Annotated in this window: 47 protein-coding genes and 1 tRNA gene; 24 read left to right on the forward strand and 24 right to left on the reverse strand. The window is 32.3% G+C overall.

Annotated features, from left to right (window positions below; genetic code table 11):
* On the forward strand, positions 1–284 hold a 284-nt coding region (locus PQ963_09650), incomplete at its 5' end, for a zinc ribbon domain-containing protein (GenBank protein MEN4029922.1).
* An 81-nt stretch (positions 285–365) separates the two neighbouring features.
* Here PQ963_09650 and PQ963_09655 read toward each other — a convergent pair.
* From PQ963_09655 to PQ963_09670, 4 genes are all read right to left on the reverse strand, one after another.
* Positions 366–695: a DUF86 domain-containing protein gene (locus PQ963_09655; protein MEN4029923.1), complete on the reverse strand. Its 330-nt coding sequence runs from the start codon at positions 693–695 to the stop codon at positions 366–368.
* A 59-nt stretch (positions 696–754) separates the two neighbouring features.
* The gene (gene hmgA, locus PQ963_09660) at positions 755–1,966 is read right to left on the reverse strand and encodes a hydroxymethylglutaryl-CoA reductase (NADPH) (protein ID MEN4029924.1); all 1,212 of its coding nucleotides are present in this window, start codon (positions 1,964–1,966) and stop codon (positions 755–757) included.
* 81 nt (positions 1,967–2,047) lie between these two features.
* The gene (sucD, locus tag PQ963_09665) at positions 2,048–2,908 is read right to left on the reverse strand and encodes a succinate--CoA ligase subunit alpha (protein ID MEN4029925.1); all 861 of its coding nucleotides are present in this window, start codon (positions 2,906–2,908) and stop codon (positions 2,048–2,050) included.
* A gap of 56 nt (positions 2,909–2,964) precedes the next feature.
* Positions 2,965–3,702 carry a hypothetical protein gene (locus PQ963_09670; GenBank protein ID MEN4029926.1) on the reverse strand — a complete coding sequence of 246 codons (738 nt, stop codon included), beginning with the start codon at positions 3,700–3,702 and terminating at the stop codon, positions 2,965–2,967.
* A gap of 213 nt (positions 3,703–3,915) precedes the next feature.
* Here PQ963_09670 and aroD point away from each other — a divergent pair, with 213 nt between their 5' ends.
* Positions 3,916–4,587: a type I 3-dehydroquinate dehydratase gene (aroD, locus tag PQ963_09675; protein ID MEN4029927.1), complete on the forward strand. Its 672-nt coding sequence runs from the start codon at positions 3,916–3,918 to the stop codon at positions 4,585–4,587.
* Positions 4,584–5,222: a S24/S26 family peptidase gene (locus tag PQ963_09680; GenBank protein ID MEN4029928.1), complete on the forward strand. Its 639-nt coding sequence runs from the start codon at positions 4,584–4,586 to the stop codon at positions 5,220–5,222. Before aroD ends, PQ963_09680 begins: the two co-directional genes overlap by 4 nt.
* A 443-nt stretch (positions 5,223–5,665) precedes the next feature.
* Here the strand turns inward: PQ963_09680 and PQ963_09685 are convergent, their stop codons facing one another.
* Together PQ963_09685 and PQ963_09690 are read right to left on the reverse strand one after the other, a co-directional pair.
* Positions 5,666–5,791: a hypothetical protein gene (locus PQ963_09685; GenBank protein MEN4029929.1), complete on the reverse strand. Its 126-nt coding sequence runs from the start codon at positions 5,789–5,791 to the stop codon at positions 5,666–5,668.
* 85 nt (positions 5,792–5,876) lie between these two features.
* A complete protein-coding gene (locus PQ963_09690; protein MEN4029930.1) occupies positions 5,877–6,839 on the reverse strand; it encodes a zinc metalloprotease HtpX in 963 nt (320 codons plus the stop codon).
* Positions 6,840–7,058: 219 nt separating this feature from the next.
* Between PQ963_09690 and PQ963_09695 the strand changes: the two genes are divergently transcribed.
* The 3 genes from PQ963_09695 to PQ963_09705 all read left to right on the forward strand — a co-directional run bounded on the left by PQ963_09695 (position 7,059) and on the right by PQ963_09705 (position 8,661).
* Positions 7,059–7,601, forward strand: coding sequence for a helix-turn-helix domain-containing protein (locus tag PQ963_09695; protein ID MEN4029931.1), 543 nt, complete (start codon positions 7,059–7,061; stop codon positions 7,599–7,601).
* Between the two features lie 201 nt (positions 7,602–7,802).
* Positions 7,803–8,222 (forward strand): RNA-guided endonuclease TnpB family protein, encoded by a 420-nt coding sequence (locus tag PQ963_09700; protein MEN4029932.1) that lies wholly within the window; start codon positions 7,803–7,805, stop codon positions 8,220–8,222.
* A 100-nt stretch (positions 8,223–8,322) separates the two neighbouring features.
* Positions 8,323–8,661 (forward strand): DUF3147 domain-containing protein, encoded by a 339-nt coding sequence (locus PQ963_09705; GenBank protein MEN4029933.1) that lies wholly within the window; start codon positions 8,323–8,325, stop codon positions 8,659–8,661.
* A 7-nt stretch (positions 8,662–8,668) separates the two neighbouring features.
* Here the strand turns inward: PQ963_09705 and PQ963_09710 are convergent, their stop codons facing one another.
* Positions 8,669–9,283, reverse strand: a complete 615-nt coding sequence (locus PQ963_09710) for a DedA family protein (protein ID MEN4029934.1) — start codon at positions 9,281–9,283, stop codon at positions 8,669–8,671.
* A gap of 526 nt (positions 9,284–9,809) precedes the next feature.
* Here PQ963_09710 and PQ963_09715 point away from each other — a divergent pair.
* On the forward strand, positions 9,810–11,387 hold the full coding sequence (locus PQ963_09715) for a hypothetical protein (GenBank protein ID MEN4029935.1): 1,578 nt from the start codon (positions 9,810–9,812) through the stop codon (positions 11,385–11,387).
* Positions 11,388–11,398: 11 nt separating this feature from the next.
* On the opposite strand, the gene PQ963_09720 is transcribed toward PQ963_09715, so the two are convergent.
* Positions 11,399–13,519 carry a DUF2206 domain-containing protein gene (locus tag PQ963_09720; GenBank protein ID MEN4029936.1) on the reverse strand — a complete coding sequence of 707 codons (2,121 nt, stop codon included), beginning with the start codon at positions 13,517–13,519 and terminating at the stop codon, positions 11,399–11,401.
* 444 nt (positions 13,520–13,963) lie between these two features.
* Between PQ963_09720 and PQ963_09725 the strand changes: the two genes are divergently transcribed.
* The 11 genes from PQ963_09725 (at position 13,964) to PQ963_09775 (ending at position 29,444) form a co-directional block, all read left to right on the forward strand.
* Positions 13,964–14,386 carry a DUF1616 domain-containing protein gene (locus PQ963_09725; protein ID MEN4029937.1) on the forward strand — a complete coding sequence of 141 codons (423 nt, stop codon included), beginning with the start codon at positions 13,964–13,966 and terminating at the stop codon, positions 14,384–14,386.
* Positions 14,387–14,553: 167 nt separating this feature from the next.
* Entirely contained in the window at positions 14,554–15,486 is a 933-nt protein-coding gene (locus PQ963_09730) for an SDR family oxidoreductase (GenBank protein ID MEN4029938.1), read from the forward strand.
* 67 nt (positions 15,487–15,553) lie between these two features.
* Positions 15,554–16,783 carry a GDP-mannose 4,6-dehydratase gene (locus PQ963_09735; protein MEN4029939.1) on the forward strand — a complete coding sequence of 410 codons (1,230 nt, stop codon included), beginning with the start codon at positions 15,554–15,556 and terminating at the stop codon, positions 16,781–16,783.
* Between the two features lie 736 nt (positions 16,784–17,519).
* Positions 17,520–20,816 (forward strand): transglutaminase domain-containing protein, encoded by a 3,297-nt coding sequence (locus PQ963_09740; protein MEN4029940.1) that lies wholly within the window; start codon positions 17,520–17,522, stop codon positions 20,814–20,816.
* A 366-nt stretch (positions 20,817–21,182) separates the two neighbouring features.
* Entirely contained in the window at positions 21,183–22,622 is a 1,440-nt protein-coding gene (locus PQ963_09745; GenBank protein ID MEN4029941.1) for a flippase, read from the forward strand.
* A gap of 22 nt (positions 22,623–22,644) precedes the next feature.
* Positions 22,645–23,709 (forward strand): glycosyltransferase family 4 protein, encoded by a 1,065-nt coding sequence (locus PQ963_09750; GenBank protein ID MEN4029942.1) that lies wholly within the window; start codon positions 22,645–22,647, stop codon positions 23,707–23,709.
* Positions 23,702–24,742, forward strand: coding sequence for a glycosyltransferase family 2 protein (locus PQ963_09755; protein ID MEN4029943.1), 1,041 nt, complete (start codon positions 23,702–23,704; stop codon positions 24,740–24,742). Before PQ963_09750 ends, PQ963_09755 begins: the two co-directional genes overlap by 8 nt.
* Before the next feature lie 34 nt (positions 24,743–24,776).
* Positions 24,777–25,877: a glycosyltransferase family 1 protein gene (locus tag PQ963_09760; GenBank protein ID MEN4029944.1), complete on the forward strand. Its 1,101-nt coding sequence runs from the start codon at positions 24,777–24,779 to the stop codon at positions 25,875–25,877.
* A gap of 55 nt (positions 25,878–25,932) precedes the next feature.
* Entirely contained in the window at positions 25,933–27,069 is a 1,137-nt protein-coding gene (locus tag PQ963_09765) for a glycosyltransferase family 1 protein (protein MEN4029945.1), read from the forward strand.
* Between the two features lie 133 nt (positions 27,070–27,202).
* A complete protein-coding gene (locus PQ963_09770; GenBank protein ID MEN4029946.1) occupies positions 27,203–28,417 on the forward strand; it encodes a glycosyltransferase family 4 protein in 1,215 nt (404 codons plus the stop codon).
* Positions 28,418–28,451: 34 nt separating this feature from the next.
* Entirely contained in the window at positions 28,452–29,444 is a 993-nt protein-coding gene (locus PQ963_09775; protein ID MEN4029947.1) for a glycosyltransferase family 2 protein, read from the forward strand.
* Positions 29,445–29,457: 13 nt separating this feature from the next.
* Here PQ963_09775 and PQ963_09780 read toward each other — a convergent pair whose 3' ends face one another.
* The 9 genes from PQ963_09780 to PQ963_09820 form a co-directional block, all read right to left on the reverse strand.
* Positions 29,458–30,618: a glycosyltransferase family 4 protein gene (locus PQ963_09780; protein ID MEN4029948.1), complete on the reverse strand. Its 1,161-nt coding sequence runs from the start codon at positions 30,616–30,618 to the stop codon at positions 29,458–29,460.
* Positions 30,609–32,735, reverse strand: coding sequence for a DUF2206 domain-containing protein (locus PQ963_09785; protein MEN4029949.1), 2,127 nt, complete (start codon positions 32,733–32,735; stop codon positions 30,609–30,611). The genes PQ963_09780 and PQ963_09785 overlap by 10 nt, the downstream gene beginning before the upstream one ends.
* Positions 32,736–32,811: 76 nt before the next feature.
* Positions 32,812–33,927 (reverse strand): glycosyltransferase family 4 protein, encoded by a 1,116-nt coding sequence (locus PQ963_09790; protein MEN4029950.1) that lies wholly within the window; start codon positions 33,925–33,927, stop codon positions 32,812–32,814.
* A gap of 68 nt (positions 33,928–33,995) precedes the next feature.
* Complete coding sequence (locus PQ963_09795) at positions 33,996–35,132, reverse strand: glycosyltransferase family 4 protein (protein MEN4029951.1); 1,137 nt, start codon at positions 35,130–35,132, stop codon at positions 33,996–33,998.
* 14 nt (positions 35,133–35,146) lie between these two features.
* Complete coding sequence (locus PQ963_09800) at positions 35,147–36,271, reverse strand: glycosyltransferase family 2 protein (GenBank protein ID MEN4029952.1); 1,125 nt, start codon at positions 36,269–36,271, stop codon at positions 35,147–35,149.
* Between the two features lie 105 nt (positions 36,272–36,376).
* Positions 36,377–37,222, reverse strand: coding sequence for a UTP--glucose-1-phosphate uridylyltransferase GalU (gene galU, locus PQ963_09805; GenBank protein ID MEN4029953.1), 846 nt, complete (start codon positions 37,220–37,222; stop codon positions 36,377–36,379).
* Positions 37,223–37,338: 116 nt separating this feature from the next.
* The gene (locus PQ963_09810; GenBank protein MEN4029954.1) at positions 37,339–37,749 is read right to left on the reverse strand and encodes a hypothetical protein; all 411 of its coding nucleotides are present in this window, start codon (positions 37,747–37,749) and stop codon (positions 37,339–37,341) included.
* A 122-nt stretch (positions 37,750–37,871) separates the two neighbouring features.
* Complete coding sequence (rfbD, locus tag PQ963_09815; GenBank protein MEN4029955.1) at positions 37,872–38,759, reverse strand: dTDP-4-dehydrorhamnose reductase; 888 nt, start codon at positions 38,757–38,759, stop codon at positions 37,872–37,874.
* 88 nt (positions 38,760–38,847) lie between these two features.
* Positions 38,848–39,150 carry a DUF167 family protein gene (locus PQ963_09820; GenBank protein ID MEN4029956.1) on the reverse strand — a complete coding sequence of 101 codons (303 nt, stop codon included), beginning with the start codon at positions 39,148–39,150 and terminating at the stop codon, positions 38,848–38,850.
* 97 nt (positions 39,151–39,247) lie between these two features.
* Between PQ963_09820 and PQ963_09825 the strand changes: the two genes are divergently transcribed.
* On the forward strand, positions 39,248–39,376 hold the full coding sequence (locus PQ963_09825; protein ID MEN4029957.1) for a hypothetical protein: 129 nt from the start codon (positions 39,248–39,250) through the stop codon (positions 39,374–39,376).
* 143 nt (positions 39,377–39,519) lie between these two features.
* A tRNA-Leu gene (locus PQ963_09830) sits at positions 39,520–39,603 on the forward strand.
* Positions 39,604–39,735: 132 nt separating this feature from the next.
* Here the strand turns inward: PQ963_09830 and PQ963_09835 are convergent.
* The 5 genes from PQ963_09835 to rfbA form a co-directional block, all read right to left on the reverse strand.
* Positions 39,736–40,047 carry a hypothetical protein gene (locus tag PQ963_09835; GenBank protein ID MEN4029958.1) on the reverse strand — a complete coding sequence of 104 codons (312 nt, stop codon included), beginning with the start codon at positions 40,045–40,047 and terminating at the stop codon, positions 39,736–39,738.
* A gap of 119 nt (positions 40,048–40,166) precedes the next feature.
* Complete coding sequence (locus PQ963_09840) at positions 40,167–40,580, reverse strand: DUF371 domain-containing protein (protein ID MEN4029959.1); 414 nt, start codon at positions 40,578–40,580, stop codon at positions 40,167–40,169.
* A gap of 23 nt (positions 40,581–40,603) precedes the next feature.
* Positions 40,604–41,611, reverse strand: coding sequence for a dTDP-glucose 4,6-dehydratase (rfbB, locus tag PQ963_09845; GenBank protein ID MEN4029960.1), 1,008 nt, complete (start codon positions 41,609–41,611; stop codon positions 40,604–40,606).
* A 28-nt stretch (positions 41,612–41,639) separates the two neighbouring features.
* Positions 41,640–42,197 carry a dTDP-4-dehydrorhamnose 3,5-epimerase gene (gene rfbC, locus PQ963_09850; protein MEN4029961.1) on the reverse strand — a complete coding sequence of 186 codons (558 nt, stop codon included), beginning with the start codon at positions 42,195–42,197 and terminating at the stop codon, positions 41,640–41,642.
* A 12-nt stretch (positions 42,198–42,209) separates the two neighbouring features.
* Positions 42,210–43,106, reverse strand: coding sequence for a glucose-1-phosphate thymidylyltransferase RfbA (gene rfbA / locus PQ963_09855; protein ID MEN4029962.1), 897 nt, complete (start codon positions 43,104–43,106; stop codon positions 42,210–42,212).
* A 203-nt stretch (positions 43,107–43,309) separates the two neighbouring features.
* On the opposite strand from rfbA, the gene PQ963_09860 reads away from it, so the two are divergent.
* From PQ963_09860 to PQ963_09875, 4 genes are all read left to right on the forward strand, one after another.
* Positions 43,310–43,732 carry a GIY-YIG nuclease family protein gene (locus tag PQ963_09860; GenBank protein ID MEN4029963.1) on the forward strand — a complete coding sequence of 141 codons (423 nt, stop codon included), beginning with the start codon at positions 43,310–43,312 and terminating at the stop codon, positions 43,730–43,732.
* A 333-nt stretch (positions 43,733–44,065) separates the two neighbouring features.
* Positions 44,066–45,022 carry an ABC transporter substrate-binding protein gene (locus tag PQ963_09865; GenBank protein ID MEN4029964.1) on the forward strand — a complete coding sequence of 319 codons (957 nt, stop codon included), beginning with the start codon at positions 44,066–44,068 and terminating at the stop codon, positions 45,020–45,022.
* Between the two features lie 109 nt (positions 45,023–45,131).
* Entirely contained in the window at positions 45,132–45,884 is a 753-nt protein-coding gene (locus tag PQ963_09870; GenBank protein ID MEN4029965.1) for an ABC transporter permease, read from the forward strand.
* A complete protein-coding gene (locus PQ963_09875) occupies positions 45,877–46,656 on the forward strand; it encodes an ABC transporter ATP-binding protein (GenBank protein MEN4029966.1) in 780 nt (259 codons plus the stop codon). The genes PQ963_09870 and PQ963_09875 overlap by 8 nt, the downstream gene beginning before the upstream one ends.
* 565 nt (positions 46,657–47,221) lie before the next feature.
* Here PQ963_09875 and PQ963_09880 read toward each other — a convergent pair.
* Both PQ963_09880 and PQ963_09885 read right to left on the reverse strand, forming a co-directional pair.
* Positions 47,222–47,587 (reverse strand): hypothetical protein, encoded by a 366-nt coding sequence (locus PQ963_09880; protein MEN4029967.1) that lies wholly within the window; start codon positions 47,585–47,587, stop codon positions 47,222–47,224.
* A 49-nt stretch (positions 47,588–47,636) separates the two neighbouring features.
* Positions 47,637–48,509: cysteine peptidase family C39 domain-containing protein (locus tag PQ963_09885; protein MEN4029968.1), on the reverse strand; the 873-nt coding region annotated here is incomplete at its 5' end.

Genomic DNA, 48,509 nt, shown 5'->3' on the forward strand with positions numbered 1-48,509 from the left:
CAAAGACTACAGCAGATCAGCATTGGTTTGAGTTCAAACGACAACTACAATATAAGTCTGATTGGTATGATAAACATTTTAGAGTTGTTGATGAAAAATACACTTCTAAAACTTGCAGTAATTGTGGATATGTTACAGAAGTTTGGGATTTGAATATTCGCAGATGGATATGCCCTGATTGTGGTTGTGATCATGATAGGGATGTTAATGCTGCATGTAATATTCTAACCGTAGGAACTACGGGGATTGCCTTTGATAAAACCAACAATCAGTTGGTGGATTAGGAATCCATAACCTCTTCAGGTCATGGTAGTTCAAGGAATTGATTTGGAGTAAAGCTTGAAAATAAAAACAATTTTAATAAGTTATTTAGCTTCGCTCAATTTTAAAATTTCTTTTTTCAAGGCAGGAATCTCATTCTTTACTGTTTCCCAGATCAATTCTAAATCAACTTCTCCATGAATAAGCGTATCTCTAACATTTGTAATTGTTTCCCATGGAATTTCTGGATATTTGCTTTTGAAATGGTCTGACATACTTTCAACGGCTTTTCCAATGATTTTAATCCTTCGAATTACTGCATCCTGAATAAAATTTGTATTTAAGAATTCTTCTTTTGTTATATCTGCTGTATAATCTTCAATCAATGTAATTGACTGTAAAATATGGTCTATAAATATATCTGGATCATTCATTATATTACAACACAAAGCTATTTTTAAGTATTTTTACGTTTAGGACTTTATTTTTGTAATTAAGCTCTTCCCAAATCCTTATGCGCCCTTGCAAGGTGCCCCGCTGCAAGCGCACCCATAAGTGAAAGTTCTCCTGCAAGAACAGTTCCTGCAACTATTTCAGCGAATTTATGGACTTTTTTGTTTCCATAAGCATTCATTATTTCCAGGCATTCGCGTGCAGTTTCAATGCTTGTTCCACCACCAACAGTTGCTACAGGCATGTCAGGGAGTGTAACTGTAAAATAAAGGTCACCATTATCTTCTACCATTGCGGTGGTTATCCCTATGCTCCCTTCAACTATATGTGCTTCGTCCTGTCCTGTTGCTAAAAATATTGCTCCAATCATGTTAGCATAATGGGCGTTGAAACCCATACTTCCTGAAATTGCTGATCCAATGAGGTTTTTAGCGGTGTTAACTTCAACTATTGCTTCTGGAGTTGTTTTAAGCTTATTTTTAACTATATCTCTTGGAACAATTACTTCGGCTGTAAGGCTTTTTCCCCTTCCTTCGATAAGGTTTAAAGATGATGGTTTTTTATCAACGCATGCATTTCCACTTAAAGCAATTAAATGCGCACCGGTTTTATAAGTTAAAAGATTTAAAGCTGCTTCTGTAGCTATTGTAACCATATTCATCCCCATACTGTCTCCCGTGGTATAAACAAACCTTGGATAAATGTATTTTCCAACAACAAGTATGGGATCAATTTTTACAAGTTTCCCATGCCTTGTGGTTACTTCCGCTGCTTTTTTAAGCTCTGAAAAATGTTCATTAATCCATGCCTTGATTTCAATGGCGTTTGTTACGGATTTAGCCTTTAAAACCGGTGCTCTTGTCATCTTATCATCAATTATTTTGGTGATAGCTCCACCAGACTCATATATAACTGAAAATCCCCTGTTTACTGATGCTACAAGCGCTCCTTCTGATGTTGCAAGTGGTACGTAAAATTCTCCATTTGCATAATCTCCATTAACTTTTAAAGGGCCAGCAATCCCTAAAGGTATCTGAATAACGCCTATTGGATTTTCAATGTTCTTTTTAGATGCTAATTCCATGTCAATTGAGTAATTAGAAATGTTTTTTAATTCTGCGCCGCTCATCTTTTCTGCAAACTTACGTCTTATCAAAATTGCCTGGTCTGCATTATCGGTGTATTTTTCTATTTCATGAAGTTTAATATCGCCGTTTACTAATTTATCTATTATTTCTTCTTTATTTACCATGATTCTCACGATATTGTTTTTAAATATTTAAAATCAAAAATTTAGTTTTTTTTAATTATTCCTTGCAGTACTTAAAAATGATTATAAAATATTTTTTATGATATTTACTATTTCAGATGGACGGCCTGCTACTTCAACCCCCGCATCTTTAAGCGTATTTATTTTACTTTCTGCAGTTCCACTTTCTCCCTCAATTATAGCTCCTGCATGTCCCATTCGTTTACCTGGAGGTGCGGTGACTCCTGCAATGTAAGCTACAACTGGTTTAGAGATATTTTTGCCTATGTATTCTGCAGCTTTTTCTTCTGCATTCCCTCCGATTTCACCAATCATTACTATTGCATCGGTACCGTCATCTTCTTCAAAGCTCTGTAGAACATCTGCAAAGTCCATTCCAACAACAGGGTCGCCGCCTATACCCAAACATGTGCTCTGCCCCATTCCAGCACTTGTAACTTGGTATGCCACTTCATAGGTTAATGTACCACTTCTGGATACGATTCCAATGTTTCCTTCATCAAAAATGTGTGTGGGCATGATTCCAAGTTTTCCAACACCCGGTGATATAATTCCCGGAGTATTGGGGCCAATTACTGTAGTATTATTTCGTTTTGCATATTCTACTATTTGCATTGAATCATGGACCGGTATATGTTCAGTTATAATTACAACCAGGTCAAGCTGTGAAATGGCTTCGTATGCAGCATCCTTTGCAAATGGTGCTGGAATAAAAATAATTGACGCATTAATGTCTAATTCGTCTTTTGCTTCTTCAATGGAGTTGTAAACATTTACAGGACCAAATTTTTGGCCTCCTTTTCCAGGGGATGTCCCTGCAACGATTTTTGTGTTGTAGTTCAGCATCTGCTCAGTGTGGAAAGATCCCTGCTTTCCTGTAATTCCCTGCACAATACATCTGGTATTTTCGTCAAGAATTATCATATATTATCTCCTGAATTGTCATTATCTCTTTAATAGCTTCTAATTTCCGTTAATTATTATAAATTTAATGATCCTGGAATTCTCATCCTCTCTGATAGGGGTACGGCTAAATCTATTACATTTCCGTTCATAAATGCCGTAACCGACATTATAATGGCTCTAGGGATTACATAAGATGGTGTCCCTCTTCTAACAAGGCTTACGTGGTGATTTCCAAGGGCAGCACCAACCATGGCTCCGGCTACAGCACCCACACCTTCAATGTCTTCTATTGTTGCAACAACAACAGGATCATCTGTCTGCTTTGAAACATAACCCACACCCGGAATATTGAGCGTTCCATCCACAGCACCACCACCAACGTCTGTCACATTATCCATCCCTTTTGCTGCTTTTAATGCAGAATCTGCAACTTTTCCAACAATTTCTTCCCCACCATAGGTATCAAATGAAACAATCACAGCATCAGGATATCTGCCTCGTCTTATTTTCGCTTCAGCATGAGAAATACCCTCTCCTGCTTCCATAGGAGAATCTGATATCCCTGCAATATCACCCAGATTTTCCGCATTTTTCTTTAATATTTCAATTATCCCTGCATTAACAGATTCAAGCTCATCATCTTCAACAAAAGCACTTATAACCATATCATCACCAGTAATATTAGTTAAAGCAGCTTTATATGCCCCAGCATCTATCAAAGTTGGAATGTCCTTTTCAATATTACAGATAAGTGATCTGCTACATGAAACATCGTTTATTGAGATATCTGCACCAATTGCAGTTAATTTCAAATAATCACCTTTAATAGCTAAACTATTAATTATTACATAAGCATTATATCAATGAACTTCTTTTTATAATTTTTCAAATTAAAATTAAATATCATCCACAGAGTTTAAATAATCAACATGTAAATAAGATATATTTTAATCTGTAAGATATTAAACTGTTTATCCGTAAAATTAATTTAGGTAGAGATATAAATAAATTAAAAGGTAGTACTGATGTTTAAAAAACCAATGATCTGCGCCCCAATTCTTGAAAGAAAATCTGAATCTGTACTGGAATCTGCAAAAAAAGCTGTGGATTTAGGTGCGGATATTATTGAATTTAGAATAGACGCACTGGAAGATCCAGATGCAGATGAAATTCAAAATATCATTGCTGAAATTAACCACCCATTGATTGCTACAAACCGTGTAAAAAGTGAAGGCGGCTTTTTTAATGGATCAGAAGAAGAAAGAATCTCAATTTTAATAAAAGCTGCAAAATATGCAGATATTGTAGATATAGAACTTCAAACAGAAACTGAACTCCAGGAAAAAGTTATAAAAGCCTCAAAATCAACAATTGTATCATATCACAATTTCAAAAAGACTCCTTCTTTTCGGGAGCTTCTGGACGTGGTGGCAAGAGAAAAAGAAATTGGAGACATAGCCAAGTTTGCAGTAATGCCCAATAATAATAAGGATACCTTAACTGTTTTAAAGGTGTTATCCGAGGTTTCAAACACCATAGGAATTGCAATGGGAGATATTGGAAAATATACAAGGCTAATAGCCCCAATTTTTGGATCCCCAATCACATTTGCATCAATTGGTAATGAATCAGCACCAGGACAGTTAGATATTCAAACTACTAAATATATTTTACAAAAATTGGCGGTGATTGATTGAAATCACGTGCAGGGATAATTATAGGACTGATCATACTTGGTGTTATGGCTATATCATCTGTTTACATTGCCTGGAATATAAACAACGTCAGCGTGACCATTGAAACCGATGGTTTGGATGTGGCAGTTAAAACATCGTCCCTTTTTGGCACTCCAGAACAAATGAATGATGAAATGCAGCAGAAAGTCTTAGAACAGATTGTAGAACCAAACAGTACCGTTGAGAGTATTGGAAATGACATAAAAACCATTGCTCGAAAGTACAATTATAGTGCAACAGTTACCATAGTTTCGCAGTTTGGAACCAATCAACTTCCTATGCCGGCTACAGTAAGGGGTAGGTCTATGGTTCCAACATTACAGGATGGACAGGAAATAATTGCCCTTAAAACCACAGATTATAAGGTTGACGATATTGTAGTGGCCACGCATCCAGATCATGGAATGATTGTAAAGAGATTAAAAAAAATAGAAGGAAATAGAGTCTATTTAATGAGTGATAACAGAAATGTGGAATATTTCACCACGGAAAGGGATCTGGGTAATGGTCTTGTGGAAATCTATACTTATAAAAGAGTCCCTCTGGACACATGGCTTCCCCGTGAAAATATCGTAGGTGTGGTAAAAAGTTACTGAGGAATTATGGCCAGCCGGATCATGAACATATGGACATTGTTTCGGGACTCTCCTTGTCATCCTCATAAACTTAATTTTTAAGCTATCTATGCTCCCAAGCTTCTAACCATTTATCACAGCCTTCTATTTGTTTGCCCTTTTCAAACAAATCGTAACCTTCTTGCATCAATGAATCTATTTTTTTCTCATAGGATTTCAATTTTATTGTATATCCCTCTTTTAAACCTGATTAGCACTTTTGCATATGCCTTGCAGATAAAGGAAGTTCCGCAAAGGCGGAATTTGGACAGAGGTACGAAACACCGACGCCAGATATGCTCTGTCAGGCGAAGTTTTATCATTTGTAAATGCTCTTTCTATGTCCGATTCTCAAAATCGCTATGTTTTCATCGTAAATGTCAAATATAACTCTGTAATCTCCTATTCTGAATCTATATGTTCCTTTATACATCAAATATTTCCTCAAGATTTTTCATTTTGCCTTCTTTATAATCACTTCTTGCCTCTTCAATTGAGCGTAGATATTCGTCACTTGAAAGTGATAGTATATCTTCGATTAAATCTTCCATAGCTTCCCTGCATATAACTGGTTTATTATGGATCAATGCAATTTAGAATCACACAATGCATAAGAGTCATGTTTCTACACCATAGTTAGCTCATTTCAGCAAGCTTTTTAACTCTTTTTACCATATTAGGGTGGGTTGAAAATATTTCCATTATTTTAGCCCCTGTACCAACCCTTGTTCTGGTATATTTGATTTGTGCAAGCTCGCTTTCACTTATAGAACCATCCCTATTTAAATCCACATGTCTGAAGTCATCTATCTCATTCTTTGCATCAGAAACATTGTTTACAAAAAAAGCTTTCAGACCTTCCACTTCCTTCAATTCATCCTTATTAGCCCTTGCAGATCCATGAACTAATTTATAAAGGGCACTTGCAAGGTAATTGGGTTGATTTCCAAGTTCAACACTTCCTTCATCAGCATAGTATTCCCTGACACGAGATATAAATAGCACAATGAGGTTGCCGATGAAATAGGCTGCTAATGCTCCGATCCCAATTAGTGCAGTGCCACTATTACGATCTCCATTTGAAAAAAGAGTGCTGATGAAGATGTAGTAACAGATAAGAGGCACCACGCTTATTAAAGTCATGACAATCATATCGCTGTGATTTATATGAGACATTTCATGCCCTAAAACAGCTTTAAGTTCTTTTTCATTTAATAAACTTAAAATACCTCTTGTAACACATATTCTGCCGTCTCCTTTAGTTTTACCAAAAGCAAATGCATTTGGTATGCTGGTTTGTGAAATTCCAATTTTTGGTTTGGGAATACCTGCTTTAATTGCTAAATCTCCCACCATTTGATGTAATTTAGGAGCTTCTGTTTCCGATACATATTTTACTCTCATTGTAGCCTCAACCATTTTGGGGCCAAGCAGGTACTGAATGAAAATAATGAGCAATGCAAAAATGGCCAGTGCAAATGGTCCCTTAAATCCGAAATAATAAGCAATTACAGTTATTATTGCATAAAGGATTCCAAAAAGTAGTATGACTGCAATCCATAGCCTTAATTTTAATTTCCATGAAGTAAAAACTTTCATTTTAGCACCGAATTATAAATTAATATTATGTTTAAAGAGAATACTATATATAATTTTTGTAATTTCAAGATATAGAGATTAATTTATCTAATTTCTGAAAGAATACTATGATTTCTATAAGTCATTAGATGAATTTTCAGATTAATACTTAAATCAAAGGGTTAAATACTGTGAAAACATAATTATAATAAATAATGAAACCAGAATTAGACAAAAACGATGAAAACCGTAACTAAATCCTATAAATATAGAATATATCCGAATAAAGAGCAACAGGATATATTAGAATTTAACATGGGCAGCGCACGCTTTGTTTTCAACCATGTTAAAGCCATGTATGAACTATATAGAAAACAGGCAGTGGAATATGGTTTAAAACCAGTATATGCAAACAAAAAACTGTTCAATAGCATATTAAATGATTTAAAGAAGCATCATCCATTTTTAAAAGAAGCTAACAGCACAGCCCTTCAAAAAGCATATGATGACCTTATTTCTGCCTATAAAATGGTGGGTAAAGGAAATGGAGGGGTGAAATTTAAATCCCGTAAAAATCCCGTACAATCATTCAGAACCTTAAACGCTGAAATAGTGGATGGGAAATTGAAACTACCCAAAATTAATACTTTAATCTCTATGAAATATAGTAGAAAAGTTCGTGGAGACATATTAAGTGCAACTATCAGTAGAAACAACTCTAACCAGTACTTCGTAAGTTTTAATGTTAAAAACAGCCCTGTTAAACAGCTAAAAAAAAACTAATCAAAAAGAGGTATTAGATCTTGAATTGAAAGATTTAGCAACATTTAGTACTGGTTTCATAATAGGTAAAATATATTTAAAAGAGGTTGATAATAAGATAAAACGACAAAATCAAATATTAAGTAAAAGGGTTAAGAATGGGTGTAATTGGCTGAAAGCGAAAACCAAGCTTAACCAGTTATACCAGAAGAAAAAAATATAATAAATGATTTTCTACATAAAACAACAACACAAATAGTACAAGAATTTGATAAAATCTATATTGGAAATGTGAACAGCCAATTAGGATTAAAAAATAAACATTTAGCAAAGACTACAGCAGATCAACACTGGTACGAATTCAAGCGACAACTACAATATAAGTCTGATTGGTATAATAAACATTTTAAAGTTGTTAATGAAAAATACACTTCTAAAACTTGCAGTAATTGTGGACATGTTACAGAAGTTTTGGATTTGAATATTCGCAGATGGATATGTCCCAAATGCAATATAGAACATGATAGGGACATAAACGCTGCATATAATATGAAAACCTTGAATGACAAACAACGTCATTCAAGGTTTTTTCTAACCGTGGGAACCACGGGGCTTGCCTTTGAAAAAATCAACAAGGATTGATGGATTAGGAAGCTATTGACCTATTCAGGTCATGGTAGTTCAATAAGCAGCAAGTAATATTAAGATATATTTGATCAAAGTTCTAATTTAGGTTATTTTCATGATATTTGAAACTTTAAAATATGTGATATACTTCATTTTAGGCGGTTTAATTGTGGTATTAGCCACATACTTCGGAATTGAGAGGAAAGGATTGATGGCAGCATTTTTTGCCATGTTTCCATTTGTAACAGCTTTTACAATGTTTACAATATATTCTGCAGCAGGTTCAGAAGCTGTTATTAATTATTTAAAAGGATTACTTTTACTTACACCTGTATGGGTCAGTTACTTACTGATCATTCTTTATTTAGTTCCAAAATATGGGTTCTGGATTTCAATGACAATGGGAGTACTTATTTATTTGCTAATTGCCTTAATTTTCATTTTAAAATACTAATACAAAATTAATCATGATCCTTACCCTGATAATAGTATATGATGTAAATAATAACCGCCGCAATTCCTATTCCCATAAATATGTCCAGAATATGGAAATATTCCCTTATTGTTTTCCAGTGTGGTCCTAACATCACTCCTACATATCCTAAAAAAAGAACCCATGGAATACAACCTGAAACAGTATAAATTGTGAATTTTTTGAAGTTCATTTCAGCTATACCTGCAGGAAGAGAAATGAAAGTTCGTATAATTGGCAGCATTCTGCTTATAAAAACTGCCTCGTGACCATATCTTTCAAACCAGTTGTGGGCCAGATCAAGTTTTCTGTGGCTTATAAAGAAATATTTACCATATTTTTCTAAAAATGGCCTTCCACCTTTTAATCCCACAAAATATGCTATCCATGAGCCAGCTAAATTTCCAAGAACGCCAGCAATTGTTATTCCTGGAAGGGTCATTTTACCTTCCCAAACAACATATCCTGCAAAAGGCATTATTACTTCACTTGGAAGTGGAATGCAGGCACTTTCTACAAGCATTCCCAGAAAAACACCCCAATATCCCAAATACTCAATAAGATGAATTGCTATTTGACTTACATAATCAACAATACTTATCATAGATTTTAAATTGGTAAATGAAATGTTATATATTTTTCAAAAAATAATCCTGAAATATAATAATTCTCAGAAATTCGAAATAGAATGGTAAATATGCTAAAAAACAAATCAACAAGTTTTCTATTAATTTTATCTTTAGCAGGTGACGTGTATAGCTGCAGCTACTTTCAAGCCCCTGTGACAACGTGATTATGTGTTATAAAGCACTGATTTATGGAAAATTTTTGATAGTCCTGATCTGTAAACTTGAAACATAAGCCCGAAAAATCAAAGCATGCCAATCTTCGATTTGCTGCCCCAAAATTCAAAGTTTTCAAAAACCAAAAGTTTTTGATACCCCCAAAAAATCTTCGATTTTTTGAGGGATTTTTCGACGGCATTCTATAAACTCACCAAATCACTTGATTTGCTAAAAACTGGATAAAAACATACCTTCGTCAGTCAAATTTAAATGGATCACAACATACATATCAAATTACATATTAAAATTATTAAACTAAATTTTATTTAAGTCAAAAGTGATTCAATGAAACTGAGTACATTTATCAGTAAATACCTGTGGATTATTCCAGCTATAACTGTGTTTTTCATAGCTCTAATTCCAACATTGGAGCATCAGTGGCCTTTAAGCTGGGATATTATTTACCATGTTCAATATGCTAAAGTATACAGTCAGTATGGATTTGTTTTAATAAACCCGTTAATAAATGCACCTGCTGGGCAAAAAATAGCTTATCCTCCACTTTTCCATTTTTTGATTGCTGCTCTTGGGAACACTTTGAACATGGATTATTTTCAAGTGGCAAGATCCTTGCAGCCTATTTTAGCATTTTCAATTGTTTTATCAGTTTCATATGTTGCAAAGGAGTTTTATGGAAGAATTGCAGGTATTTCTGCAGGTTTTTTGATGATTTCAGGCTATCTTTTATTCAGGATCATTCTCCCGGTTCCTGAAAATCTTGCACTTATTTTTATACCTCTTGCAGTTTATTTCTATTACATTTCCATCAGGGAAAAAGTCCTTAAATATGCATTAATTTCAGGAATATTATTTTTACCAGTTATTGCTTCACATCAGGCCGCAGCATTATGTTTAGTTTTAGTAATTGGTGCTTTTACATTTCTTGAACTTGCAATGCACAGGAATATAAGAGTTTTTAAAAATTTAGGTGCTTTTTTCATGTTTTTAATAATCCTGGTTGTTTCTGGATTAATTTTACTTTTATTCTGGAAACCTGATCTATTTTTCAGCTTACTAAATCAGGGATTAAGTGCTGTAACTGGTTACAGTACCTCACTTAATTACAGCCAGATTCTGAGCCCTTATAATTATATTAAACACCTTGGACCACTGGTTTTAATTTCTGCATTAATTGGAGGAATTTTTGCAGTAAAAAAAAGATGTGAAAAAAATTATTTCATTGTTACATGGATAATTTCCCTATTTCTACTCAGTAACGCTTACTGGTTTGGAATTAATGTTTTATCATCCAGAGTTCTAATTTATTTGCTGATTCCACTTGCAATATTTGGAGGTTTTGGGATAAGTGAACTTTATTATAGCCTGAAAAAAAATAACAAATTTTCATCTCCAAAAATAAAGTCTGTATTTTTAATAAGTATACTCCTGATATCAGCTGTTTCAGGAGCTATTACAGTTAGCGGATCTGTATTCTCTTTTCAGGCAAAAACATCATTGGGAAATATTCAAATAGCCCCTCCCGGTGCTTCAGAGATTGATGTGGCAAACTGGTTCAGTGAAAATGGAGATAAAAGCAGATCATTCATTACATCTAATCTGTACACTGGAAATTTAATTGCTGCAGTAGCTGAAATCCCTATTCACTATGGATTTGAATATTTCAACAAAAGCACTCCATTATCCACCTACAAAAATGAGAAAATAGGTTACATAGTACTGGATAAGCGTTTGACCTTCCAATCCCCAAATGGGACTTTGTATCTTCAAGCTGCACCTTCCGAATTCTATACACTTTTCTTTTTCAGTAAAGATATTAAAAGTAATCTTAGAGAAATAGTTCCACCCTATGCGTTCGTGGTGTTCGAAAATAATGATTTTATAGTCTGTAAAATAGGATACTAATTTTTAAGAGATTAGCCATAATAAACTCCTGCTCCACCATTATCATATATTTTAGTTTTTCTATGGATTAAATCACTCATATCCTTATAGACCTTTGTTTTTTCCTTAGAACCTCTTTCTATTGTTAATAAGAAGACATTTTCCCGGTTAAATTTTCTGGAGAAAATATAGGAGTTATTTTCACCTTTATAAAGAGAAAGATCAGGAACATAATAGAAGTATCTTTTAAATAATAGCACTCCATGCTCATCTCCATAAATATTTCCACCAGCATTATGCTTATACAGCCATTGAGCACCTGAAGTTTCATGCTGATTAAATCTTGGAAAAATATCTGATTCACTGCTTAAATGGACTGGAATAGAAGTATTTGTTAAAATAGCGAAAAATCCAGTATTAAACAGCATAAAAAAAACCAGAAATATGGAAAATAATTTTAAAGGCTTTTCATAAGATATGTCAATGCCTAAAGATTTGATTATTGATTTAAAAACTATTATACCTCCAATTATACAAAATGGGGATAGAAAGATGAAAGTTATCTGGAATATTCTTGTAATATTAAAAGAACTTTCAAAAATAGGGAAGAAAATACCGGTTATTAAAATTACCATTGCTACAATAGAAAGTGCAAAATATTCTTTATTAACTCTATAAATATTTAAAAAAGCCAGTATTAGACCTGTTAATGTGAAAAAAACAAGCGTAAAATTTAAATATCTCTGGACTGCCACAATCCATGTTTGTGGGTTTCCCACTAAAAATGCCATTACAACAAGTATTATTACGCTTAAAACTGCTGCTAAAAGGTATTTGCTTTTAGACTCTAAAACTGGATCGATCAAACTGTTTAAAAGACCTGATCCTCCTTTTATTTTATTTTTTCTAAATCTTAATGCAGCCAAAAATAGAACTAAAATAAATAAAAAACCTGTTATCAAACCCGAGTTTATGTCCATATTATTAAAAACATCCACTTTAGCAACATTTAAAAGGTCTGTAAATCCTTTAAGAGCCATTCCTCCTGCCAGAAATCCATACCATAAATATGCAAACAACGCAATTGAAGCTATGATAAAAAGATTGATCCTTGACCTTAATATTTTCATTGTAAAGATAAAATCTTCACCTGTAGACTTCATGAACCATTTGTATATATAATAAATGATTAATAATATGAAAGAAGTGATTAAAACAAAAAGGAAGAAATATGTTAATGAATAATGCGAAATCACCAATCCTAAACTAAATATAACCAGTAAAACCATTAAACTTTTATTTCTTTCACTGAAAATCAGCAATAAAAGTAAAATTAAAAATAGCTCTGCAATCATCCCTCTTCCAGCAGAAGGCAGTAACATAAAAAATGAACTGAATGATACAAATAAGAAAGATGCTAAAAACGCTATTTTAGAACTTGTCTGCTCTTTAAACAACTTATAAAGTCCTAAGGGTACTAATGAAAATAAAAAAGGGTAGATTATCTTAAAAACATAAACCAGATCCATACTTGTGAAAATAGAATAAAGTGGTCCAAGTATTACAACGCTTAACATTGCATTATAGGCGTCCGCAAAATTGAAGTCCCAGTAAGAATTATTGAAGGCCATATTAGCCAGAAAATACTCGTTTTGTATATCCCACCCCCATATATATGTTGAAATTAATGTACTTGCATATAGCAGTGAAATGGAGATTATCCAGACTATAAATGGATAAAATTTCTCTGGAATTTTATTAAATCCTGCAAGACTGACTATAACAGCAATCAGTGCAAATAAAAGCATCGAAATCATGTTATTATTGTAAAAATTAACAGAATATGATCCAAATATGGCCAAAAATGGAATTATACAAAGAAACAGAGTTAATGGAGATAATAAATCTTCAGTGTCTATAAAAGAAGGATTATTAAAATCTCTATCTATAATATAGCTTAAAAAAGCCAGAATTATCACATAAAGAGTCATTGCACCAATTAAAGGAATGATGGATAATGGTTTTAAAATTCCAAACAAAGGAAAAATCATGTTCACTAAAAATCCAGTAAGCATGGTACCTGTAATTCCAAGCCCGGCAGCATATAAAACTGATCTAATATTACCTAAATTGTGTAATTTCAGTATTCTCAAGATTAAATAACCTGGAGCGAAAGTAAGATACATAAAACCTGTTAATTGGGTAAAAACAGGGATACTAATGCCATGTAAACTTAATCCACATGTTATTAACAGTAAAATCTGTATTAAAATTATGGATTTAATAAATTGACTGAACTTCCAGTCATTCATTTGAAGAGGATTATTTAACATCATTTTATCAGATATTTTAAATCTTTACAAAAAACAGGTACAATTCGTTTCATTAACTGCAAATCTTATATATTTTTACATCTTTAATACGTTTGTTAATAGAATATAGTTTGAAAATTTAATATTTATAAAACACTGAATTTATATATATAAAAATGAAAAACACACTAAGCCCATGAACCTGACAGTCCCCAATAAATTATGAGATATATTGAATAAATGATAGCTTGTTACGTATTTTAAACAGGTGCAAAGGTGCAGAAAATGAATTTTGACAGAAAAATTTCCTTAATCTTAATAATTATGCTTATAGCTGCAGTTGCAGCCACAATATACATAATTGTCAATCCCAATCCCGGCGAAAAATTCACAGAGTTTTATATATTAGGAACTGATGGTAAGGCAGGAAATTATCCCAGTAATTTAACTGCTGGCCAAACTGGAAACCTTACTGTAGGTATAGTGAATCATGAGCAGTCCACAGTAACCTATAACCTGGTTATTAAACTGAATGATAAACAACTGAAAAATGAAAATATTACAGTTTTAAATAATGAAAAAAAAGAAATTCCATTTTCATTCAGGGCTTCAGCAGGTGCTAATCAGAAGTTAGAGTTTTTACTGTACAAATTACCGGATAATAGTGCAGTATATCGTTCTCTTAATTTAAATGTGAACGTAAAATAAATTAATGAAAATCAGAGAGATCTCAGTTCACCTGGTTAGTAACAACTCTTTATGGCTAAAAAAAGAAATATTTAATTATAAAAAGAATTATAAGTCATAAATTCAGTGCAAAAATAAATAAACCATTATATTATCTGACTAAAAGTTAAAAAACTTAGAGGTAAAAGATGAGAAATAAGAAAGTTGTGGTCACTGGTGGACTTGGATTTATCGGTTCTCACATAGTTGAAAGGCTGAATAATGACAATGAAGTCTTTATTGTAGATGATCAGTCTTCTGGAAAGATAGAAAATATCAAAGACCTCGATTTTACAAAAATAGACACTACCTTAGGTAGTATAACATCTATTAATCTTGAAGAAATATTTGAAGGCGGAGATTATCTTTTCCACCTTGCAGCAGATACCAGCGTTCCCCAAAGTGTTGATAATCCTCTTCACTGTAATGAAGTAAACATAACAGGAACTTTAAGAGTCCTTGAAGCAGCTAAGAATGTTGGAATCAAAAAAGTAGTGTTTTCATCATCATCTGCAGTTTATGGAGAAACAGAATCCTTACCAATTAGCGAGGACACTCCTCTTAATCCTTTATCACCTTATGCAGTTTCAAAAGCTGCTGGAGAACTTTATTGTAATGTATTTTCTGAAATATACGATCTTCCAACTGTGGCGCTTAGATACTTCAACGTTTTTGGGCCAAGACAGGACCCTGATTCGCAATACGCTGCAGTAATTCCCAATTTCATTGAAAAAATGATTAAAAATGAAAGACCAGTGATATATGGGGATGGAGAGCAGACCAGGGATTTTATTTCAGTAAAACAAGTTGTTGAAGCAAATATACTTGCAGCAGAATCTAAAGAGACAGGAGTGTTTAATATTGGTCTTGGGAAGAGCACCAGCGTTAACCAGCTCTTTGAAATGATAAAAGAAATACTGGAGAAAGATATCGAACCTGTATACGAAAAGGAACGTGCTGGGGATATTAAGCATTCAGTTGCAGATATATCTAAGGCTAAATCTTTTGGATTTGATCCTGATGATGATTTTAAGGATGATCTAAAAGAAACTATTGATTGGTTCATTAAAGAGAAGAATTAAATATTATTATGTGTCAATGCAAATAAATCATATAATAGCAAAATAACAATTTTATGGAGAAAATTTGATGAATTGGGAAGACAAAAATGTTTTAATAACAGGTATTGCAGGTTTTGCAGGATCTTACCTGGCAGAAGAACTATTAAATAAAGAAGCGAATGTTTTTGGGTTGGTTAGAGGAAGAGCTGATGGGATAAAATCCAAAAATTTGATAGACCGTGGCATTAATAATGATGTTAATTTAATTGGTGGAGATTTAACTGATATAACATCACTTGCAAATGCTTTAGATAAATCACAACCAGAATTCATATTCCACTTGGCTGCTCAATCATTTGTCCCAAGATCATTTGAAAATTCACTTGAAACACAACAAATAAACTGTATAGGAACTGCAAACCTCTTAGATGCAGTGAAAATAAAAGATATGGATTCAAAAATCATTTTTGCAGGATCCAGCGAAGAATACGGACTTGTAATAGCATCCAAAGAACACTACATGCATGCAAAAAAAGAGTATGGGACAATATTCCCAGAACCTGAAAGCATTCCAGAAGTACCCATAAAAGAAACCAACCCACTACGCCCAATGTCTCCATATGCAGTCTCCAAAGTCTATGGGGATCACTTAATGAGGAACTATTATCATTCTTATGGAGTAAAAACTGTAGTATCACGTGCTTTTAATCATGAAGGGGCTGGAAGAGGACCTATGTTCGTCACATCTGTCATTGTTAACCAAATAATGAAATTGAAATTTGGAGAAGTGGATAAAATTACTATTGGTAACGTAAATGCATTTAGAGATTGGTCACACGTGAAAGACGTTGTAAACGGATACATAACACTTGCAGAAAAAGGTAAAGCAGGTGAAGTCTATAATCAAGGCTCTATGAGAACCAACTCAGTACTAAGCTACATATTACTGGGTTTAGAAGAAGCAGGATGGAACATAGAAAAAATAGAAACCATTAATGGAGAAAAAACAATTAATAATCCTACAGAAACAGACAGAACCCCAATATATGGAATCAATTTCGAAAAAACAAAAGTAGACAGAATGATTCTTGAAGGAGAATTAGAGTATACAATAACGGATAAAGGAATAAATGCAGGAACTGATAAAGGAAAAGTTGTGATAGAATTTAATCCTGACAGATTCAGGCCTGCTGAAGTTCCCATTTTACTTGCTGATACTGAAAAGATTCAAAAAATTGGAGTTAAAACAGAATATAAATTAAATGATATTGTAAAGGATCAATTAAACTATTTCCTAAAAAAGGAGAATAGAATTTAAATAAAATCCAATTTTTCTTTTTATCCAATTATTTATTTATAATACAATATTAAAAATCAAATTATTGGATTTAAAACAAATTTTAAAAAGAGTAAGTTACATTCAATGCTTTTCCTGCAAGCTATTAATTCAAAGTAATATTTTGAATCTTTTAAATAGATATTTTAATTCTAAAATCATCTAATTTTTATCCGCCATTTATATTAGAAGTAATTTAAAATAAAAATAGAATTACTCATTAAAAAGGACCAAAAATATATCTATATTTCATAGAATTCCTTCTAAAAAGAACATTCCCAAATAAATTTATCTAAATATACGTTTGAATTATTTTTTAGACTATAATGATTTTTAAATTCATTTAACACCATTTATAAAAAAAAATAACACTCTAAATAACTTATAATTGAATTAAAAGTTCCATTAAACCCTAAAAAAACCCAACAACAATACATTAAAACTATGAATTGTGCTATTTTCATTAAATAAGTTATAAAATACTTAAATCCGCCAATAACGCAAACAAAGACGAATGCCCCCAGATACCTTAATCCAAAAATCCCTACGGGCGTCTTAAATTGCTAAAGAAGTTTTAATAGTGTCTTTTTTTGCATTAAAAAACGAAATATTTATAAACCATATATTATGATATCAATACCGTCCACTAACTTCAAAAACTTATATTTATGAAGTTAGAGGATGCGGAGGCGATAAAATTACGAAAAAATTATTAGCTGTGCTACTTATATTTAGCATAGTATTTGGTTTAAACTGTATTTACGCCATCAATGAAACGCAAATAGAAAATACAACAAATTTAACCATAGAAAAAACCACAGCCGAGCTAAACGATTCATCAACAAACAGTAACCACACTATAAATTCAACGTCAACAAGTGAAAATACAACAAACAGCTCTAATTCAACAGAAACATCAGATACAGCAGCAGGTGAGGATTCATATACCAATGTCCAAGGTATATGGCTCAGTACCAGTGATGTAGGCAATGTAAATGTAACTGCCTTGGTAAACGCCAATGTTACAGATATATTTGTTAAAGCAAACTTAATTTCAAATCCAACCTATCAGAACATATTAACAACGGTTATACAAAAGTTTACAGGTACCGGAATACGAATCCATGCATGGATTACATGTTTTAAGGATACTAATGGTAATTGGATTAATCCAGCAAATGAAACCCAACGTACATTTTTACTTAGTAAAATTACTGACATTGTAAGCAATTACAACATCGATGGGATCCAGCTTGATTATGTGAGATATCCTGGAACAGCCTACAAACATGACGGAACAGCAGTAATAACATCTTTCGTTAAAGATGTTTACAACACTGTAAAAGGAATAAAAGCTAAAGTAGCCATTTCAGCGGCTGTAATGCCTGAACGTAGCCAGAATGGATATTATTACGGGCAGGATTACGCTAAACTTGCACCTTACCTTGATTTCATTGTTCCAATGATTTACAAAGGAAATTACAAGCAGGATACAGAATGGATTGGTTCAACTGCAAAATGGATAGCTCAAAACTTTGGTGGAAAACCTGTTTTAGCAGGAATTCAGACATACGAATCAGACAACGATATAACAAAGTTACCCGCAGATGAATTACAAAATGACATAAATTCAGCAATTGAAAACGGTGCATCTGGATATGTATTATTCAGATATGGTTTAATAGACAGTGCGTTCTTTACTTCACAAAATGGAACAGCATTCACTATAGATCAAATGCTCACAGCTGCATCATGGGTTAAAAACTATGTGGACACAAACAGAAAACTACCAGATTATGTGACAATTAACGGTGTTAATGTTGGTATGCCTTCATTCCTAAAATTATTAACAACAGCAACTTTAAACATACAAAACAATGATCTAAACTCAGTACTATACTTATACAATTGCATTAAAGGAGCAATGCCAAGAGACGACCTAAACAGTGGGAATATGTCACAGGCAGAGTATTTGAAACTTGCAGGCATGATCAAGTCATTTATGGACAAGAATGGAGTTGCACCAGAATTCTATGAAAACGGTAGTCTAGGACGATTCCTTGGTTACGAGAACATGATCTACATGTACTCAAGCATTTTATCCAGCTACAAAACCAATAACACACTACCAAACGGTATACCTGTAAAACCCTGGAAAATAGTAACATCAGTAAATTTCACGCTCAACGACGTTCTAACAGCTGCATCATGGGTTAAAAACTATGTGGACACAAACAGAAAACTACCAGATTATGTGACAATTAACGGTGTTAATGTTGGTATGCCTTCATTCCTAAAATTATTAACAACAGCAACTTTAAACATACAAAACAATGATCTAAACTCAGTACTATACTTATACAATTGCATTAAAGGAGCAATGCCAAGAGACGACCTAAACAGTGGGAATATGTCACAGGCAGAGTATTTGAAACTTGCAGGCATGATCAAGTCATTTATGGACAAGAATGGAGTTGCACCAGAATTCTATGAAAACGGTAGTCTAGGACGATTCCTTGGTTACGAGAACATGATCTACATGTACTCAAGCATTTTATCCAGCTACAAAACCAATAACACACTACCAAACGGTATACCTGTAAAACCCTGGAAAATAGTAACATCAGTAAATTTCACGCTCAACGACGTTCTAACAGCTGCATCATGGGTTAAAAACTATGTGGACACAAACAGAAAACTACCAGATTATGTGACAATTAACGGTGTTAATGTTGGTATGCCTTCATTCCTAAAATTATTAACAACAGCAACTTTAAACATACAAAACAATGATCTAAACTCAGTACTATACTTATACAATTGCATTAAAGGAGCAATGCCAAGAGACGACCTAAACAGTGGGAATATGTCACAGGCAGAGTATTTGAAACTTGCAGGCATGATCAAGTCATTTATGGACAAGAATGGAGTTGCACCAGAATTCTATGAAAACGGTAGTCTAGGACGATTCCTTGGTTACGAGAACATGATCTACATGTACTCAAGCATTTTATCCAGCTACAAAACCAATAACACACTACCAAACGGTATACCTGTAAAACCCTGGAAAATAGTAACATCAGTAAATTTCACGCTCAACGACGTTCTAACAGCTGCATCATGGGTTAAAAACTATGTGGACACAAACAGAAAACTACCAGATTATGTGACAATTAACGGTGTTAATGTTGGTATGCCTTCATTCCTAAAATTATTAACAACAGCAACTTTAAACATACAAAACAATGATCTAAACTCAGTACTATACTTATACAATTGCATTAAAGGAGCAATGCCAAGAGACGACCTAAACAGTGGGAATATGTCACAGGCAGAGTATTTGAAACTTGCAGGCATGATCAAGTCATTTATGGACAAGAATGGAGTTGCACCAGAATTCTATGAAAACGGTAGTCTAGGACGATTCCTTGGTTACGAGAACATGATCTACATGTACTCAAAGGTATTAGATTATTATAGTCAGAATAACACTTTACCAAGTTCTGTGAAGCTGGACAAATGGATTTACACGTTATTTGACGTGCCCAATGATCTAATCGCCTACACCCAACCATCAAATAACTGTCAGTCAGATAATCCTGCAATCATAGCTCTTGCAAATTCATTAATTGCAAATGCTAATTCAGCCCGGAATGCTGCAGAGAATATTTTTAACTGGGTAAGGGATAAGATAAGCTATTCCTTCTACGCTAACACCAAAAGAGGTGCAGTAAGAACCTTAAATGATAGAACAGGGAACTGTGTAGACCAAACCCATCTTTTAATTGCTCTTTCAAGAGCTGCAGGCATTCCTGCAAAATATATGCACGGGACCTGTACATTTTTTACAAGCGGTAACACCTACGGACATGTGTGGGCTGAAGTTTGGGTAAACGGTCGATGGTACAGTGTAGATACTACAAGTTCCAGAAACACGTTTGGCGTAATAAAAAACTGGAATACAAAAACAGTCGTTATGAAAGGAAAAGGTGAACATGTCTCTTTGCCTTTCTAATGGCTAATATTTCTTTTTTTTCTTTTTTAAGTTCAACACAAATTCAATGTATTAAATAATGATTAAATCTAAAGATATACTTCTTTTAAGACTTCTTTCGTAAAAAGAGATGATTATTTAACAAATGAAGTAATCATGAAAGTTATAGGGCTTTATATGATAAAGGATATCTGGAGAATTAAATGTTTACATCAGACATATTTAAAACTAAATCATCTGGGTTTAATCTTTAGAAAGAAATCTTGATGCTGATTTTGATGGAAACTTTTAATTGCTCATTAGATAGATTTATTTGTAATTAAATTAAATATGAGTACTTCTATAATTTTTATACTTCAATTTGAATATTAAAAGGATGTACATTTTATGAGCACAGTGCGTAGAATAGCAAAAAATACAAGTGTACTTTTCATAGCACAGATAATAAGTTATATTCTGGGTTTTTTCATTACCATGTATACAGCACAATATTTAGGTGCTGAAGGTTTTGGAACAATTTCCCTTGCCCTTTCTCTAACTGGAATTTTTGTTATTTTAGCTGACATGGGCTTAGGATCATTAATGATAAGAGAAATTGCACAGGATAAATCTTTAACAGATAAATACATTTCAAATATTCTTCTGATGAAAATTTTGCTTACATTCTTAATGATCGGAGCTATAGCCTTAACAGTTAACTTAAAAGGAGATAGTGAGTTAGTTAAGATTGTTATTTATCTCATTACTTTATCCACGATTGTTAACGTTTTTAACGGCGTTTTTATCTCTATTTTTCAAGCAAATGAAAAAGTGGAATATTTAGCCATAAATATTATATTAAACAGTGTATTAATGATTACAGGAACTATTATTGGAATTACATATCAACTAAACATTTTATATTTCGCTTCTATTTATATTATTGCTAATATCATTGGCTTAGTTTATTCAATCAATGTATATGTTTGGAAGTTCTCTTTACCCAAAATAGATATTGATTTAAACTTTTGGAAGCCAACATTGTTAGAAGCATGGCCCTTTGGATTTACTGCGCTATTTGCAACCATATATTTCTATATAGATTCAGTAATATTGTCGTTTATGGTTAATAATGAGGTTGTTGGATGGTATAACGCGGCATATAGACTAATTATAGTGTTATTATTTATTCCTACTGTGCTAAATGTGGTTATATTTCCTGTAATGTCTCAGCTTTATAAATCTTCAAAAGATTCTCTTAAGTTTGCATATGAAAAATATTTCCAGTACATGGTAATGATTGGAATTCCAATAGGGGTTGGAGTTACTCTATTAGCAAATAAAATAATTCTGCTGATTTTTGGTGCGGCATATACAAATTCAATTATAGCCCTGCAAATATTAGTATGGGCTGCAGTTATTATTTTTATAAGCGGTGCTTTTGCACGATTGCTTGAAGCATCAAATAAACAATTAACTCTAACTAAAATAACTGCAATTTGTGCGGTTATTAATATTGTTTTAAATTTACTATTAATCCCTAAATTTACTTATATAGCAGCAAGTGCTACAACTGTTTTAACAGAATTGTTAGCTTTTTTAATGGGTATGAAAGTTGTATCTAACATGGGATATGCTCCCTCAAAAAAAGAATATGCCTATATAATCAAGTCAATTTTTGCAAGTTTAATAATGGGAATTTTTATTGTTTATCTAAACCATTTAAACTTGTTTATACTTATAATAATAGGAATTATCGTTTACTTTACAACAATATTCATCATTAAAGGATTCGATGAAGAAGATTTAAATTTGCTAAAGGTACTTTTAGGGAAAACTGAGAGCTAATTCAAAGTTAAATGGTGAAAAAATGAAGATAACATTTCTATTACCTGATACTATTTTAACTGGCGGAGTTAAAATTGTATTTAAGTATGCCAATCGATTAAAAGAAAGAGGTCATGAGGTTTTGATCATTGTTTCTCCACCAAATTCACAACCCACATTTATAAAAAAAATCATTTATAGAATAAGAAAACTTTTAAACTTAAATAATAGTATTCTTGTAGATTGGTTTGATTTGAAAACTCCTCTAATACAAGTACCCACATTTGAAGAAAAATATATTCCTGATTCTGATATTATAGTTGCTACATGGTGGGAAACAGCTAATTATGTTTCTAAATATAAAAAAAGCAAAGGCGAAAAATTTTATTTCATCCAGCATTATGAAGTCTGGGGAGGCCCGAAAGAAGAAGTAAATAAAACATATAAACTGGGTTTACATAACATAGTAATTTCAAGCTGGTTGAAAGAGAAATTAGAGGATATTGGAGCTAATATTGAAGCTTTAATACTTAATGGATTTGATTTCAACGAATTTTATCCAGAAAAAAAAGATAAAAACACAGATACAATCAGAATACTAACTCCTTATCGAACAGATAAATGGAAAGGTGTAAATGATGCTTTAAAGGCATTTGAATTAGTCAAAAAAGATAAAAATGTTCAATTAATCATGTTCGGCCATGAACCATCAGAAAATGAACTTCCTAATTATGTAGAGTTTCATCTATTACCTGTAGGTGATAAACTTAGAAAATTATACAACTCCTGTGATATATTTTTATTTCCAAGTCATTGCGAGGGATTTGGATTACCACCATTTGAAGCAATGGCATGTAAACTTCCAGTAGTAACTACAGATGTTGGTGCTATTAAAGATTGTACGATTCCTGGAAAAACTACTTTAGTTTCCAAACCAGGTGATATTGATTCATTAGCCCAAAACTTGATTAAATTAATAGATAATCCAGATTTAAGGATTAAAATAGCTGAATCTGGTTATGAACATATTAAAAAATTTGATTTTGATAAATCCACTGATAAATTAGAAAATCTTTTTAAAAAGTACTTTGAGGTCAATAATGCATAATAAAAACGTTGCAATAATCATTTTAAACTGGAAAGGATGGGAGGATACTGTTGAATGTCTCGAATCGCTTTACCATATTGACTATCCAAACTATGATGTAATAGTTGTGGATAATGGATCTTCTGATGATTCAGTTAATAAGATAAAAGAATATTGCCAGGGTAAAATAAAATTAGAATCTTCTTTTTTTGAATATGATCCTTTAAATAAACCCATTAAAATCCTTGAACATATAGGGGAAGAATTAAAACCCAAAAATGACAAAGTTGAGTTAATAGAAAACTTACCGTCGAATAAAAAAATTATTTTAATAAAAAACAAAGAAAATTATGGTTTTGCAGAAGGAAATAATATAGGAATAAAATATGCATTGGATGCTTTAAATCCAGATTACATCTTACTTTTAAATAATGATACAGTTGTTGATAAAAAATTCCTTCATGAACTGGTAAATGTTGCAAAAAGTAGTGATGAAATAGGAGCTGTTGGCCCAAAAACATATTTTTATAGTGAAAAAGATATGATACAATGGACTGCCGGAGGTTTTATAAATTCAAAATATTTCAAAGTAGAACCCGTAGGGCATTTGGAAATAGATAATGGCCAGTATGACAGGAATCAGGAATTAGATTTTATTATTGGATCATGTGTGCTATGTAAAAGAGAAATGATAGAAAAAGTGGGTCTACTTAATCTTGACTATTTTATGTATTTTGAAGATGTTGATTGGTCACTAAGAATTTTAAAAAACAATTATAAATGCGTTTATGCCTACAAATCAAAAATATGGCATAAAATGGGCGTATCCAGTAGCAACTGTTTTAAAACCTACTATTTCCATATGAATAGAGTTTACCTTTTTAAAAAGTATTATAAAAGAATTGAATATCTTAAATCATTATTAATGTTTATTCTGGTTATATTTCCGCAGGAAAGCCTTTATTTAGTGCGTCATACTGGTATAAAACATTATCTATGTTATTTAAAAGGAATAATGAAAGGTATTACTAAAAAACCTCCAGAACATATATAATTCAATCTCTAATTCACTAAAAAGTTGGGAAAAAATGAGTAAGATTAAAGTTGATGCAGTAACTGGTGTTAGTATTAAGGGAATGTTTGGTAGAAATAAAGTTTACACTAAAATATCTGAAAAATTATATGATAAAGTCGATTTTAAGGAAGTTCCTTATGTTGGATGTAAATTAAATGTATTCAATAGTCATATTTTATATAATCGGTTTTTTTATCCAAAAATAGCTCAAAAATACATCAGAAATGATTCAGATATTATTCATATCTTTTCTCAGGAAGATACATATCTTTTAAATTCACTCAAAACAGATTCTCCAAAAATTGCTACTTGTTTAGATACTATAGGTCTAATATTAGAAGAATATGGATCTATAGAAAAATCATTTAAACGATACTCTATAAATTCCATGAAAAAAGCAGATAGGATAATAACTATTTCAAATCATACGAAATATGACTTAATTAAAGAAACAAATATATCTCCTGATAAAGTTGAAACTATATATCTCGGCGTTGATGAACAATTTAGAGAATTACCTCAAAAAGAAGTCGAAAATGTAAAAAAAAAGTATAAATTACCTGAAAAATTCATACTTTATGTAGGCTCAGAACAATCAAGAAAAAATCTTCCAGTATTAATTAAAGCATTTAAAAAGCTTTTAGAAACTTTTAATTTACAGAATATCAAATTAGTAAAAGTGGGTAGACCACAAATAAAAGAATCTCAAAGAAAAAAAATATTTAACTTAATAGATAAGTTAAACCTACAAAAACATATAATTTTCATAGAGTATGTACCTGAAGAGGATATTGCCTCTATTTATAACGCTGCAGACATATTTGTATTTCCATCATTTTATGAAGGTTTTGGACTTCCGCCACTGGAGGCAATGGCCTGTGGAACGCCTGTAATAACATCTAATGTCACTTCACTACCTGAAGTTGTTGGTGATGCCGGAATTATGATAAATCCTCATAATATCGATGGCTTAGCCAATAAAATGTATGAATTATTGACGAATGATGGATTGAAGGATGATTTAAGAAAAAAAGGTTTGAACAGAGCCAAATTATTCAGCTGGGATAAAACTGCCCATGAAACATTCAAAATTTATGAGGATATTATAAAATAATTTTGTATATTAAAATCAATCAATTTAGTTTTAATTAGTTAAATAAGGTGTAATATTGATAAATTATAAAGAAAAAGCAAATATAGGATTTCTTTCTTGGATAATTGATAGGAAAAGGACTGGTGTGGATAATTACCTTTATAATTTAATCGAAAACATGATAAAGATGGGAAAATCAGATGAGTTATCTCTAATTCATTATAAAAAAACTGATGATCCTGTATATTCCCAAACAAATGATGTTCTAATTCCAAAAATCCCATTTAAACTTACTAATGCTATTGGATTACCTTATGCAATAAAAAAAGCCAAAATTGATGTGTTACACGTTCCTGCACATTGGCACAGCCAAATTTCGCCATTTTTCTTTAATAATGCTAAAAAAGTTTTAACAGTTCATGATTTAATTCCATTATTATTCCCAGAAACCTATTCAAAAGATACAGTTTTATTATGGAATTCATCATTAAAACTAATAAAAAATAGGGCAGATATTATAATAGCTGTTTCACAAAGTACTAAGAATGATTGTATTAAATATTTGAATGTACCTGAAGAAAAAATAAAAGTAATTCTTGAAGCAGCTGATCCAAAATATAAACCATTAAATGATAAAGATGAAATAAAAAATGAATTAAAAGCAAATTATGGAATTAATTATCCATTTATACTCTTTGTTGGAAGAATTGAAGCACGGAAGAACGTTCCTACCATTATTAAAGCTCTTTATAAACTAAAAAAGAAGGGCATGTCACATAAACTTGTGATTATCGGTGGAAAAGGATGGAAATATAAGGAAGTAATTGAGACTATTGCAAATTTAGAACTTCAAAAAGACGTAATTTTTACAGATTACGTTCCAGATGAAGATCTTGTGAAATTTTACAATGTAGCAGATTTACTGGCTTATCCATCTCTTTATGAAGGTTTTGGACTTCCGCCACTGGAGGCAATGGCCTGTGGAACGCCAGTAGTAACATCTAACACATCATCTTTGCCCGAAGTCGTAGGAAGTGCAGGGATCATGGTGAATCCAAATGAACCAAGTGATTTAGTGGATGCAATATATGAAGTACTGACAAATGATGGATTGAAGGATGATTTAAGAAAAAAAGGCCTGGACAGGGCTAAACTGTTTAGCTGGAGGAAAGCTGCGCATGAAACATGGAAAGTTTATGAAGAAATAGTTTAATCAAATCAATCATTCAAATTAACTTAATTAACAAATATTAGTAAATAATCGAATTAATAATTTAAATAATCAATATCAAAGGAAATACTTTAATCACTATATATAATCATTTAAACAGATATGGAGAGTATCAATGAAATCACTTAAAATTGCAGTTTTTCACAATTTACCGTCCGGAGGAGCAAAAAGAGCATTATATGGGCTTCTCAGCTATTTAAATAGATCAGGGCACATCATTGACATCTTTGTTCCATCAACTGCCAACGAAAATTTTCTACCACTTCAAGAAGTCACTCGAAAAGTTGAAATATTCCCTGTAAAGAAGAGTTTTTGGAGATCTATGATATATTCTAAATTAGAATATGTTCCAGCTATAATAAAACCTATTTCCTTTAGAGATCTTGAAAAAACTGAAAAGGAAATAGCTAATTATATTAATGCTAAGGATTATGATGTTGTACTTAGTGAACAAGATCAGTATACCATGTCCCCGTTTTTTCTAAAGTATATAAAAAAACCAGTTGTTTATTATTGTCAGCAGCCTCAAAGAAATGAAGAAATTTTAGAAAAAATCTCCAAAGATAAAAGAAATAGTAAACTCGAACCAATAATAAAAATAGGCGTTAATTACATTGAAAGTAAAGAATCAAAAATTGATAAACAAAATTCTTCTTTTGCAAAATATACGCTATCAAATTCTTATTTTTCAAGAGAGTCTATTTTAAGAACTTATGGTTTAAATTCATTTGTTTCATATTTGGGAATAGATATAGAATTATTCAAGCCACTTGGGATTGCAAAGGAAGATTTTGTATTATCTGTGGGGACAATTATACCATCAAAAGGTTATGACTTCATTTTAAGATCATTAGGTAAAATTAATTATAAATCACGCCCTAAACTTGTTATAGTATCAAATTTTGGCGATGCTAAGTGGAAATCCTACATTGAAAAAGTCGCATCAGAATATAGCGTCGAACTTGAAATACTGGATTTAATAGATGATGATGAACTCGTAATTCTCTATAATAAAGCTAAATTAATTCTCTATGCTCCATATCTTGAGCCTTTTGGTCTTGTACCATTAGAAGCAATGGGATGTGGCACTCCTGTTGTTGGAGTTAAAGAGGGAGGTGTTAGAGAAACTGTAATTCACAATAAGACAGGCTTACTTACAGAAAGAGACGAAGATTTATTTGCAAATGCCGTTAGTGAACTCCTTTTAAATGATGAAAAAAGAGAAGAATTAGGTCAAAATGCCATAGAAATTGTTAAAAATTTCTGGACAATAGAACATGCTGGAGAAAGACTGTTATGGCATTTAAAACGTGGAATGAATTTGGAATAACTAAGTGAATATTGAGTATTAGAGGATGTAAAAAATGAATAATATGAATCCCAGTATTTCTATTATAATTTTGAACTGGAATGGTTGGGAAGATACAATAGAATGTTTAGAATCACTTTACCAAATAAATTATCCAACTTATAATATTATTGTTGTGGATAATGGATCTTCTGATGAATCAATTAATAAGATAAAAGAGTATTGTGAGGGCAAAATAGTTCCTAACTCTTTATTCTTTAAGTATAATCCTAAAAATAAACCAATTAAATTATTTGAATATTCAAAAAATGAATCAGAATCAATAAAAAACAAAGAGATAACCAGATTATCTTCCAGTGAAAAGCTTGTGCTCATAAAAAATGATATGAATTATGGTTTTGCAGAAGGAAATAATATAGGAATGAAATATGCATTGGAGGCTTTAAATCCAGATTACATCTTACTTTTAAATAATGATACTGTCGTTAATAAAGATTTCTTAGGGCAATTAGTAGAATTAGCTGAAACAAACGAAAAAATTGGTATTGTAGGGCCAAAAATTTACTATTATGACTTTGAGGGTAGAAATGATGTTGTAGCAAATCTTGGAGGTAAAGTAAATTTAAATAAATATCCGGGATATTATGATTTAACAGAGATAAGTAATGTAGAGGATTATAATGATATAATAGAATGTGATTGGGTTTCAGGAGCAGCTATGATGATGAAATCCAGACAAATCCCTATAAAGTTTTTAAATAATGAATTATTTTTTGGAAATGAAGATGTAGATCTTTGTATAAAGCTTAAAGAACAAGGATATAGAGTAGTTAGCGTTTTAAACTCTAATATCTGGCATAAAGAAGGAATATCAAGAAAAAAGAGAAGTTCAGCATTAATTAAGAAAGTTCTTTTGGAAATTGATACTAACTTAAAATTCCTTAAATTTCACAAAAAACACTATTATTCATTTCTACCTATTTATATAATACAAATAATTAAGTTATATTCTGTTATAATCATTAAAAGATTTTTTAAATCTAAATAAGTATTTTAAAAGATTAATTTTGTCTATTAACATAATTAACAGCCGCATTAAATCCTTCAATCATATTTTCATACCTGAATCTTTTCTCAATTAACTTTTTAGCATTTGCACCCATCTTTTTTTCCAGTTCCGGATCATTTAAAACTTTATAAATAGCACTGCAAAGTGAATCAGCGTTTTTTTCAGGCACCACATATCCATTCTTACCATTTTCAATCATGAAGGTTGTTCCAACAGCATCACTTGTAATAACAGGTTTTCCAAAGTACATTGCTTCATTTACAACTAATGGACAGGCATCTGCATAATAAGTGGTTATAGATGGGAGCACAAAAACATTGCTTAATAAATAATAGCTTCCAAGAAGATCATTATCAATATTTCCAGTAAAAATAACATTGCTCAGTTTAAGTTCTCCAGCAAGTGATTCTAATTTTGCTTTTTCTGGACCATCACCGACAATGAGTAAAACCGCACCTTCCATCTTTTTAGAGAGCTTGGCAAAGGCTTTTATTAGATAATCAACGCCTTTAAGATCTATTAAACGTCCCACATATAAAATTACTTTTTTACCGCTTAAATCAAGTTCTTCTTTAATTTTTTCCTTATTTTCCAGATCATCTGAACCTGATTCAATGTTACTTACATTGGGCATTATAAAAATTTTATTTTCATCTACTCCAAGTTTTGTGAAAAATTCTCTGTGTTTAAAGCCAGGTACAAGTATAGCATCCACATTTCTACTGATAAAACCTGCAAAACCCTTTACAAAAGATCTTTTAAGGGATTTAACATTCCAATCCCAGTCTTCTCTCCATAAAATAAAAGACTTCCGCCTTAATTTTACAATAACAAAATAAAAAAGCGTTTCTATTAGGTCTGTGGGAGTGTCCCAGCTCCCCCCGACAAACACGTCGTAATCGCCTAATGTTTCTCTTATCGCACCAAATGCTATTCCAAAATAATTTTTTGAAACTTCATAATTTACTCCTTCAAGTCCCTCGACTGATAAATCTGTGTCATAAGTCTTATTATACCCTTTAACATTGGTGAAAAGAAATTTAACATCATACAACTCGCTTAATTTCTTGAAAAATGGTTTTCTGTACCACATTGCAGTATGATGTGCAAAGAGAATTCGTGGTTTTTTGAGATTACCACTGTCTAAAACCATATCTGGCTTCCTCCACTGTCATAAATCCTTTCTTTTCTTATAAAAAGGTGCTTATAGTTGTTTAAATCCAAGATTAAAATATCATCGTAAATTTGATAAATCTGTTTTTTATCAATGTTTACCTTTCCCAAATAGATATATCCCGAACTAACTGTTTTATTGTAAATAAAAAATGACGAATTTGCATTTTTAGGTCTAAAATCAGCAATATTAAATCTAGAACCTATTCTTTCATCTGAATAAATACTTAAATTATTTATTCTATTCTCCTTTAGCCAGTATACTCCAGCCAGCTCACTTTGATAAATAAATGTCTCCCCTCTTATTATTCCGTCTTTATCATAGGTTGCAGAATATGGCATTCCATAAAAATGATATTGGAGATAGGTGGTACATGAAAATAAGAATATTAGTAGAATAAGAATAATTGCAACACTCCATTTAGGCTTTTTGATTAATTTAGCAATTGCAATTGCACCTATTATAAAAACCGGGGCTAAAAATATGATGAGCTGGAAAAATAGCCTGGCAACATCATATGCAACCGAAATATAAGGTAAAACAACAAATGAAACCATTAAAGCAATGGATAATACTACTCCCACTAAAAATTCAGCACCGAATTTAGTCAGATAATGCTTAAAGTGTCTGCCAATAGCTAAAAGACCAATTAATATTGTTGCAAAAGTTAAATTATGAGCTATAACACTTATGGTGTTTGGAACTGACTTAAGCTTAATTCCAAGTATCCCCAAAACATAATCTCCTCTTGAATCTGCAAAAGCTGATGCTGGTGTTGAGGCATCACCTAAACCAGCTGCTGTGGCTGCAACAGTAGTTTGAACTACCTGAGTACCTGAAGCAAACTGAACTTTTGCAAATAAAATGTACCATAAACCAATAAATGCCAGTGAAATCAAAATCAGGTCAAAATTTGTAAAAACGATTTTTCTCTTCCTTATCAAACTGGTTAAGAATGGAACAAGCAGAATGGTTGCCATGATGATAAAAGCTACGTATGCAGTTGTGTAGTGAGATACAACAAGTGAAAATAAAAATATTAAAAACATGACCTTCTGGAATTGTTTGTTAATATCAGTACTGAAAATAACCATTAATGCTAAAAAGAAGAAGAGAACTGCAACTTCCTGCCTTATAGCTCCTAATAAATTCATGAAAAAGAGCTGGAATACAAAAAGTAAGGATGCAAAAAAAGCATATTGTTCATCCAAATAATTTTTAGCCACAATATAAATTATTAATGGAATAAATGAACCTATTACTGCAAAATATATTTTAAAAACATATTCTGCATTTAAGGAGGATAATACAGTATATATAGCAGGGAGTATTGTAATGCTTAAGCAGGCATTATAGGGATTAAAGTAATCCATAATATTCCAGTGGAAATTTGCAAGTGTTAATTTTAAGCAGTAAAGTTCGTTGTGGACATCTCTACCAATAATATGCTGTGAAGTCAGTCCGTATATTAAAAGTAAACCCAGACCTATTGTCCATAAAGAAAAGGGATATGTAGCAGGATGCACCTTTTCTTTGAATAATGCCAGCACGATGATATAAACTGGAATTAACATTAACATCGAAAGTAAAATAATGTTATTTTCTGAAGTATTCATTAGGTAAGTGCCTAATATGGCCATAAATGGGAATATAGCAGGAAATATTAAGATTGAAGTTAATTTACCATTTAAATTAGCATTAAAATTTAAGAAATCTTTAAGATAGAAGTTTTCTTTATTTCTCCAGTAAGCAATAACTGCCATAATTATCAAAAGTATGTTGAATAAAATTAACAGCGGAGCAAGAGATAGTGGTTTTAATAGAAGAGGATAAAGACTATTTAAAAGCAGCCCTGTAAAAGTTATAAATGAAATACTCAGCCCAATTAGAAGCACCACTTTTTTAAGAAAATTAAGCTTATTTAATTTGAAAATATGTAAAATCAATATTCCTGGAACAGTTGTAAAGTAGATAAAAACTGAGAGTTCTCGAAATACAGGGATATCAAGTAATACGATAATATCTGTTATAAAAAGCAGCACAATTAAAAATGAAATCCACTTCTTCATTCCCCAATTCATTATTTCACTGAACATTAACTGTCCCCTCTCTGCTTATAATTGCCTGAAATTTTCAATGATCTAACTGATTTTCAATTCGTAAATAATATTATTACAGTAATTCTTTATAAACCTTTTCTGTCATTTTAGCAATTCCTGACCATGTATATTTGTCTTCTACAAGTTTTCTTCCTCTTAATCCCATGCTTGCAGCATTTTCATCATTTAACACTTTGATAATTGCGCCTGCAAGTTCATCAACATCCATCGGTGGAACAATTATTCCAGATTTACTTTTTTTCACATCAGACGCTACTCCAACAATTTCTGTACTTATAACTGGTGTTTCGCATGCCAGAGCCTCAAGAGCAACAATACCAAAACCTTCCTGCTTTGAAGAGATTGAAGGCAGCACAAAAACACTTGATCTACTATAATATTCAGCAATTTTTTCATCTGGAATGAATCCATGGAATTCAACGTTTTCATTTAAACCCATATCATTAGCCATATTGCTGTAATAATCCAAAAGCACTCCTTTTCCACCAATTATCAACTTTACATCAGGAATTACTTTTTTTACCTGTTTTAGTGCTTTTAAAAGATAATCCAGACCTTTATATTTATGAAATTCATCTAAAAGGCTCAGGAAAAATATTGTATTTTTATTTTTATCCACATCAACTGGTTTAAATTTTTCCACATCAACTCCATTTGGGATAACATCTATTTTATCTTTATGTTTTTCAAGATATGGTGATGACTGTAGATAGTTTAGTTGTGTAATTATTATCCTATCTGCATTATTTAAAAGCGATTTTAAAGCTGTAGAGTTGTAAAAACTTGCTATATGACTTGCAATGCCATCACCAATAATATCATTGTGATAAGTAATTACTAATGGCTTTTTTTTTAATTTTGAAACTATATTGCTCCAATCAGCACTCCACGGGGTTGGAATATGGGTGTGGATAATATCAAATTCCTCCTTTAAAAGTGTTAAGGGCATTCCCGGAGTTATGTTGGTATTAGCAATTTTACCAAAATAAAAGAGTCTTTTTACTTTAATACCATCAATTATTTCCTCTTTTTTTGTATATGGCTCATTAGCACAAATAACAGTGACTTGATGTCCCAATTTAACCATTTCCCTGGCAGAATAATAAACATAATTTTCTACACCGCCAATAAAAGGATAAAATCTAACAGGTGTTTGAACAATCTTCATTTTCACTCACTTTTGGTAAATATGTTTAAAATTAATAATTAATTGTTATGAAAGTTTTTATGGGAAAATTAATCATGTATATCCCTATAAATCTTCTCGAGGGAATCAACAATTTTGTTCCAATCGTATTTTCTGGACATTTCAATGCATTCACTTTCCATTTTACCTTTATTTTCCATGGATTTCATTATCTTCTCTGAAATATCCTCTTTAGATAATTCAGCTATAAATCCATTTTTAGTATTTACTATTAGGTCACATGCAGCATTCATCTTATGATTTACAACAACAACTGGCAACCCGCAGGCATTAGCTTCAATTACTACAATTCCAAAGCCTTCTCTTGTTGATGGAAGCACGAAAACTTTGGATGATTTCATATATGAAATTAAATCATGGTAATCATCCATAAATCCTTTAAAAATTACATTATTTTGGATGTTCAACTTGTTTGCAAGTTTTTCAAGCTTTAGCCTTTCTGTACCGTCTCCAATAATCAAACATTTAATATCTGGAATTTTTTCTTTTGTTAAATATACAGATCTGATTAACAAATCGACATTTTTTTCCTTAATTAACCTTCCTGCAAATATTACATCTGATTTTTCAGTTGAAGGCATTATTCCACTTATATAATCAAAATCAATCCCATTTGGAATTACAACAGATTTTTCAGATGTTTTTATCTTTTTAAGATTCTTCTTAGTTTTTTTGGAAACAGATATGATATTATTTGAAAGGTGAACCATTATTTTTTCAACCAGTTTCCCCAAAATCCCTGCTTTTCCCAGATATTCATACCAGTAATCATTCCATACTTCATGTAAGGTAATCACCAGTTTTGACTTTCCAAAAACAGTATGTATCTTTGCAGTAAAGCATGAAAAAAAGGGAAATCCCTGGCAATCAACTATGTCATATCTTTCACCCATTAACCTTGGAAACAGCTTCAGCGAAAATAACAGGGCTTCTTTTATAGATCTACGCTCTTCATTATAGAGGTCCATGGGTTTGCAGACTCCATGGAGTTTAATACCATCCAGTTCCATGTCTTTTTGCCCCTCTTCAGGCCACCACCAGCCAATGCCATACCAGTGGACATCATGCCCTTTTTGAGCAAGCCTTTTTGCAAGTTCGTAAACCCTTTTTTCTGCTCCCCCAGTTATAAATGGATAAACAGCATCATAAATAAAGGCAATTTTCATCATGAACCTCAAAATTAATTTGAATCATTAGCCCTATTTAAAAGCAGCAGGCTCAAGAACATGCTTGAAAAAATTGTCTGAATTCCAAGGATGGAAAATATCAATGCAACTACAACAAACTGGATCTGTGAAAGACTTCCAAATCCTACAGCACTCCAGCTAAAGAGAACTTTAAGACCTACAATTACTCCCGCAGCTAAAAAGATTAATCCCAAAAACAATTCTCTTCCAAGTGAATGATAGTTCATAATCTTATTTATAGTTCCAGAAGTTTCTGTAATTCCATAAACTGCTCCAAATGCTCCAAACTGAATCCATGCTAAAAGCATTTGATATCCAATTATAAACAGCAGACTGCCCAGTATTAAAGAATGCATTCCATACTGTTGTAAAATTACCCCTATAAAAAATATTATCCCCATGAACAGAACTACAATACCGGGCACTAAAAGGAAAGGTGTTGGCCTGTAAAGCATCATGAATCTTAGATGTCTCCAGCCGTCTGAAAAAGAGCTGAGTTTTGATTCACCTTCTCTTGGATAATAACTGATTGGAATTTCAGCAATTTTAACGTTTTTCCTGGCTGCTTCTATAACCATTTCTGAAGCAAACTCCATTCCAGGACTCTTAAGGCCTAATGAGTTAAGAGTATCTTTTTTAATAGCTCTCATTCCACAATGAGAGTCAGAAATCCCTGCCTTAAATAGAACATTTAATAGCCATGTAAGAAATGGATTACCAATATATCTATGTAAAGCAGACATAGCGCCCTTTTTTATATCTCCCTTAAGCCTGGAACCCATTACAAAATCAGCTTCCCCCTTTAAAATAGGTTGAATGAATTCATATGTCATTTGGAAAGGATATGTGCCATCAGCATCACCCATTACAACTATATCTCCTTTCGCTTCACTGAATCCTTTTAAATAAGCGTTTCCGTATCCTCTTTTTTTTCCAAGTACCACTCTTGCCCCTGCTTCACCTGCTTCCTGGGCGGTGTTATCTGTTGATGCGTTATTTACAACAATTATTTCAACATCAAGTCCATTTTTTTTTAATTTTTCGACTGGAACTGATTTAACAGTCTTTCCAACAATTCCTTCTTCGTTTAAGGCAGGGATAACAATTGAAATCATCATAAGATCACTGTTTACTATTTTTAATGGTTTATCTATTTTTCAATTTGACAACTTATATATTTATTCTAAAAAAGGAGATAGGTTAAAAAAAATAACTTAATTGGTCTATTTCAAAATATTGGCCAGATATTCTATTAATTCATCCCTAACATCACTGTGCTCAAGAGCAATTTCAATGGAACTTTTAAGCCAGTCCACTGTATTTCCAATATCGTGGATTTTGCCTTTGAATATGCAGCCGTAACTTTCATCAAAAAGTCTTAAAGCATCTGTAAGCTGTATTTCACCACCAACACCGGGCGGAACTTCATTAATATAATCAAATATTTCTGGGGCCAGTAAATATCTCCCTATAATTCCTAAATTCGATGGGGCATCTTCTAATTTAGGTTTTTCTACCAGATCTTCAATTTTATAGAGGGAATCACCTATTTTTGTACCATTAATAATACCATATCTTTCCACTTTTTCATCAGGAACTTCTTCTATGGCAATTACTGTGGATTCATACCTGTTATAAACATCTATAAGCTGTTTGGTGCATGGAATTTCAGACTGAGCTATGGTATCACCAAGCAGAACGGCAAATGGTTCGCCATCAATATGCTTTTTGGCATATGATATCGCATTTCCAAGCCCCTTTTGTTTTTTCTGTCTTACATAGTAAATATCTGCCATTTCTGAAATTGATTCTATTTCATTAAGATAATCAGTTTTTCCACAATTTTGAAGGAAATATTCCAGTTCAAAAGCCCTATCAAAGTGATCCTCTATAGAACGTTTCCCTTTTCCTGTTATTATTAAAATATCGTCAATTCCAGAAGATACAGCTTCTTCTACCACGTACTGTATTGTTGGTTTGTTAAAAACTGGTAGCATTTCCTTTGGTTGTGCTTTTGTGGCTGGTAAAAACCTTGTACCAAGTCCAGCAGCAGGTATCACCGCTTTCATAAATTTTCACCTGTAGATTACATGTTAAAAGTTTAATTTAAGATTATGCATAATGTACATTCATCTAAATACCTTATAAACCTTTTTGAATTTTTAATTGCTTTATCAATTTAATACTAAGATATTATTTTATCTTTCATAGAATATATTTTTAAACCTTTTACATTTCCTCCGGTTATATCTTCATATTTCAGGAGAAAATCATGGTTATTGGAATCACCCCAGACAATATAATAGTCAATATCATATTTTTTTAATTCTTCCTGTAATTTAGTACTATCTATTTCTTTTCTTGTCTGTCCTGAATAATTTGTTCCTAAATAGTAAGATAAATAAAGCGTTTTTTTATCATTATCATTTGTTGCTATATTTCCGTTAAAATAGGCTTTAGCAATATTTATATAAACAATATCCTCAGGATTAATCTGATATTGGTAATATGGGAGTAAAAAAAATCCAGATAGTGTAAATATAATTAATGCAATAATTAAACTTAAATCCACATTTAAAAAATATCCCTTATTCAAAAACTGTTTTTATACATTTCATCAACCGTTTAAAAATAATATTAAAACCTGCAAAACTGAAGTTTTACATGATTAAAAAGGTGAATGCGATTTTTTCCAGAAATGTATCTTTGATGAATCTTTTATTCTTGCACTTTTTTCATTTCTTTAAGTCCTTCAAGAGTATTTAACATTTTCATTTTAAGGTCTTTCTTAGCTTTTTCAACAGATAACGAAGAATCCTTTGGCCTTTTAGCTTTTTGAACAAATTCGCTGCTTTCTATTGGATTTATAAGATTTTTATCAAGATCGAAGACTTCTGCAATGTTTTTTGCAAAATTAAACCTGCTGATCCTCTCATCACCTGCAATGTGGTATATTCCTTTTCTATCTTTTTCAAATATCTTAATCATAGCCTCTGCAGCATTATCTGCAAATGTGGGGGAGTTATACTGATCTGTAACCACGTTTATTTCATTTTTTGATTTCAGCTCATTAATAACCCATGTTACAAAGTTTGGCCGCCTGTGCCACCCATACAAAACACTTACCCGAGCTATAGCATAATTCAGCCTGGAATTTTGGACAGCTTCTTCTCCTTGAAGTTTGGTTAAAGCATAATAGCCCAGAGGATTTGTTTTATCATCTTCATCATACAGTCCTTTTTTTCCGTCAAAAACAAAATCCGTGGAAACGTATATTAACTTACAATCAATTTTTTCGCACGCTTTAACGATATTTTCTGTTCCTTTCACGTTTATTTCATATGCTTCATTTTGATGGTCTTCACAGTAATCCACGTTTGTAAGTGCAGCTGAATGAATAACCAGATCTGGATTAATTGATTCAATTTTAGCTAAAACGTCACTATGGTCAGTGATATCTAATGAAATGCAATTATTTTCAGGATTCCTGTTAAAAGTTTTAATTACATCATATTTTTCAAAAGAATCTTTATTAAATTTACTTCCAAGTAAGCCGCTTCCACCTGTAACAAATATAAGTTTTTTAGAATTACTTTCTCCTTCCATTTTATCATCCTGAATTACTAAAATGTTATTTTAATAGAATAAATACATTTTTACTATTGGAATTTGAAATTTTTGCAGTTAACAATCATTATCGTGAAATTGAAAGTGAATCGCTTAAATATTCTAAAAACTCTGATCTGGAAATATTAAAAATTTTAAGGGTTTTTCGCTGACTTTTAATACCTGAAATTATCTTTACATCCTTTTTTGTAAGTTTTTCAAATTCATTGATTATTTCTTTGTTTGCCTTCCCTCTAAGTGGTGGAGATTTTATTCTTATTTCGATTCTATCTCTCCACTCATCATATCCGGTTATTTCAAATTTATTTGACCTGGTAGAAACTTCAATATCAACTAAAATTCCATCATCAACTTCTTTTATAGCTTTCAAAAAATCACTTTAATATACTTTTTTTATTTGTAATGATTAATTTAATATGATGTAACCTACAAAATATTATTTTAATTGAAATTATTATGGTGGTAAAATGGCGTGTGAGAAAGGTGAAAGATACAAATGCGAAGAATGTGGAATGATAGTAATCGTTGAAGAACCATGTGGCTGTGATGAATGTGCAATAATTTGCTGTCAACAACCCATGAAAAAAGAAGATTAATCTAAAGTTAAATTTAATTTTATAGAATTATTTGTATTCAATTTTTAATTTTAAGTGTGAAAACCGTGTGCATTAAATGAAAACATTTAAATATGCAGACAGAAAAAGTATGGTATGTTCTATTGTTAACTCAATATTAAACAGCAGGGATGGTCGAGCGGTCAAAGGCGCTAGGTTGAGGGCCTAGTGGGTGAGTCCCTTCGCGGGTTCGAATCCCGTTCCCTGCACTCCCCCTTTTTTAGAAAAGTCGAATCCAGATTATAATCTATTCATTATTAATTTAAACCTCTATAAAAATATCATTTTTAAAGGTTATTTATGTTTAAAAATCTAAAAAGCTACATAAAATTAAAATTAGCCTAATAATATTCATTTTTAAAACATTTATGACATCTATAAATGTGTTTATATCGAATATCTCCATCAGGGTTTTCTTCAAGCTCTGTATCTTCATGTTCCATTGGTTCAAAGCAATCAGAGCATATTCTGTTATTTAAACATCCTGTTTCAAAAAAATGATCTTCAGTTATTATATTATCCTTTTTCAGCTCTTTCAATATTTCTAAGAGTGTTTCTTCATCAATGCCAAGTATATCCTCTATTTCGCACAGGTAATAGTGATCGCCGTTATCCTCAATGAATGACTTTACTTTTTCATAAACAGAATCCAAATTCTCACCTGTTAAATATTTTAGTTAAAAATACAGCTAAAAATGCTCCAACTACAGCTCCTATTAATGCTCCATCTAAACTCATGAAATCACCTATTTATTACTTTGAATTATTACATTCATTCAACAATTATTTTAACTTTCAATTCTTTCCCCTCTTTTAAATCATCGATAAGTTCTTTTTTAAGATCAACTGCTGCCTTATCTGACTTTATCATCAAAGTACGGCTGCATTTAAACTCACTTTTTCTGCAGACCATATCTGTGGGATGATCCAGTGTTAATTCAGGATGTCCATACCCTGTAATTTCATCAAAAGCATTATCTGTTTCAAGCTGAACTTTAATAACATTATTTTCATTTTTCACTGCTTCAAGAAGCTCTGGCGGAAAATCTTCAAGCTTAACCTTGGAAGAAACTCCTATAATGCAGTCAGCTTTTATTCCAATTTCTTTATCCATTGTTACTTCAAGTGTAGATTTATGGGTGGATGTGACATTAGGATGTCCTTTAGCATGAAAAACATATTCCAATCTTATCTCCTCAAAAATTATTCTTATCTGTTACCATACATCTTCTCATAATATTCTGTGTATTCTCCGCTTTTTATCCGTTCCCACCATTTTCTATTATCCAGGTACCATTCAATGGTTTTAGATATACCAGTTTCAAATGTGTACTCTGCTTTCCATCCAAGCTCTTTTTGTATTTTGGTGGAATCTATGGCATATCTCCTATCATGTCCTGGCCGGTCTTCAACGTATTTAATAAGAGATTCATCCTTTCCTAAATACTTAAGAATCAATTTTACAATCTCAATATTGGATTTTTCATTATTTCCACCAATATTATAAATTTCCCCTATTTTCCCCTTTTGAAGAACCAGATCTATGGCAGTGCAGTGATCATAGACGTGTAGCCAGTCCCTTACGTTCATCCCATCACCATACACTGGAAGCAGCTTATTTTCAAGGGCGTTTGATATCATTAAAGGAATTAGCTTTTCTGGAAATTGATATGGGCCATAGTTATTGGAGCATCGGGTAATATTCACCGGTAAATTAAAAGTTTTATGGTATGCCCTGACCATTAAATCAGCCCCAGCTTTACTTGCAGAATAGGGACTATTAGGAGCTAATGGAGTATCTTCTCTAAAATAACCAGTTTTACCAAGTGAACCATAAACTTCGTCAGTAGAAATCTGTAAAAACTTTTTAATATTATATTTTTTTGCTGCTTCTAAAAGAACCTGTGTTCCAAGAATGTTTGATTTAATAAATATTTCTGGATCTTCAATGCTTCGATCTACATGTGATTCTGCAGCAAAATTTATAATATAATCAATATCTGATGCAGTTTTATAAATCAATTCTTTATGAGTTATATTTCCTTTAATAAATGTGTAATTTGGATTATCTTCTATTTCCCTCAAATTTTCAAGATTTCCACAATAAGTGAGAGCATCTAAATTTACAATTTCATAATCAGGGTATTTATCCAGCATATACCTTACAAAATTGCTTCCTATAAATCCTGCTCCTCCAGTAATTAATATTTTTACCATTATTTTCCCTCTAAGTTAAATCTGAATTTTAAAAGCATGTTTCGGTTTCTTTAAGCGTCTTCCACTTTCTGTCTTTTTCTGATAAGATAACTCTGTTAATGTCATCAACAGGCCATTTGATACCAATATCTGGATCGCTCCAGAGAATTCCGCCTTCATCTTCACTATCATAAAAGTCTGTGCATTTATAGATAAACTCAGCTTCATCAGATAGTACTAAAAAGCCGTGGGCGAATCCTTCAGGCACATAAAACTGTTTTTTATTTTCCTTTGAAAGAATTACTCCTTCCCATTTTCCATAGGTGGGTGAATCCTTCCTTAAATCCACTGCCACATCAAAGACTTTCCCTTTAATAACTCTGACTAATTTACCCTGAGGCTTTGTGTATTGAAAATGAAGCCCTCTTAAAACCCCTTTTTTAGATTTAGATTGATTATCCTGAACAAAACTAAAATCAAGCCCTGCTTTTTTAAATTCTTCTTTATGGTATGTTTCCATAAAATAACCGCGCTCATCCCCAAATACAGTAGGTTCTATGATATAAACCCCTTCAATTGATGTTTCCATGAATTTGAATTTGCCCATAAAGATTCTCCTCTACAATTTAACTGCAAATTTGCAATAATCATCGTTTTGAATAAGATCAGTAAGATATTTACTGTAATCAGTTTTTTCAAGGCTTCTTGCTAATTTTAAAACACTTTTAGCATCTATCCAGCCGTTATTATATGCAATTTCCTCTAAACATGCTATATAAAAGCCCTGTCGTTTCTGTATGGCCTCAACAAAATTACTGGCTTCTAAAAGCCCGATATGAGTTCCTGTATCAAGCCACGCCATCCCTCGACCCAGCAATTCCACTTTCAGCTTTTTTTCCTTTAAATAAGCTTCATTTATAGATGTAATTTCAATTTCACCCCGATTTGATGGCTTTACATTTTTAGCTATTTCAATCACCTTATTATCATAAAAATAAAGCCCTGGAATAACATAATTTGATTTGGGGTGCTCTGGTTTTTCCTCAAGTGAGAGTACGTTGCCTTCACTGTCAAATTCCACCACTCCAAAGGCTTCTGGATCTTTAACAAAGTATCCAAAAATAACAGCACCTTCTTTTAGTGATGCAGCCCTTTTTAATATTTCACTGAACCTGTGACCATGGAATACATTATCTCCAAGTACTAAAGCTACATTATCATCCCCAATGAACTCTTCTCCCACAATAAAAGCATCAGCCAGTCCTCTTGGCGTATCCTGAACAGCATACGAAAATTTAACCCCTAAATCACTTCCGTCTCCAAGCAGTTCTTCATATGAGGGTAAATCTCTTGGAGTTGAAATAATTAATATTTCCCTTATTCCTGCAAGCATTAGAACTGATAAAGGATAATATATCATTGGTTTATCATAAATGGGGAGCAACTGTTTTGAAACAGCTTTTGTAATCGGGTAGAGTCTTGTACCGGATCCTCCTGCAAGTACTATTCCTTTCATTTAAATCCTCTTATTAATTGTTGTTTATACTAAAGGCACAACTATCATTTAAATTTATTCTTATAATTAACGAAACTTTAAAATCATGGAATTAAGGACTTAACAGAATTTTTTACGCTCCCAGAGAATAATTAACTGAGCAGAATTTAATGTTTCATTAATTACAGTTTAAAGGTATATATAAATTAGCAGTATTAATTATTATGGCAACATACTGTCTTATCATAGAATTAAAAAAAGATTCAGTAATTTCTGTAGGAAAACTTGGCAGATTAAACTTTCAGAGGGGTTATTATATTTACGTAGGATCAGCACTAAATTCTATCGATGCAAGGATTAAAAGGCACTTAAAATCTGAAAAAAAGTTATTCTGGCATGTGGATTACCTTTTAAATTCCCCAAATGCATCTATAAAAGGTGTTGTACTTGAGCAAAGTCCTGATAAATGGGAATGTGTAGTTGCAGATGAAATTTCAAAAAAGGGAATTTCGCTTGACAAATTCGGCTGTTCAGATTGTAAATGTGATTCTCATCTTTTTTATTTTGAAAGCTATGATAAAGCAGAAAAACATGCTTTAAGTGCTTTTAATAAATTTGAATTAAATTCTGAGAATTTTAAGGGATAACAAATATACATTTCAGATGATAGGTAAATTACATTGACATGCAATGAAATCTGTTACAAAATTCGTTGGCATACGTGTACCTTTAGTAGGGATCGTTACATCTGGGTTTAATTCAAAGGAGAAACTACAGAAGCTTGTTGGGTGGTGATCTGTGGAGGGGATTAAATATATATAAAAGCATAACAATCGTTATATAATTGGAAAAAGGATAAAAAAATAAAACACAGAATATATCTGAATTAACGAATGAAATCACGAAAATATAACTGAATTGATGGATAATGGTTCATTCAAAAAGTGATAAACTTGTAATTTATAGATAGGAGGATTTTTATGAAAAAAAAGTTAGCTTTGATTTTAGTTTTGCTCATTGCAGCAGCAATAGGATATGGAGCCTATAGCTATTATACAGCTCCAAAAGAAACAATCGTTATTGGACATCTGCCAAGTGATCATCATGCTGCCCTGTTTGTGGCAGAGAAAAAGGGCATGTTTGATAGAGAGGGTATAAAAATTGAGATGGTTGAATTTAAGGCCGGTCCAGAACTTGTTAAAGCAGCAGGAACCGGTGCGATAGATATTGGATATGTTGGGGTGCCACCTGCAATCATGGCAATAGACAGAAAAATACCTGTAAAAATAGTTGCCTCTGCACAATCAGAAGGTTCTGGAATTGTGGTTGGGAAAAACACCAATATAAAGAACATAGAAGATCTTAGAGGAAAGACCATAGCCATACCCATGCTTGGAAGTATACAGGATGTCCTTCTAAAAGACGCATTAGCAAAAAACAATATTAGTCCTGAGGAGGTTAACATAATAGAATTAGAAGTGCCCCTCATGCCAAAAGCCCTACAGGCAGGAGAGATCGATGGTTTCATTGCATGGGAGCCCTATGTATCGACAGCTAAACTTGAAGGACATGGTGATGTGTTGATGTACTCTGGAGAAATCTGGAAAGATCATCCCTGCTGTGTTGTAATTGCAACAGATGATTTCAAAAAAAACAGCCCTGATGCCTTAAAAAAATTCTTGAAAGTCCATGCTGAGGCAACAGATTACGTAAATACCCACAAGGACGAAGCAGCTACTATCCAATCTGAAAAACTTGGAACAGATGTAAATGTTGAAAAAGAAGCGCTAAAGCGCATGAAATTCGAGGCCATACCAACAGATGAGTTTATAGAGAATGTGCTGAAGTTTGTTCAAATCCAAAGGCAGCTTGGATACGTAAAAAATGAGCATACAAAAGAAAACATCTTCGATTTGGGGTATCTTCCAACCCCATAATAAGAAACCTTTATGAGGGCCTTCATTCAAAGATTGATCAACCTATTAAGAAGATTATGAAGGGTTGATCAACAACCCATTTTTTTATTTAGTTTTTGGAGGAGGATGCTTGAGAAAAGTCATAATATCACTTGCTGTACCAGTTACTATAATAATACTATGGTCATTTTTAACTTTCCTGAATTTTGTACCTTCTTACATCCTTCCAACACCATATGAGGTCTTAACATCATTTTTTGAGCTTCTTGTAAGTGGTGAACTGTTTATTGACATGGTTAGCACAATAATAAGAATCATAGTTGGTTTTCTCATAGCTGCTGCAGTTGCAATACCTATAGGAATTGGAATAGGATGGTCAAAGGAAATTGAAACTCTTTTAAATTCTGTAATTCAAATTTTACGTCCCATACCTCCTCTTGCATGGATACCCTTTGCTCTGCTCTGGTTTGGATTGGGGCTTCAATCAGAAGTTTTTATCATATTCATCGGCGCATTTTTTCCTATACTGCTCAACACAATAGATGGTGTGAAGGGAGTTGAAAAGGTATTTATAGAGGCCGCATATACTCTTGGAGCCAGTGAACGTCAGCTTTTAAGTAATGTAGTATTACCTGCATCATTACCCGGCATATTCACCGGCTTGAGGATTGGAATTGGAATTGGATTTATGAGTTCTATAGCTGCCGAAATGATAGCTGCAAAGTCTGGTTTAGGTTATCTTATCATGAAAGCTATGCGCCTTATTGACACCGGAGACGTCATTGTAGGCATGCTTACAATCGGAGTAATAGGATTTGTAATTAACCTCCTCTTCAAAAAAGCAGAGGATCGATACATTTTATGGAGAGGAAAATATGTCTAAGATAACCATAAAAAATGTTTCAAAAAGATTTGTAAGTAAAGAAAAGGCCATCAAAGCCCTTGATACTATTAACTTAGAGGTGGAAGAAGGTGAGTTTCTTTGTATTGTTGGGCCGTCTGGTTGTGGAAAGACCACACTGCTTCGAATAATCGCCGGCTTAGATAAACCAACTACAGGAGAAATATCCATAGATGGAAGAGTTATAGAAGGTCCAGGGTATGACCGTGGACTTGTATTTCAGCAATATTCTCTTTTTCCATGGAGAAGTGTGATTGAAAACGTTGCCTTTGGGTTGGAGATGAAGGGGCTTTCTGAAGATAAAAGATATGAAATTGCAGAGGAATATTTAAAGCTTGTTGGACTTGAGGGATTCAAAGATTGTTCTCCTTATGAGCTATCTGGAGGGATGAAACAGAGAGTTGCAATAGTAAGAGCTTTAGCAAACGATCCAGAAGTTCTTTTGATGGACGAGCCCTTTGCAGCCCTTGATATTCAAACAAGGAACCTTCTCCAGAGAGAACTTTTAAAGATCTGGAAAGAAACCAGAAAAACAATTGTTTTTATAACCCACAATGTTGATGAAGCAGTTTTTCTGGGAGACAGGGTAGTGGTTATGAGTGCAAGACCCGGTAAAATAATAAAAGTGTTTGAAATTGACATTGAAAGGATGAGAAATAGAGTAGGTAAAGATTTTTTAAAAATCAGAGGCAAAATACTGGATATTTTAGAAAAGGAAATTGAGATAAATGTATCTCCAAGGATCTATCATTAAGTTAAGAGATTCAAAAAAAGATGCTTGCAAAACATATAACCTAAACTAAATTGTAGCAAATATATGTTTCTAATTCTTTAAACTGGTTCTTTTAAGGTATTTTCGCCTGTTAATGAACATATAGACAAAAATAAGTATAAATCCAGCAAAAAATCCTGCATAGGTTATTTTTTCTTGAAGAGGCAAATCTAAATAAGTATAGAAATATGCTAATATTAACCCCTGAAAGATTATTGTGCCCAAGAAAGCAGAATAAAAAATATTATAATGATCTCTAATACCTATAAAAAGGATAATTATCATGTAAACTGAAACACTGAATAAATCTAAAGGATTTCTATAAATTAAAAAACGTCCTAGAGACCATACAAACAAAATTAAAAATCCTAATACTACATATCGTGGGTCTATTTTCATTATCTAATTAATATATTTTTGTATCTTATAAAATAGGGTGTCTGATTTGGTGTGAAAATTAATTAGGGGACAGCCTCATATCTTTTAAAAATCTGCAATTAACGTGGTAAGTTAAGTTGCATTAATTCAAAGCTTTAAATTTTTTAGCTTAATTAATCCGGATTTTGGGGTCCCCAGGTTTATGAGGATAATAATAGACAAAATAAAGTATATGGAATATAAAAATCCCAATTGCTAAACCAAAAAGCGGGTAGAACATTGGAAATTGTGCATATATCGTTCTAAATAAATAAATATATGCCAATATTAATCCTTGAAAGGCAATTATACCTAAAAAAACCATATAAAAAATTTTATTATTATAATCATTGGCCAGAAATATATTAATTATAACATAAGACAACCCCACAATAATAGCAAATATACACAAAGGATGTCCTGAAATTAAGTAAATGCCTAATATACCAATTATACCGGTTAAACTTGGAAAAATCTTTTTTTTCTCTAATTTCATTACTAAAACCTCATTGCTTTGTGCCAAAAAATAAAAATATATTATTTTTTCATATGAACCAGGGATCATCTGCTACATAGTGGAAACCAGCAACACCTAAACCAATATTAGTACAACCCCAACCAATAGCAACTAAAGATATGCCTCCTGTTTTAGGTGCAGCTACAACAGCACCAGTTATTATTTTAACTCCAGATACTATAGATATAGTAGAACCGGCAACACCAACTGCCTTTTCCAAGTTAAAATCATATACTTTTTTCCAGTAGCCAGGATTCCAGACCCAGTGCCCAGGATTCCATTTCCAGTAGCCATGGTTCCATTTCCAATGACCGGGGTAATAAGCCCAGTGGCCAGGGTTCCATTTCCAGTGGCCAGGGACCCAGTACCAGAATATCCACCATTTTGCCCAGTGACCAGGAACCCAGCTCCAGTACCCCTGTTTCCAGTACCAGTAACCGGGTCTCCATACCCATTTTCCAGGAACCCATGAAAAATAACCTGGCTTCCAGCTCCAGTAGCCATCAACCCATTCATAACGATACAATCCCCTGATATTTAATAGTTCTCCATCTGTTAAGGTATTATCAGTTGAGTTTATTTCTGTATTTGTAGTTTCATTAGCTCCACTTATATTAGGATCACTTATAACAAGCGCATAACCACTGTAAGCATTATTAAATTCTTCCAAAGTCATTGCAATGTTCCCAAGGCTTGGATCAGCGATAAAAACGCTTTCATTGGTTATTTCTCTGATTACACTGTAATGACTGTTCTCATTGATTGTTAAAAAGACTATACTGTTCTTTTTAAGATCATTTATTGATAGTTTCATACCTTTAGCATTTAAACCTTTGGATTTGGCTGCCTGTATTAAACCGTACATGGTGGTTCCATTTTCATCAGTACCCGCAAGAACCGC

It is taken from the genome of Methanobacterium sp., from assembly GCA_039666455.1.
Lineage (GTDB): Archaea > Methanobacteriota > Methanobacteria > Methanobacteriales > Methanobacteriaceae > Methanobacterium_D.

What these genes read in the sequence shown, in the direction of transcription:
- PQ963_09655 (MEN4029923.1), bottom strand. Translation starts at nt 695, where the DNA reads ATGAATGATCCAGATATATTTATAGACCATATTTTACAGTCAATTACA.
- hmgA (MEN4029924.1), bottom strand. Translation starts at nt 1,966, where the DNA reads ATGGTAAATAAAGAAGAAATAATAGATAAATTAGTAAACGGCGATATT.
- sucD (MEN4029925.1), bottom strand. Translation starts at nt 2,908, where the DNA reads ATGATAATTCTTGACGAAAATACCAGATGTATTGTGCAGGGAATTACA.
- aroD (MEN4029927.1), top strand. Translation starts at nt 3,916, where the DNA reads ATGTTTAAAAAACCAATGATCTGCGCCCCAATTCTTGAAAGAAAATCT.
- PQ963_09685 (MEN4029929.1), bottom strand. Translation starts at nt 5,791, where the DNA reads ATGGAAGATTTAATCGAAGATATACTATCACTTTCAAGTGACGAATAT.
- PQ963_09690 (MEN4029930.1), bottom strand. Translation starts at nt 6,839, where the DNA reads ATGAAAGTTTTTACTTCATGGAAATTAAAATTAAGGCTATGGATTGCA.
- PQ963_09695 (MEN4029931.1), top strand. Translation starts at nt 7,059, where the DNA reads ATGAAAACCGTAACTAAATCCTATAAATATAGAATATATCCGAATAAA.
- PQ963_09705 (MEN4029933.1), top strand. Translation starts at nt 8,323, where the DNA reads ATGATATTTGAAACTTTAAAATATGTGATATACTTCATTTTAGGCGGT.
- PQ963_09710 (MEN4029934.1), bottom strand. Translation starts at nt 9,283, where the DNA reads ATGATAAGTATTGTTGATTATGTAAGTCAAATAGCAATTCATCTTATT.
- PQ963_09715 (MEN4029935.1), top strand. Translation starts at nt 9,810, where the DNA reads ATGAAACTGAGTACATTTATCAGTAAATACCTGTGGATTATTCCAGCT.
- PQ963_09725 (MEN4029937.1), top strand. Translation starts at nt 13,964, where the DNA reads ATGAATTTTGACAGAAAAATTTCCTTAATCTTAATAATTATGCTTATA.
- PQ963_09730 (MEN4029938.1), top strand. Translation starts at nt 14,554, where the DNA reads ATGAGAAATAAGAAAGTTGTGGTCACTGGTGGACTTGGATTTATCGGT.
- PQ963_09735 (MEN4029939.1), top strand. Translation starts at nt 15,554, where the DNA reads ATGAATTGGGAAGACAAAAATGTTTTAATAACAGGTATTGCAGGTTTT.
- PQ963_09745 (MEN4029941.1), top strand. Translation starts at nt 21,183, where the DNA reads ATGAGCACAGTGCGTAGAATAGCAAAAAATACAAGTGTACTTTTCATA.
- PQ963_09750 (MEN4029942.1), top strand. Translation starts at nt 22,645, where the DNA reads ATGAAGATAACATTTCTATTACCTGATACTATTTTAACTGGCGGAGTT.
- PQ963_09755 (MEN4029943.1), top strand. Translation starts at nt 23,702, where the DNA reads ATGCATAATAAAAACGTTGCAATAATCATTTTAAACTGGAAAGGATGG.
- PQ963_09760 (MEN4029944.1), top strand. Translation starts at nt 24,777, where the DNA reads ATGAGTAAGATTAAAGTTGATGCAGTAACTGGTGTTAGTATTAAGGGA.
- PQ963_09770 (MEN4029946.1), top strand. Translation starts at nt 27,203, where the DNA reads ATGAAATCACTTAAAATTGCAGTTTTTCACAATTTACCGTCCGGAGGA.
- PQ963_09775 (MEN4029947.1), top strand. Translation starts at nt 28,452, where the DNA reads ATGAATAATATGAATCCCAGTATTTCTATTATAATTTTGAACTGGAAT.
- PQ963_09780 (MEN4029948.1), bottom strand. Translation starts at nt 30,618, where the DNA reads ATGGTTTTAGACAGTGGTAATCTCAAAAAACCACGAATTCTCTTTGCA.
- PQ963_09785 (MEN4029949.1), bottom strand. Translation starts at nt 32,735, where the DNA reads ATGTTCAGTGAAATAATGAATTGGGGAATGAAGAAGTGGATTTCATTT.
- PQ963_09790 (MEN4029950.1), bottom strand. Translation starts at nt 33,927, where the DNA reads ATGAAGATTGTTCAAACACCTGTTAGATTTTATCCTTTTATTGGCGGT.
- PQ963_09795 (MEN4029951.1), bottom strand. Translation starts at nt 35,132, where the DNA reads ATGAAAATTGCCTTTATTTATGATGCTGTTTATCCATTTATAACTGGG.
- PQ963_09800 (MEN4029952.1), bottom strand. Translation starts at nt 36,271, where the DNA reads ATGATGATTTCAATTGTTATCCCTGCCTTAAACGAAGAAGGAATTGTT.
- galU (MEN4029953.1), bottom strand. Translation starts at nt 37,222, where the DNA reads ATGAAAGCGGTGATACCTGCTGCTGGACTTGGTACAAGGTTTTTACCA.
- rfbD (MEN4029955.1), bottom strand. Translation starts at nt 38,759, where the DNA reads ATGGAAGGAGAAAGTAATTCTAAAAAACTTATATTTGTTACAGGTGGA.
- PQ963_09825 (MEN4029957.1), top strand. Translation starts at nt 39,248, where the DNA reads ATGGCGTGTGAGAAAGGTGAAAGATACAAATGCGAAGAATGTGGAATG.
- rfbB (MEN4029960.1), bottom strand. Translation starts at nt 41,611, where the DNA reads ATGGTAAAAATATTAATTACTGGAGGAGCAGGATTTATAGGAAGCAAT.
- rfbC (MEN4029961.1), bottom strand. Translation starts at nt 42,197, where the DNA reads ATGGGCAAATTCAAATTCATGGAAACATCAATTGAAGGGGTTTATATC.
- rfbA (MEN4029962.1), bottom strand. Translation starts at nt 43,106, where the DNA reads ATGAAAGGAATAGTACTTGCAGGAGGATCCGGTACAAGACTCTACCCG.
- PQ963_09860 (MEN4029963.1), top strand. Translation starts at nt 43,310, where the DNA reads ATGGCAACATACTGTCTTATCATAGAATTAAAAAAAGATTCAGTAATT.
- PQ963_09865 (MEN4029964.1), top strand. Translation starts at nt 44,066, where the DNA reads ATGAAAAAAAAGTTAGCTTTGATTTTAGTTTTGCTCATTGCAGCAGCA.
- PQ963_09875 (MEN4029966.1), top strand. Translation starts at nt 45,877, where the DNA reads ATGTCTAAGATAACCATAAAAAATGTTTCAAAAAGATTTGTAAGTAAA.
- PQ963_09880 (MEN4029967.1), bottom strand. Translation starts at nt 47,587, where the DNA reads ATGAAATTAGAGAAAAAAAAGATTTTTCCAAGTTTAACCGGTATAATT.